This is a genomic window from Paraburkholderia fungorum (genome assembly GCF_046026025.1).
Classification (GTDB): Bacteria; Pseudomonadota; Gammaproteobacteria; order Burkholderiales; family Burkholderiaceae; genus Paraburkholderia; species Paraburkholderia fungorum_E.
In genome coordinates this window covers 1-57,671 of record NZ_JAQQFL010000030.1, presented here as the reverse complement: position 1 = coordinate 57,671, position 57,671 = coordinate 1, and the positions used below count along the sequence as shown (strand labels likewise).

Annotated in this window: 46 protein-coding genes and 1 tRNA gene (1 of these 47 running past the window's edge); 25 read left to right on the top strand and 22 right to left on the bottom strand. The window is 59.1% G+C overall.

Going from position 1 to position 57,671, the window contains the following annotated elements; genetic code table 11:
* On the bottom strand, window positions 1-249 hold the 5' portion of the coding sequence (locus PQR67_RS27775) for a putative type VI secretion system effector (RefSeq protein WP_408466043.1). It extends 498 nt beyond the left edge of the window; 249 of the gene's 747 nt are visible here — the first part of the coding sequence; the start codon lies at window positions 247-249; its stop codon lies beyond the left edge, outside the window.
* A complete protein-coding gene (locus tag PQR67_RS27770; RefSeq protein WP_408466042.1) occupies window positions 246-3,161 on the bottom strand; it encodes a T6SS effector BTH_I2691 family protein in 2,916 nt (971 codons plus the stop codon). The genes PQR67_RS27775 and PQR67_RS27770 overlap by 4 nt, the downstream gene beginning before the upstream one ends.
* 890 nt (window positions 3,162-4,051) lie before the next feature.
* Here PQR67_RS27770 and PQR67_RS27765 point away from each other — a divergent pair.
* The 9 genes from PQR67_RS27765 to PQR67_RS27725 all read left to right on the top strand — a co-directional run bounded on the left by PQR67_RS27765 (window position 4,052) and on the right by PQR67_RS27725 (window position 16,158).
* Complete coding sequence (locus PQR67_RS27765; RefSeq protein WP_408466041.1) at window positions 4,052-6,610, top strand: type VI secretion system Vgr family protein; 2,559 nt, start codon at window positions 4,052-4,054, stop codon at window positions 6,608-6,610.
* A gap of 7 nt (window positions 6,611-6,617) precedes the next feature.
* Window positions 6,618-7,625 carry a DUF4123 domain-containing protein gene (locus tag PQR67_RS27760; protein WP_408466040.1) on the top strand — a complete coding sequence of 336 codons (1,008 nt, stop codon included), beginning with the start codon at window positions 6,618-6,620 and terminating at the stop codon, window positions 7,623-7,625.
* Window positions 7,626-7,670: 45 nt separating this feature from the next.
* Window positions 7,671-10,547: a T6SS effector BTH_I2691 family protein gene (locus tag PQR67_RS27755; RefSeq protein WP_408466039.1), complete on the top strand. Its 2,877-nt coding sequence runs from the start codon at window positions 7,671-7,673 to the stop codon at window positions 10,545-10,547.
* Window positions 10,548-10,555: 8 nt separating this feature from the next.
* A complete protein-coding gene (locus tag PQR67_RS27750; protein ID WP_408466038.1) occupies window positions 10,556-11,290 on the top strand; it encodes a putative type VI secretion system effector in 735 nt (244 codons plus the stop codon).
* Between the two features lie 133 nt (window positions 11,291-11,423).
* Window positions 11,424-11,675 (top strand): PAAR domain-containing protein, encoded by a 252-nt coding sequence (locus tag PQR67_RS27745; protein ID WP_408466037.1) that lies wholly within the window; start codon window positions 11,424-11,426, stop codon window positions 11,673-11,675.
* A gap of 122 nt (window positions 11,676-11,797) precedes the next feature.
* Window positions 11,798-14,644, top strand: coding sequence for a T6SS effector BTH_I2691 family protein (locus PQR67_RS27740; RefSeq protein ID WP_408466036.1), 2,847 nt, complete (start codon window positions 11,798-11,800; stop codon window positions 14,642-14,644).
* Window positions 14,641-15,378, top strand: a complete 738-nt coding sequence (locus tag PQR67_RS27735) for a putative type VI secretion system effector (protein ID WP_408466035.1) — start codon at window positions 14,641-14,643, stop codon at window positions 15,376-15,378. The genes PQR67_RS27740 and PQR67_RS27735 overlap by 4 nt, the downstream gene beginning before the upstream one ends.
* Window positions 15,379-15,475: 97 nt before the next feature.
* Window positions 15,476-15,799: a hypothetical protein gene (locus PQR67_RS27730; RefSeq protein ID WP_408466034.1), complete on the top strand. Its 324-nt coding sequence runs from the start codon at window positions 15,476-15,478 to the stop codon at window positions 15,797-15,799.
* A gap of 77 nt (window positions 15,800-15,876) precedes the next feature.
* Window positions 15,877-16,158 carry a hypothetical protein gene (locus PQR67_RS27725; RefSeq protein WP_408466033.1) on the top strand — a complete coding sequence of 94 codons (282 nt, stop codon included), beginning with the start codon at window positions 15,877-15,879 and terminating at the stop codon, window positions 16,156-16,158.
* Between the two features lie 144 nt (window positions 16,159-16,302).
* On the opposite strand, the gene PQR67_RS27720 is transcribed toward PQR67_RS27725, so the two are convergent.
* Window positions 16,303-16,389, bottom strand: coding sequence for a hypothetical protein (locus PQR67_RS27720; RefSeq protein ID WP_408466097.1), 87 nt, complete (start codon window positions 16,387-16,389; stop codon window positions 16,303-16,305).
* Window positions 16,374-16,589, bottom strand: coding sequence for a Wadjet anti-phage system protein JetD domain-containing protein (locus PQR67_RS27715; RefSeq protein WP_408466032.1), 216 nt, complete (start codon window positions 16,587-16,589; stop codon window positions 16,374-16,376). Before PQR67_RS27715 ends, PQR67_RS27720 begins: the two co-directional genes overlap by 16 nt.
* A 285-nt stretch (window positions 16,590-16,874) precedes the next feature.
* On the opposite strand from PQR67_RS27715, the gene PQR67_RS27710 reads away from it, so the two are divergent.
* Together PQR67_RS27710 and PQR67_RS27705 are read left to right on the top strand one after the other, a co-directional pair.
* Window positions 16,875-17,156, top strand: coding sequence for a hypothetical protein (locus PQR67_RS27710; protein ID WP_408466031.1), 282 nt, complete (start codon window positions 16,875-16,877; stop codon window positions 17,154-17,156).
* On the top strand, window positions 17,153-17,890 hold the full coding sequence (locus PQR67_RS27705) for a putative type VI secretion system effector (protein ID WP_408466030.1): 738 nt from the start codon (window positions 17,153-17,155) through the stop codon (window positions 17,888-17,890). Before PQR67_RS27710 ends, PQR67_RS27705 begins: the two co-directional genes overlap by 4 nt.
* A gap of 412 nt (window positions 17,891-18,302) precedes the next feature.
* On the opposite strand, the gene PQR67_RS27700 is transcribed toward PQR67_RS27705, so the two are convergent.
* The 5 genes from PQR67_RS27700 to PQR67_RS27680 all read right to left on the bottom strand — a co-directional run bounded on the left by PQR67_RS27700 (window position 18,303) and on the right by PQR67_RS27680 (window position 26,727).
* Window positions 18,303-19,667 carry a reverse transcriptase family protein gene (locus PQR67_RS27700; protein ID WP_408466029.1) on the bottom strand — a complete coding sequence of 455 codons (1,365 nt, stop codon included), beginning with the start codon at window positions 19,665-19,667 and terminating at the stop codon, window positions 18,303-18,305.
* 416 nt (window positions 19,668-20,083) lie between these two features.
* Window positions 20,084-21,259: a Wadjet anti-phage system protein JetD domain-containing protein gene (locus PQR67_RS27695; RefSeq protein WP_408466028.1), complete on the bottom strand. Its 1,176-nt coding sequence runs from the start codon at window positions 21,257-21,259 to the stop codon at window positions 20,084-20,086.
* Window positions 21,256-24,630 carry an ATP-binding protein gene (locus PQR67_RS27690; protein ID WP_408466027.1) on the bottom strand — a complete coding sequence of 1,125 codons (3,375 nt, stop codon included), beginning with the start codon at window positions 24,628-24,630 and terminating at the stop codon, window positions 21,256-21,258. Before PQR67_RS27690 ends, PQR67_RS27695 begins: the two co-directional genes overlap by 4 nt.
* Complete coding sequence (locus tag PQR67_RS27685; RefSeq protein ID WP_408466026.1) at window positions 24,623-25,270, bottom strand: DUF4194 domain-containing protein; 648 nt, start codon at window positions 25,268-25,270, stop codon at window positions 24,623-24,625. Before PQR67_RS27685 ends, PQR67_RS27690 begins: the two co-directional genes overlap by 8 nt.
* 2 nt (window positions 25,271-25,272) lie before the next feature.
* Window positions 25,273-26,727 carry a DUF3375 domain-containing protein gene (locus tag PQR67_RS27680; protein ID WP_408466096.1) on the bottom strand — a complete coding sequence of 485 codons (1,455 nt, stop codon included), beginning with the start codon at window positions 26,725-26,727 and terminating at the stop codon, window positions 25,273-25,275.
* Between the two features lie 286 nt (window positions 26,728-27,013).
* On the opposite strand from PQR67_RS27680, the gene PQR67_RS27675 reads away from it, so the two are divergent.
* Window positions 27,014-28,129 (top strand): Fic family protein, encoded by a 1,116-nt coding sequence (locus PQR67_RS27675; protein WP_408466025.1) that lies wholly within the window; start codon window positions 27,014-27,016, stop codon window positions 28,127-28,129.
* 347 nt (window positions 28,130-28,476) lie between these two features.
* Here the strand turns inward: PQR67_RS27675 and PQR67_RS27670 are convergent, their stop codons facing one another.
* Window positions 28,477-29,343, bottom strand: a complete 867-nt coding sequence (locus PQR67_RS27670) for an AraC family transcriptional regulator (RefSeq protein WP_408466024.1) — start codon at window positions 29,341-29,343, stop codon at window positions 28,477-28,479.
* Between the two features lie 254 nt (window positions 29,344-29,597).
* On the opposite strand from PQR67_RS27670, the gene eat reads away from it, so the two are divergent.
* On the top strand, window positions 29,598-31,001 hold the full coding sequence (eat, locus tag PQR67_RS27665) for an ethanolamine permease (protein ID WP_408466023.1): 1,404 nt from the start codon (window positions 29,598-29,600) through the stop codon (window positions 30,999-31,001).
* A gap of 30 nt (window positions 31,002-31,031) precedes the next feature.
* On the opposite strand, the gene PQR67_RS27660 is transcribed toward eat, so the two are convergent.
* The 3 genes from PQR67_RS27660 to PQR67_RS27650 all read right to left on the bottom strand — a co-directional run bounded on the left by PQR67_RS27660 (window position 31,032) and on the right by PQR67_RS27650 (window position 35,845).
* Window positions 31,032-31,427 (bottom strand): DUF779 domain-containing protein, encoded by a 396-nt coding sequence (locus PQR67_RS27660; protein ID WP_408466022.1) that lies wholly within the window; start codon window positions 31,425-31,427, stop codon window positions 31,032-31,034.
* A 64-nt stretch (window positions 31,428-31,491) separates the two neighbouring features.
* Window positions 31,492-33,012 carry an aldehyde dehydrogenase gene (gene adh / locus PQR67_RS27655; RefSeq protein ID WP_408466021.1) on the bottom strand — a complete coding sequence of 507 codons (1,521 nt, stop codon included), beginning with the start codon at window positions 33,010-33,012 and terminating at the stop codon, window positions 31,492-31,494.
* A gap of 295 nt (window positions 33,013-33,307) precedes the next feature.
* The gene (locus PQR67_RS27650; protein ID WP_408466020.1) at window positions 33,308-35,845 is read right to left on the bottom strand and encodes a heavy metal translocating P-type ATPase; all 2,538 of its coding nucleotides are present in this window, start codon (window positions 35,843-35,845) and stop codon (window positions 33,308-33,310) included.
* Between the two features lie 81 nt (window positions 35,846-35,926).
* Between PQR67_RS27650 and cadR the strand changes: the two genes are divergently transcribed.
* From cadR to PQR67_RS27625, 5 genes are all read left to right on the top strand, one after another.
* Window positions 35,927-36,358 carry a Cd(II)/Pb(II)-responsive transcriptional regulator gene (gene cadR / locus PQR67_RS27645; protein ID WP_408466019.1) on the top strand — a complete coding sequence of 144 codons (432 nt, stop codon included), beginning with the start codon at window positions 35,927-35,929 and terminating at the stop codon, window positions 36,356-36,358.
* Window positions 36,359-36,469: 111 nt separating this feature from the next.
* Window positions 36,470-36,670: a hypothetical protein gene (locus PQR67_RS27640; protein ID WP_028197690.1), complete on the top strand. Its 201-nt coding sequence runs from the start codon at window positions 36,470-36,472 to the stop codon at window positions 36,668-36,670.
* 53 nt (window positions 36,671-36,723) lie between these two features.
* Entirely contained in the window at window positions 36,724-38,127 is a 1,404-nt protein-coding gene (gene dbpA / locus PQR67_RS27635) for an ATP-dependent RNA helicase DbpA (RefSeq protein ID WP_408466018.1), read from the top strand.
* 355 nt (window positions 38,128-38,482) lie between these two features.
* Window positions 38,483-39,637: a pyridoxal phosphate-dependent aminotransferase gene (locus PQR67_RS27630; RefSeq protein WP_408466017.1), complete on the top strand. Its 1,155-nt coding sequence runs from the start codon at window positions 38,483-38,485 to the stop codon at window positions 39,635-39,637.
* A gap of 24 nt (window positions 39,638-39,661) precedes the next feature.
* Complete coding sequence (locus PQR67_RS27625; protein ID WP_408466016.1) at window positions 39,662-40,456, top strand: ABC transporter substrate-binding protein; 795 nt, start codon at window positions 39,662-39,664, stop codon at window positions 40,454-40,456.
* A gap of 21 nt (window positions 40,457-40,477) precedes the next feature.
* Here PQR67_RS27625 and PQR67_RS27620 read toward each other — a convergent pair whose 3' ends face one another.
* Together PQR67_RS27620 and PQR67_RS27615 are read right to left on the bottom strand one after the other, a co-directional pair.
* Window positions 40,478-41,854 carry an FAD-dependent oxidoreductase gene (locus PQR67_RS27620; RefSeq protein ID WP_408466015.1) on the bottom strand — a complete coding sequence of 459 codons (1,377 nt, stop codon included), beginning with the start codon at window positions 41,852-41,854 and terminating at the stop codon, window positions 40,478-40,480.
* Window positions 41,851-42,510 carry a PadR family transcriptional regulator gene (locus PQR67_RS27615; protein ID WP_408466095.1) on the bottom strand — a complete coding sequence of 220 codons (660 nt, stop codon included), beginning with the start codon at window positions 42,508-42,510 and terminating at the stop codon, window positions 41,851-41,853. Before PQR67_RS27615 ends, PQR67_RS27620 begins: the two co-directional genes overlap by 4 nt.
* Before the next feature lie 216 nt (window positions 42,511-42,726).
* On the opposite strand from PQR67_RS27615, the gene PQR67_RS27610 reads away from it, so the two are divergent.
* Window positions 42,727-43,614, top strand: coding sequence for a helix-turn-helix transcriptional regulator (locus PQR67_RS27610; RefSeq protein ID WP_408466014.1), 888 nt, complete (start codon window positions 42,727-42,729; stop codon window positions 43,612-43,614).
* 28 nt (window positions 43,615-43,642) lie between these two features.
* Here the strand turns inward: PQR67_RS27610 and PQR67_RS27605 are convergent, their stop codons facing one another.
* The 3 genes from PQR67_RS27605 to PQR67_RS27595 form a co-directional block, all read right to left on the bottom strand.
* Window positions 43,643-44,230 (bottom strand): LysE family translocator, encoded by a 588-nt coding sequence (locus PQR67_RS27605; protein ID WP_408466013.1) that lies wholly within the window; start codon window positions 44,228-44,230, stop codon window positions 43,643-43,645.
* Window positions 44,231-44,402: 172 nt separating this feature from the next.
* Complete coding sequence (locus PQR67_RS27600) at window positions 44,403-45,149, bottom strand: UPF0149 family protein (RefSeq protein ID WP_408466012.1); 747 nt, start codon at window positions 45,147-45,149, stop codon at window positions 44,403-44,405.
* A gap of 134 nt (window positions 45,150-45,283) precedes the next feature.
* Window positions 45,284-45,359 (bottom strand) — tRNA-Lys (locus PQR67_RS27595).
* Between the two features lie 201 nt (window positions 45,360-45,560).
* Here PQR67_RS27595 and PQR67_RS27590 point away from each other — a divergent pair.
* Entirely contained in the window at window positions 45,561-45,965 is a 405-nt protein-coding gene (locus PQR67_RS27590; protein WP_408466011.1) for a PaaI family thioesterase, read from the top strand.
* A 45-nt stretch (window positions 45,966-46,010) separates the two neighbouring features.
* Complete coding sequence (locus PQR67_RS27585; protein WP_408466010.1) at window positions 46,011-46,886, top strand: patatin-like phospholipase family protein; 876 nt, start codon at window positions 46,011-46,013, stop codon at window positions 46,884-46,886.
* A 42-nt stretch (window positions 46,887-46,928) separates the two neighbouring features.
* On the opposite strand, the gene PQR67_RS27580 is transcribed toward PQR67_RS27585, so the two are convergent.
* A complete protein-coding gene (locus PQR67_RS27580; RefSeq protein ID WP_408466009.1) occupies window positions 46,929-47,942 on the bottom strand; it encodes a D-2-hydroxyacid dehydrogenase family protein in 1,014 nt (337 codons plus the stop codon).
* A gap of 388 nt (window positions 47,943-48,330) precedes the next feature.
* On the opposite strand from PQR67_RS27580, the gene PQR67_RS27575 reads away from it, so the two are divergent.
* Window positions 48,331-50,199: a phosphoenolpyruvate carboxykinase (GTP) gene (locus PQR67_RS27575; protein WP_408466008.1), complete on the top strand. Its 1,869-nt coding sequence runs from the start codon at window positions 48,331-48,333 to the stop codon at window positions 50,197-50,199.
* A 342-nt stretch (window positions 50,200-50,541) separates the two neighbouring features.
* The gene (locus PQR67_RS27570; RefSeq protein WP_408466007.1) at window positions 50,542-51,642 is read left to right on the top strand and encodes a LysR family transcriptional regulator; all 1,101 of its coding nucleotides are present in this window, start codon (window positions 50,542-50,544) and stop codon (window positions 51,640-51,642) included.
* A gap of 165 nt (window positions 51,643-51,807) precedes the next feature.
* Here the strand turns inward: PQR67_RS27570 and PQR67_RS27565 are convergent, their stop codons facing one another.
* The 3 genes from PQR67_RS27565 to dprA all read right to left on the bottom strand — a co-directional run bounded on the left by PQR67_RS27565 (window position 51,808) and on the right by dprA (window position 56,456).
* A complete protein-coding gene (locus PQR67_RS27565; RefSeq protein WP_408466006.1) occupies window positions 51,808-54,483 on the bottom strand; it encodes a DNA topoisomerase III in 2,676 nt (891 codons plus the stop codon).
* Window positions 54,484-54,732: 249 nt separating this feature from the next.
* On the bottom strand, window positions 54,733-55,110 hold the full coding sequence (locus PQR67_RS27560; protein WP_408466005.1) for a thioredoxin family protein: 378 nt from the start codon (window positions 55,108-55,110) through the stop codon (window positions 54,733-54,735).
* Window positions 55,111-55,199: 89 nt separating this feature from the next.
* The gene (gene dprA, locus PQR67_RS27555) at window positions 55,200-56,456 is read right to left on the bottom strand and encodes a DNA-processing protein DprA (RefSeq protein WP_408466004.1); all 1,257 of its coding nucleotides are present in this window, start codon (window positions 56,454-56,456) and stop codon (window positions 55,200-55,202) included.
* 244 nt (window positions 56,457-56,700) lie between these two features.
* Here dprA and def point away from each other — a divergent pair, with 244 nt between their 5' ends.
* A complete protein-coding gene (gene def, locus PQR67_RS27550) occupies window positions 56,701-57,204 on the top strand; it encodes a peptide deformylase (RefSeq protein ID WP_408466003.1) in 504 nt (167 codons plus the stop codon).
* Window positions 57,205-57,235: 31 nt separating this feature from the next.
* A partial coding sequence (locus PQR67_RS27545; RefSeq protein WP_408466002.1) for a methionyl-tRNA formyltransferase occupies window positions 57,236-57,671 on the top strand: 436 nt, incomplete at its 3' end.

Sequence of the window (57,671 nt, the reverse complement as noted above, 5' to 3'; positions counted from 1 at the left end):
CCAGCCTTCCATGTGTCTGTCGTCGAGATCGAATTCAACCCAGTCTGCTTCTTCCTCGGAATTGGCCGACATGTTGAGCAAACCGATTGCCGACGCGCTCATACCTAACAGAGCCGCCCCAGCCGCCGTTGCCTCCATGCGTTCGTGTTGTACCTGGTTCATCACGAAATCCTGTTGGCGCCTCCGGGTGCGGAGATTGGAAATCGTTCCACGCAGCAATTCCATATTGAATGAAGTGTCTGTTGTCATATCCCTTCCGATATCACCTTATCGAATTCCGTCTCTTGCTGCGACATATCTTTATACCGAGGAACATCATGATCTTTGATTCGCAGAGTAGCTTCTCGCCCAGTTCCGAAAGCACATCGCGAACACCACGCTTCCAGCGAGTCCGGCATCAAATGGTCGGCCAGGAACTGCAAAGCGGTCAGAAGGAGAGTAGCTTCAAAACTGAGAAGTGCTCCAACCACTTTAAGCGCAGCCATGGCTGCAAGTTTCTTCGTGACCGTTTCGACCGCCAGTACTATCACCCTATTTCCGGACCGAGCAGCCAGCCTCTTGAATATAGGCGCGGCGCTACTAATCGCATCGATGAGAATCGCGACGCCAGACAGTCCGCCAACCGCAGTCTTGATAGCCATAAACACCGCAATATCGTATTTGCCAGAAGCGACGTTCTTTTTGACATTGCAGGCGTCCAACCACGCCGCAGCAAAAACACCCACTCCAGACAAGAATCCTCCGGCCAACTTCCAACTCAATGCTCGAGCGGAGTTTTTAAGTGTGCCGTAGTACGGCGTCATCGTGATCGTAATAATTGCAGCACATAGCGAAGCACCGGATTTAACCAATTTCGACGTGGTCTCCTCATCCTTCGCACCCGCAAGCAAGTGCCAGAAATTCACCAGCTCGCATATCGCGGCAAACGCCGCAATGCGCCCCATTCTGAGTTCTTTCAGTGCGGTTTCATTCTTTTCATCTTTTAAGGTATTCCATACCTTGTAAAGCTCGTCCGTCGCGCCGTCACCGGTTGCCGCCGTACCCATCAATATCGTCTTCGCAGTACGCATGCGTTCAAGAATCTCAAGTCGGCTTTTCTTGGCGAATTGAGCTTCTTTTCGAACGATCGACAGCGCGTCCTCCACCGGAATCCCCGCACGCTGCAACAAAACGGTCTGGACGATTTTTTCTCCGACGAAGTCGCCCACCTGGTTGATACGAAATTTTTCAAAAATACGATCGCCGATGTTCATGACGAGCACATCCCTTCCCTCCGCCTTATATTTCGCGCCAAGCCAGGACAGTTTCTTGGGATCCTTTTCTAAAGCCAATTTCGAATATTGCTTGTATTGGTCGGCCAGTTTTTTAGCGTAACCGGCAACCGTGACGACAATGTTAGCCCCATCTGATTCAAGGGGTTTCGCCTTGTTTTCCTGCGCACTCGACAGCACTTTTGCAAGCTCCTCGCGTCCGGCCGGGTGGTTCATCGCCACTGCTCGCCAAACCAGACTGCTTTTTTCAACAGGATTCCATCGCGTAATCAGATCGTCGACAATGGCTTGACCCTTCGGAGTCGAAGCCAGTCCATCAATGGCCAGGCTCACTACTATTTCGAAGTCCAGACTATCGTTCAACTCCTCGCAGTAGTAGTCCTCGAGCGTGTCGAACAGAAGTTCGGCCTTAAGCCATTGTCCTACGTCGCTACTTCGAGTCTCCTGCAACTGATAAATCGCCTGCTGCAGCGTCGTATATTTATCCCTGAAGAATTCGATGTCTTTCCGTTTGAGACGCGCTTCGTAGTCGGACCATCCGAATGTCTGCATGTCCTTCACGTTGCGATCATGAAAACCAGGCTGAGCCTTCGCATAGGCTCGCGCGTCGTTCATGATGCTGTCGCGATAGTTTCCCACGTAGGACGCCGCCGAATTGGCGCTGCCGGCGGAACTGAGCTGCCCCGCCTGAATGATGCGAGTCTGATAGCTGCCTGGAATGTTGTTTGCCGCCATCCAGTCCATGTCGTCGTAATAGGCATTGATTTGCGCCGCACGTGACGGGTCCGCTCCAGCAAGTGCCTTGGCACGCTGCGCAGACAAGGCGGACTGAGCGCCAGGCTGGCCAAGTGGCGACATGTCGTGCGCCTGCTTAGCGAGGCCTTCCTGTGAAACAACCTCGTCTTTCTGGCGCGCATAGACGATTCGCTGGGCTTCATCGATATGATGCAGCGCCATCACTTGCATACCAAGTTCCTGCTTGGACGCATATCGATCCATCCACGACACCGGGTCATTACGATAACCGTTCAATTCGTGGATGTTGCCGACCGCGTCCCATAGGGCGAGCATCATCGGCGGATAATTTTGTTCGGCTCCACCGGCAGCGTTAGCGGCGCTTCCATCCTGACTAATGGTCCCAATGTGCTCCATCAACTTCACGAGTGATTGACTCGCGGAGGCCGGCGAAGCCTGCCGGATATACAGCGGATAGCGCGATACCTCCTGCTTGAGGAGATCTTCTTTGTAGCCCCCTTTGTCATCACTGAAGCGTTGCTTGTCGTCAAGCACGCTTAGGGTCCGTGCGTCGAATCCCGGCATGTATTCGATTACCTGGTCGATCGCCGAAGCCGTTGCCACTACCGCATGCCCGTGCGAGTCCTTACCGCTGCCAATCCACTTCGACGGTTCGATCCATTGCATTCGCTTGATACGCAGCGTTTCGTCCGCTTGGTATTTATTGAATGTTTGTGGATGCCACGCGAGCTCCGAAAATGCAACGAAGACTCGTCCCGTGCATTTCTCCGGGCGCTCAATCGCGATAAGGTCCATGGGTACAGCAATCGCACATTGCGCGCAGGCGGGATCCGTGACCGGGGTCGATGGCAACGGCAACAACTGTTTCCATAAACGACCGTCCTCGGTCACGTTGTAGGCTTCCCAATAATTCTTCCCGCGCGCGCCTACTTCGTAGAAAAGATAGAGCCAGCCTCCGCGCAAGGTCCGCACACCATATTGATGTTCTTGAAGTTCAATGCTGGTCACGCGATCGCCGGTTACGCCCGCAGGGATCTTCGCCTTCGCCGTCTTCGGCAGTGCGGTATAGCGGACCGGCAGAATCGGCAGGCCGGTCTTTTCGCAATTGGCACATTTTTGGTTGCTTGTCGCCATACGCTCTCTTCGTATCGGATTCGGGGCGTCCGCGGATGGGTCTAACGTGAAGCCGAGACGGCCAGCCGTTCATACCGGCCAGCTTTGCTGGATTTCGGCAATCTCGTCGGGATTCAATTCGCTAATAACTGCAGTGTGAAAACGTAGCTCCGCAGCGCGTTGATGACCGCATCAATTGCCGTTTTCGTCAGGCAGATCGTCCTCGCTTCCCGTAAGTCCCATTTCGCAGCGAACCGATTTACGCCCGCAGCATCGCGCGATACTACAAAACTTCAGATGAATCCGCTAGCTTGCTGAATATTCGCAATTTCAATTGACGTCTATTTACGCAGTTCATGTATGCGCGCTGCACTTTGATAAATTCTGTCAATTCAGTCTCCGACCGGTTTTCCGGCATGTTTCAAACAAAGAGAGTCGGACAGAACCACGCGTGGCGCATAAGCGCAAAAAGCGGCTCGCGGCGAGGCAATTGCATAGCAGACCGGTTAGTTGATATGCCTTTGCGGCACAACAGGGCGGTCTGTCGACCTGAACGCGCAAAGTAAAAAATTCCCTCACAACAGGAGTGCGGACTCCCGCCCTGCAATAACTACCGGTTTAACAATTGATTTTCCAGTTTGGATTGCAGCATTCGTCTTACTTTTTGTATTATCGCGCATAATGCTGCGCGAGCTTCGAGCGCTGTGTCACGTCATGCCATTCGCATATCGCATTCGAGACCAATGCGGATCAGCGTTTTGGCACACATTCGACGGGCCGCAATTGATGCATTTAACAGATTGGAATTGCATCCGGCTGCTTTTCAGAATTCCTGTTGGTTATCACTAGACCGAACGCAATAGCCGGATGGCCTTCCATCCACAAGAAAGCGAAAAACGAAAGGATTCGCGATGAGCACGCAAGACGGGATAAGCGCCATCACGGGCGGATTAATTCAGCAAGATCGCCTGCTTAAACTGGACACGCCGCTGGGGGCAAACGCGCTGGTGCCGCAGCGGGCCGTCGGCCGCTCGCGTATTGGCCGCCACTTCGAATTCACCATCGACGTGGTATCCACTTCGAGCAGCATCGAACTCAAGACCCTGATCGCGCAGCCGGTTACGCTGTGGATTCAGCAGACCGACAAATCCTATCTGCCCCACAACGGCTACGTGCACACCGCACGGCGTCTCGGATCGGATAGTGGACTCACGAGCTATCAATTGGGTTTCGCGTCGTGGATGCACTTCCTGAAGTTTCGCCGCGACCAGCGCATCTGGCAAGACAAGAGCGCTGATGAAATCGTCACTGACGTATTCAATACGCATCCCCAGGCTCAGGGGATGTTCCAGTTCGCCTTGTCGCAGCCGCTGCCGTCCCGTTCATATTGCCGTCAGGATGAAGACGACTGGAACTTCGTGCACCGCCTGCTGGAATCGGAAGGTCTGTTCGGTCTCTGGCAACAGGCGCAGGACGGCAAGTCGCATACGCTGGTGATCACGGACCGGTTAGCGACCGCAAAAACCATGTCTCCGGAAACGGTCAAGTTCTACCGGGCGGGGACAAATAGCGAGACTGACGCGCTGACGCAATGGTCAGGCACGCGCACCTTGCAGAGCACGACGCTCACCACGCGCACGTTCGACTATAAAAGTCCCTCCACCCAGTTCAACCCGAAAGGCACGAACGTCCCGACCATGCCTAATCAGGGCGCGCTGCCAGATCAGGCTGAAGTGTATGAATACACGGGCGCGTACACCTATCCGAAACAGGATCGTGGCGACCAGCTGTCCAAATTCCGGATGGAAGAATGGGAATCGCGCGCAAAGCGCTTCCATGGCGAGGGTGGATTGCGAGGCATCGACGCCGGACTGCGCTTTACGCTGAGCGGCCACCCGGATCACGATCTAGACGCGGCTGACCAGAAAGAATTCGCCGCGATCGAGACCGCTTGGGTGATTGAAAACAACTTGCCGATCGGCGGACCGACGGCTGGTTTTCCGAACGGCTTGCAAACGACTTTGTCGCAAGTGCGCGACAGCCACATGGGCGTGAGCACATTCAAGGTGCCGCACGCGGATGGCTCGGAAGGGTTTTATCGCGTGGAGATAGAGGCTCAGCGCACAACGGTCCCATATCGCAGCCCGTTTGAACATCAGAAACCGGAGACGCATCTCGAATCGGCGATCGTCGTGGGGCCGAGCGGTGAAGAGGTCTATACCGACGAGCTGAACCGCATCAAGGTGCAGTTCATCTGGGACCGCCTGAACAGTGGCGACGAGCAGGCTTCATGTTGGGTGCGCGCGGCACAAGCGGATACCGGAAATGGCTACGGCGGCGTTCATATGCCGCGAATCGGTGAAGAAGTGCTCATCGATCACATCGGTGGTGATTGCGACAGGCCCGTCGTCATATCGCGGCTCTATAACGGCGCAACGAAGCCCCAGTGGCATTCCAACGGCTTGTTGTCCGGCTACCGTTCCAAAGAATACGCCGGCACCGGCTACAACCAGATGGTGATGGACGACGCCACGGGGCAGAACCGCGTGCAGCTCTTTAGCAGCAGCGCGAATTCACAATTACACCTTGGTTATCTCGTGCAGCATACGGATAACAACCGTGGCGCGTTTCTCGGTAACGGCTTCGATCTGAAATCGGATGCCTACGGCGCAATCCGTGCGGGCCAAGGTTTGTACGTGTCGACCTACTCCGCCACAGTCAACCAGCCGCTCGATGTCAGCCAGGCGAACAAACAACTGGTCAGCGCGGAAAGCGTGGTCGAGATGCTGTCGGAGGCAAGTAGCGCGAATCAGGCGGAGAGTCTTGAGGACGGTCAGAACGCGCTGAAGAAGTTCACCGATGCCACGCAATACAGCACGTCTGGCAGCAGCGGCTCCGGCGGCCACACCGCAGGCGGTGGCACGGGCAACGCCAACGGTTTCTCGACACCGATCATGCTGGTGGCGAGTCCCGCCGGCCTGGGCCTGTCGACGCAGGACTCGACGCAGATCACGGCGAATCAGCACGTCAACATCGTAAGCGGGCAAAGTACCCACATCGCAACGGGCAAGTCTTTGCTCGCCAGCGTTTCGGAGAAAATCAGCCTCTTCGTGCAGAACGCCGGGATGAAGTTGTTCGCTGCCAAGGGCAAAGTCGAGATCAAGGCGCTAAGCGATGAGATGACACTTGCCGCACTCAAGGATTTCACGATCACAAGCAGCGAGGGCAAGCTCGTGCTGTCGGCCGACAAGGAGGTCTGGATCGGTGCCGGCGGATCGTATATCAAGATCACGCCTGACGGGATCGAGAACGGGACAACGGGCAAGATCCTCGAAAAATGCGCGGCGTGGGACAAACCTGGGCCCGCTTCGATGCGCATTCCGTCGCCTCTCACTAGCGTTGTGAAGGGTTGTTCGTGGAAGACCGCGTCGGCATCGGCGGACAGTGCGTCCAGCGTCATCCTGGATTGAGGCGACCATGGAATCGTTGAACTATCGCAATGCGAGCGCGCCGCGCGCCGGGACCACCGCCGATGCCGAGGCAGTTGAAGTTTCGACTATTGAGCGCACCGTGAGTGTGTTGAGGGCGTACTTTGGCCAACGTCCTGAGATGCATTGTCTGGTTGTGATCGACCCAAGTCGACTCGGTTTCCCGGAAAGTCTGGAACAAAAGATCCCTGTCTCCGAGCAGCCGCACGCGATCGTAACGGTCGCGCATGAGGCATTCCCTGACGAACACCGTCCCTATCTTGTCGAGCTCGATCTTTCAACGCCGGACGGCGTGGAATTGCTGGCGGAAACCGTACGCCTTGCATTCGAAGACCGGCATCCGGATTCTATAGCGCAAGGCCTCGGACAGCGCATCGGCGGTTGGCTGGCCAGCAACGGCTCGGCGGACGTCGTTGCCGCGCACTGGTCGCAACAAATATTGCAGGCGGATAACCGCGGGCGCCAGTGCGCATTGCGTTTTTACGACTCGCGCGCGCTCAGCCTGCTTTGGCCGATGTTGTCACCCGGTCAGCGACAAGCGCTATTAGGACCCGTGAGCGCGTGGCACGCATTGGATGCGTGCGGCAAGCCCTGTATTTACACGACTACTGATACATCACTAGCCGGCCTGACTCTAACCGATGCTCAGTGGCAGGCAACTCATCGTCACGGATTGATCAACCGGGCGCTTGGCCTGCATATGCAGGCCACGGAGCGGCAGCCCGATCCGCAAGAAGTCGAGGCCGCAGTCGCTAGCGCCGCTCGCGCGGAGCAGTACGGTTTAAGCGACCGCGATGACATCATCGCGTTCATCGGTCATGCGCTGGCTTGGCATCCGCAATTCGATCGGTATCCGACAGTCAGACAGGCACTGCAACAGAGGGCACCAGACGACTTTTATACGGCGGCTGTCAGCGAACTGTCTCCGGACGAGATAGCAGAGATCCAGCGCGGCAATTGGGTTAACGACAAATCACATTCGTCTGCGGCGCGGTAATCGACCTCAAACCATTTTCAGGCCGTCAGAGTACGAAAAGAGTGTATGGATTCGACCGAACAACACTGCGCTAATTGCAAAAAAACTGGCTTGGCCATCTTGCCGGTGCGCTATACCGTGCTCCCGAAAACCGTTGCTGCCAAGCTGCCGGACGGTATCAGCGGCACCGGTGTCACGACTATCGAGTTGCATGAGCATCACTACGGCTTGCGCACATTGCGTGAAGGCTGGTTATACTTGTTTTACGTCAATGGCGCGCGCGGCAGTAACTACTGGGAAGCGTACAAGGTCACACAAGATGGTCGTTTGTGGAAGCAAACGTTACCCCTCACGACCACGCCAACGACGCACCCCGCCTGTGCGCAAAAAAGCATTGCTGTGCCGATGGACCTGATTGCGATCGAACAGCCGGAGAAATGTACGGGTCGTGTTTATATCGCGTTTTCGGAAATCACGTGGCATAGCGATATCTTCAAGCAGTACACAGGCAATGAGACATTGCGAAATAAGCGCATGCAGTGGATCGAGCCGGCGAGATGGATCACCGGCAGCAAAGACGAAAACGGACATGCCGTGATTGCGACCGAGGCGAGCGTCGACGATGTCGTCGAATACATGCCCGGCTTAGATCCGAAATTGCTGGAACCGCAGCGGTTGCTTGAGCCGAAGAATGCAACGTTGAGCGATGAGACCGGGTACTACAAAGAAGATTGGGTGAAGAAGGAGGCGACGCGGTACCCGCTGCACGTCCGTCAAGCCACGCCTGTATCGGCGAGCGGCTCACTCGTTAAATTGATGAACAACGTGGGCGAGACCGAGACCGGCGAGCATCAACCGCCGATGATGCTCGCCTTGTGGGACGGTATTGGTAACGTTCATGAACTGAACGGATTCCGCAACGATCCGGCATCGTGGTTCGATCAGTACGTCACCGAGCGCGCCCTGCAGGTCACGGCGATGCACAACATCGACACCGCGCACAAGATCGTTCAGTCCCGCCAGGAGCAAGCGCTCAATAACCAGGAGAGCATGGCGAGGCAAGCGCATGAGATGACTCCTCTGGGTCGACCAGGGGCGCAGACGGCACTAGCCGCGCAGCGCGCGCAAGCGCTAGCCGGTGCGGACCCGGGGCGGGCGACGCAAATCAATGCCTATTACGATGATATGAACTGGATGGCTGCCAATAATATTCCGGGCAGCTATCAGACGCAGTTGATTCAGATGGGACGGATGAGCAGCGCGGGCAGTGCCAGCTCGACCGCGCCTTATACCAGTGCATACCGCGATGATGTCATGAACAAGGCACGCGCTTATGCCCAGGCGCGTCCCGGATTCCACGATCGGAACGTCAAGGACAGCACGGCACGTGCGTGGTCAGTGTACGAAGCTCGACTAAAGCGGGACGACATCGAGGCCTTCCGGAATAAATACGAAGACTTGCAGTCGACGGTTTATCAATTGCAGGAAACTCGCAGCGGTGACGTAGGGAAATGGGTCAATGCACCGCTGCTGCTAGCCGCGCTCGAAGACTGCCATCCTGGCGACACACATGATGCCTTGGTCTTCGAAACTATCGTTTCCGACGCGGTGGTCGGCCTGGCGTCTACCCCCAAGGGTAAGACAGTTGTGGACGGTTTGCTCACCCAATGGGACCCGACTCAACCCGGGAGCCTGATCTGGCGCGTCGTGGCAATGAATCAGATGGACGCCCGTCAGGAACTGGGCCAAGCACTGAAGGCGGCACAGGCGCATAAGGATACGCCGCTGGAAACAGGCTTCGAAACTTTCGCGTCGGTTGCGGCCTCCACCAAGAAGCTGGTTGGTTACTATAAAAATCTCTCTCAAACGGCGCTGGAAACAGACGCCAAGAAAATCACGCCGCTCGCAGGGCTATTGAATCGCCTGGGTGCGGATCAGTTCGGCATGAGCGTCGGTGACGCCATCTTTGCCAAGTTCAGGGTCAACCAGGTCGGTGACTTTGTTGGCGAAAAACTTATTCAGACAATTCTATTGCAGCGCGCCGGCGTGCCTTACGAGGACGCGATCGCATTGGTGCGCAAACAGGCTGAGCTGGAAAAATTGAGCCGACTCGATACCATCAAGCGTTTGGTGATGGCGCGTGCGGCTTTGCGCAGCCCTGTTCCTGAGGGAGCATCTAACGCAACCAAGGAGTTGTACGAAACCTGGGACAAGGTCAAGCTCGCTGACGATGGCAAAAAACCGCTTCTTATGGGGCGTATCGCCGTGGTGAGTGCACTGCTCGAAACGGTTAATTTCGTCCATCTTTTAGCAGGGGCGCAGGACAAAGACACCAAGCTCAAACTGATTCAATCGGGTGCATCGCTGTGCTCGTCACTCGTTACGATCAGCATGACACCGTACTACGCGGTGCTAAAAAACTCAGTGCGATCGCAGAGCTGGAAGCTCATTGGCGGTGGGCTGGGTAGCATGGGGACACTGATTTCCGCTTGGCTCGACGTTGAAAAAGCCGGAGAGGGTCGCGATAAAGGCCAGTACGACGCGGCAACTGTTCTCTACGTCAAGTTTGGATTGGGCACGCTCTCGGGCACGGCTATGCTGATTGACGCCATCAGTACGGCAGCCCCCTTGCTCAAAAAACTGGCGACACGTTATGGCACCGAGGTCGTCATGGCAGCGGTTGAGACCATAACTGAACGAGTGGCGATCGTGGCCGGCCTACGTGCGGTGGGTATGCTCATCGGCTGGGAGGCGACCATCGGCCTCCTGCTTCTCCAGGCGCTAGCGGATTGGCTTACGCCGGATGCATTGGAAGCATGGTGCTCGCGGTCAGCATTTGGTACAGGACGCGAGACTATCTTGCGGATCACGGATCATAGCGTTGCGCGCAGCACCGATGCTGCACAGCAAGACAAAGACTTTACTGACGCGATGACCAAGTAAGCTAAATCATGAAAAAAAACGAACCGCTTTTGCAGACCGTACTGTTACGCGGCACGATCGCCAACCTGCAGCGCTCGCGGCGCACTCACGATTTTGTGCTCACTCAAGTCCAGCAGAAAGCGGTGGGCGCAACCGCTGTCGGTGCGGCGGCGATGGGCATGGGTGCAGCCGGAATCGGCCTCGTGAATATGGCGTCTAACGCAGACGAAGAGGCCGACTGGGTCGAGTTTGAGTTGGACGGAAAGCAGATGCAAGGTTGGCTTTGGCTTTTGCCGATGCGCAACGGCGACGATGTGGAGGTTGTAGCCGAGAAGGTGGGAGAAAACCGATATGTTGTCTATTCGGTCAAGCGCGACGGCGATGACATCGTCGCCGTATACCCCCATGCTACGGCGGGGCGTAAGCAACACTACCGCAGCATGGCGAAAATCATGATCTGGGCTTTTGTGCTCATCAATGCGATCGGCGTGTTCGCGCTCCATAGGCCAGGTGATTTTGGCGAAAAATTCCTTTCGTTCGCGGCCTTTATGGGCGTCGCGATGTCGGCGACTTTCGTTGCGTTTGCGATTATCTTTTACCGGGTTACGCAAAAAATGATGGGCTTTGTTCGCCTCGCCGAAGCAATATTCCGGACTTATGGCTGGTCAGATGTGGAAAACATCAACCTGCGCAAGACTTCGCGTGAACACCGCGGCGCCAATACGCTCTCGAATTACGGTCGCTACTACTTTCGCTACAAGTAAGGCCTACGCTTTAGGCCCACCAGGTAGGTGCACTGCTTGACGAAAGTTTTTTAAACCAGCGCGGTAATTTTGAGGAAGCGATGAATACACATCTGGTTTGGTCACGTTTCACGGCAGAGAAGGGGGCAACTTCATGATGAATCTCATTCGCCTCAATGACGATACGGATCATGGCGGCAAGGTGATCACCGCTTCGCAGACCATGTGCTTCGACGGCCGGTTTGTTGCTCGCAAGGGCGACGAAGTCTCCTGTCCAAAGCACGAGGACGTGAAACCCAATGTCATCGTTGAAGGAGACGAATCGATGACAGACAACGGTGTACCGATCGCGCGCCATGGCGATCAGGCGACCTGCGGATGCAAGCTGATCTCGAGCCTCGTGTAAATACGGCGAGTCGGACTTGAGTCGGCAAGCATCGGGAAGCGACCCGTAGCGTAACCATTGAGTAGAGACCGCGCGGATGATCCGTGGTCATCGCGCCCACTATCCGAACAAGAGAAGTCAACATGGCAACAGCAGAACAAAAATGCGCTAACTGCGAAAAAACGGGTTTGCCGATCCTTCCGGTGCGCTACACCGTCCTTCCGCAGACGGTGAATGCGAAACTGCCGCCGGGAATTAGCGGCACGGGCGTAACCGACGTCGCTTTGACTACGCATCACTATGGTCTGCGCACCCTGCGCGAGGGCTGGCTGTACCTTTTCTACATCAAAGGCGCGCGCGGCAGCAATTATTGGGAAGCGTACAAAGTCACCGAGGATGGACGGCTTTGGAAACAGTCACTGCCTCTACCCACTACGCCGGTCACGCATCCGGCGTGCGCGCAGAAGAGCGTCGCTGTACCGATGGATATCATCGCTATCGAGCATCCCGAAAAGTGTACCGAGGTCTACTTTGCGTTCTCGCAACTGGCATGGCACGCCGATACGTTCAAGCTCTACGCCGGGGACATCGCGTTGCGCAAGCAGCGCATGCAATGTATCGAGCCCGCGAAATGGATCGCAGGCAGTAAGCCAGCACATGGCCACGCAGCAGTCGCGACCGCGCAGAATATCGACGATGTAATCGAATATATGCCGGGGTTCGATCCTAAGCTATTGCAGCCGGCTGATCGCCAACTCAGCGAGCTCGGCGGACGATTCCACCCAGACGTTATCAAGCAGGAAAGCACACGCTATCCGTTGCACATCCGCCAGGCCACTCCGGCATCGGCAGGCGAAGCGTTAGCCAAATTAATGGCTGGGGTTGGCGCAACGAAGGGCAATGAAAGTCATCCGCCTATGTTGTTGGCGCTTTGGGACGGCGTCGGCAACGTCCACGAACTGAACGATTTTCGTAACGACGCCGGCAGCATGCTGGCGATCTACACCCGCGAGCGAGCTATGGAGATCGATGCGATGCAGTCGATCGACTCTGCTGAGGTCGTCGTGCGCAGCGGCGCAGTGGCGTCGAAGAGCCGCTGGCGATCGGCGTGGCGGGCCGGGTGGGAGTCCATGTTGAACAACCCCGGTGCAATGGACGGGATTCCATCGATGCCCCTGTCGGCAGCAGATCAGGCCGCGTCGGATCAGCGTATCAGAGACGCCGGCAAGATCAGCCCGGCTGAAGCCAAGAAAATTGGCGACGAAGAATGGCCAAAGTATCGGGACAAGCTGATCCAGTCCAAACTCGCCGCATTTCGTCCCTGGTTTGCGGGTGTGCAGAGCACCGTGGCGAAACTTCAGGCCATGCGCACCGCCGACGTGGAGGCATGGCTCAAGGCACCTTTGTTCATAGCGACGTTGCACGATTACCACGAAAATAACGTCGATGACGGTAAGGCATTTGCGCACGTCGTATCGGATGCTGTCAGTGGCCTGCCCTCCGAGCCAACCGGCGAAAAGGTGGTGGAGGAGTTGGTTAACCATATGGATCCAACTGCGCCATCGAGTGTGGTTTGGCGAGCTTTTGCCTATAACCAGAAAGAACCGAAGGCCGAAATCAAAGAAGTATTGGCCCAGGCCGTTTCAAACAAATCGACGCGAATCGACTACCGTGAGATGGCTGAGAAGGTCAACAAATGTCTGGAGAAGCTGAAGACGTTTGTCGAGTTCCGCGAAAAAATGGGCGAGGTCAAAGAGCACAAGAATGCTGTCTCGGCCAGTGAGGCCGCGCTCAAAGCGCTGCACGCCGATCACTTGATCGTTGCAATGGGCAACGGTCTCTTCAAGTGGACATTGCTTGGGCAATTAGGTGATTGCGCCGGCGCCTTGACGATCCGCGGCCTCTTGATGTTACGCGTCGGAATGAATAAGGACGAGACGTTCGAACTGATCAGATACGCAGCAAAAGTCGAACCAGCGATGCGCACCAAGTTGCAAAATGGTTACCGGGCTCTGCGCGCAACTGGCCTTACTGCGACCGAAGCGCATGTCCAGGCGCTGCACAACCTCGCCGACGACGAAGCCGGCCAAGGGTACCGGGCAAAATGGGCAGCGGTGAAGCTCACTGAGGAAGGTAATGAATTGGCAGGTGGCGTTCGCATCGCGGGTACGCTCGCGGTGATCGAATTGCTCAGTTTCGGTTGTGGATTGGCCAAGGCTGACAAGACCGGCGAAGACTACGCCATGCTAGTGGCTGGCGGCTTTTCTTCGATGTCTGCGTGCTTGCAGGCCTCAACGAAGCTGATGGCCTCACTGGAGAGTGAAGCCGTCAAGACGCTCGCCAATCTCAAGGCGATTAGTGGATACTTTGGCGGCGCCTCGGCAATGATCGGTGCGGTTGTCGATTTTGGAAAAGGTCTCGATGAGAAGAAAAACAACAAGCTTGTCGGCAACCTCTATTTCGTAAAAAGCGCACTCGGTTTTGCCTCGACCGCCAGCAATGTTCTGACAGCGCTGACTTCGTCGGCGCCGCTGGTAGCAAGGGTGACTGGCGGACGCAGTGTCGTATTTCTTGGTAAGCTCAGCGCCAGCATGGCAGGTGCTAACGCCAGAACTGCGACACTTGCAGGCGTCGCAAGGGGTACCACCGCGGAGGCGGCGGCAGCACGTACTGCGGCGGCCGACGGCGCGGCTAGGGTCGCAATGACGACGGCGGCGGAAGAGGCGACTGTTGTCGTCACTGAGCGTGTAGCGTTGCTGGCGCTTGGCCGTGCTGTGTTATTCCTCGCCGGTTGGGAGGTCGCAGTTGTGATCACATTGGTCCAGGTGTTGATCTGGTACTTCTCGGATGACGATCTCCAGGTATGGTTTAGAAACTGCGCATTCGGAAACCAACAGCCGCACCCTGCATGGGATGGACCCAAACAGCATGAAGAGTACGAGAAAGCGCTCAAAGCACTTGGCTTCGCCTCTTCCGAGGGGGCTGAATGAAAGCTGAGATGACATCCGGATCGAGTGCCCAACTATTACGCGGACGGATCAGCAATTTGCGGCAGACGCGCCGAAGTCGGGACTTTTTATTTACGGCCGCGGATCGCAAGAAGATGGGAGCCGCGGCGATCGCCGCAGGGGTTGCTGGCCTGGGGGGAATTGCGGTCGGATTGAGTGGTATGGCAATGGACACCACTGAAGAGGCGGACCTACTTGAATTCAATTTAGATCAAAAGTGTATCCGAGCCTGGGTATGGACTTCCGTATTTAAGGACGGTGACGAAGTAGAGGTTGTCGCGGAGGAGATGGGCGACGAGTGGCAAGGTTATGGCGTGCGACGCATTGACGACAGGATCGTTGCGCTGTACCCGCATTGCAGTCGCGGTCGATATGCTCATTACAAGTCGACGTTTGGTTGGCTCGTCAAGATATACGGAGCTTTGTATGTTTTCATGTGGGTCCTTGGCATCGTCATGATGGCCCTGAGACGCGACACAGATTATTCCTCGTTCATCAGTTACATGCTGATGGGCGGTTTGTCTGGACTGCTGGTGTTTGGATTCATCGCGTTACGGATTTCGAGCAAGATGATGGGGTTTGTACGTCTCGCCGAAGGTATTTTTGACGGATTCGGCTGGAAAAACGTCAAGAGCATTGATCTCCCATCGATCACGAAGAAGGGCAAGCAGCCGGGCGACCCGGGACCATTGGGTGTGCTGTATTTCCGCTATTAACAGGCATTGATAAAGCATCGATGCAGTCGATATGCCCTGACCGGCGGACACGACGGAATGAATGTTGACGGATCAAGAAATTTAGGAGATTAAAATAATGAAATGGAGTGAGGCGTTAAAGAAGGCTCCCTATGCATTGCCGGCGCGGCTTTTTCTTGCGGCTCTGGTTGTAAGCGCAATCAACTTGATTGTGAGCGGGAATAAGTATATGTCCGCAGGCTCGCTGAACTGGCGCATGTCCGATCTAGTGCTGTTGTTTCTGATCGGAAGTACCACGTTTTTTCCTGTTTCATATTTATCCGCAGCCCGGATCCAGGCTGAGCGGCCGCCGCTTTCCGCAAGACGGCGCTACATGCTGATGTTCGGCTCACTCGTTGTCGCGATCATCGTGGCAGCGGTTATCAGATTGATTACTGTCTAAAAATGAGATCTAAATCGACGTTCCGCCTATGCATGGCACTGCTCATACTCTTGGCTGCGACTGCCGCGTGCTCAAAAATGACGCTGAAAGATACGATCGCGTGTCCTTCGGCTCAAGATGCAGCGGGTGCCTGGATCGATTATCAATCGACTATCTTCGGCACTTATCAGGCCTTGGCGGACAATTACGTCAACGGTAAGAAATGCAAAGTACTACAGTCGACCTCAGTTCACGCAGGCGACGAACAACTCATCACCCTGCAAGACGGCGAAGTAAAAGTGCTACATGTAACTGAACTGCCTGCCGACCTTGGGTTCCAGAAAAACGAAGCATATGTCGCGAAGAACTGGTTTCAATAGACATTAACTACCATACGGTTACGACCTCGACAGGCGTCACATGAGGGGCTCCGACCCTATCTCGAGCGTGGCGTCGGCCGAGTTCAATGGGAAGGGAGAGGCGGGGTACAGATATTCCGGTATGGGCGAACGACGATTTAAGGCTCATCTCCCCCGCTGCAATTTCTCAAGTGCCTCTTCCACCCACCCCAACCCAATCTTCTCCTGCTCCAGCCTCAAATTCTTGCGCAACCGGTTATTACGCAAGTCGTCATACAGCGCCTGTTCACCCGCCCAAGAATGGTGTCGTCAATAGGCGGAAAAGCCAGAAAATTTATCTCGTTCTCGGTGGTGAAAACGTGACTAACATCAGGGTGCAGTTGAGCAAAACTGCTGACGTCCAAAGTAACGTTCCGCTCGGTAGTCACTAGCGCCTTCTTCGCGTCCAGCATGCGGAATCGGATACGCAGCGGCTTGCCTCTCCGCACTCTATTTCATTAAGGCTGGCTAAGGATTTGCCGGCACCCTCGCCAAGCACTTGACCGCCTTAGTGTCAAGCGCGCCCATGATCGCCCGAATGACCGGCGGCCGTGGCGCAGTGTGGCTCGGCAAAGCAAATGCGGGTCTTGTTGGGGCGGCGGCGAGAACTGCGAAGTTGGCAACGGCCGCTGAGGAGGGTACGACGGCGCGCTGCGCGGGCGGCCGCAGCGAACGCAGTCGGCGGGGAAGCAGTGGGTGTGGCAGCCGGAGAAGTTGTAGTGGTGGTCGGGGAGCGCGGCGCATTACTGATGTTAGGTCGGGTTGCGCTCTTTATGGCGGGCTGGGAGATCGCTGTAGTCATTACGGTGATTCAAGTTCTGATCTGGTACTTCTCGGACAACGATTTGCAGACTTGGTTTGAGAAATCCACCTTCGGCAAGGCACCGAATAGCCCTCCATGGGAGGCTGGTAAGCAGCATGAGGAATTCGAAAAGGCGCTGAAGGGCGTTGGATTGCAGGCAAATGAGGGTTCGGAATGACTATTGAGACAACACCGCCGGGACAGTCGCAATTGCTGCGTGGACGCATCACCAATTTGCGCAAAACACGTCGCAATCAGGATTTCTTCTTCACCGAGTCTGATCGAAAAAAAATGGGCGCCACGGCCATTGCCGCGGGACTAGCCGGTTTGGGTGGCATTGCCGTTGGCTTAGGTAGCATGGCAATGGATACGACCGAAGAAGCAGATCTACTTGAGTTCGATCTGGACGGCAAACCCGTCAAAGCTTGGGTGTGGCTATCGGTTTTTGATGAAGGTGACGAGGTGGAAGTCGTCGCCGAGCAATGGGGCGACCATTGGCAAGGATATGGCATACGACGGATCAGCGATAAAATTGTGGCACTGCATCCGCATTGCAGCCGGGGCAGATATGCGCACTACAAAGCCTCGTTGAAATTGTGGCTGAAGGTCTGCCTGCCGCTACTCCTATTTATGTACATCTTGACCGGTGGAATAGCCTTCTTTGAATCGCTGGGCAATTGGGGCGGCATCGTCCAAATGTGGATTCTCGGCGGGGCCGGATTGATGGCGATATTGGGCGTTATTGCCTTCCGGATGTCGCGTAAGTTCATGGGTTTTGTTAGCCTTGCCGAAGGCATTTTCCAAGGCTTTGGTTGGAAGGACGTCAAGAACATTGATCTGCCGGCGATCGCCAAGAAAGGGAAAACACCAGGCGAACCGGGTGCGTTCGGCATTCTCTATTTTCGATACTGATGGCGTCAGACATGCCCCGTAGGACAAGCGGCGGCTTTAGTAAATGAATGCGCGACTAAGCTCGGTGAGCCGAAAAGTATCGACCCTCCGATACTCGCTGGAGGAGCGCCAATCGAAGGCGGCGGAGTTCGAACACAAAGCCGCGCTGCGACCTCCAATCCTGCTCGCACTTAGCGGTAACGGTGGATTGGCTGTAGGCAACATGGCGGTCAATTGCGGCATGTCGATCGCTAAAGGCAAGGCATATTGGGTCGAGTTCGACGTGGACGGACGAACGCTAAGAGGGTGGCTCGGCGGCGTATATTTCAAGGACGGCGATGCGGATGTCGTGAGAACACTTTGCCTAACTATGGAACGCGCTACTTCCGTTATAAATAACATGCTCGCCTTTGAATCTACGATGTCGACTGGATCATTCTTTTTGGCAGAGCACAGCTCTATCCTCATCCCAGCCAATCTCGTCAAAAATCCTCTTCAATTTGACACCTCGTGTCGCACTGGCCATCAACGCCTGAGCAACTCGCCCCGCCAAATGCGCCCGAAAATCTGAGTGCCTCTCGCGATTCTGTGAAGCCGGACCGTGCCGTACGCAATTCGTCAGCACTGCTTTCAAGGCTTCGAATGCGGGCCGCGCAAGATTCGGATGGCTGTTCACCACAACCCCAGCCAGATGCTGCCTCGCGCCACGACGCATCACGCGCGTCTTCCTGAGGTTGACAGCAAACCCTTCCTCAATAGCAATCGCAGCCACACGAATCTCAAGCCGCTCGGCCATCCGCGCCAGATTGTCCCGGCCGGAAAACGCCAGATCATCCGCATATCGCGTATACGTCGCACCTAAAGACCGCGCCAACCCAGCCAGCCTCAGATCCAACCGAAACGCACACAAATTCGCCAACGCCGGCGAAGTCGGCGCCCCTTGCGGCAAATGCCGATTCCGATACCGCTGCCGCTCCTGCCAATCGATCCTGTCCCGCACGTCCGGCGCCAGCAGCCAACCGCTCGGCACCCGATTGGTACACAGTGCAGTTACCGCCCGCGCAACCTCCAACGGATAACCCAAAGCTCGTATTGCGGAGTAAACGCGTCCCTCATGCACTGACGCAAAGAAATCCGTCAAATCGAAGCGAATCACAACCGCTTTCCCTGCATGTGGCGCCGCAAACGTAACCGTATTCCGCCCACGTCGAAAACCATGCACCGCATCGTGAGCAGGAACTCGATCGAGCAAACCGTGAAGCACTTTCCGCTGCAAAGCCCGCAATCGCGACTTAGGAACTTCGATAATCCGACACCGTCCGTCGCGTTTCTCGATCACCTTGTACGAATAGTGATGAAGCGGCGTCCCTGCATTCTGCGCCGGCACACGCCAGCGATCAGCAAACCAGTCCAGTTCGTCAGGCTCGATTTCCAGCCACGCGGCCAGATCACCGAGTGTTGGCAACTGCGGCAGCACCGCGCCGTGCAACCAACTGGGAGCTGCCTGCTGAACAGGCGGACGACGCAACACACGCAAAACCCTCGGCCGGTCCTCACCCCTCCAAGCCGCGACAAAGCCCGTGGTCTCAGCGATGATCTTTGACAGTTCTTTGCCCTCAACGCTATCCCACCGCGAGCTAAATCGCTTCGCAACCCGGCGAGCTAATCCATTCATCCAGTCCGCCGGCTCACCCAATACGAGCGTCATCCGCGCGACCATCGCTGTGGGCTCGGGCGGTCCGGCCAGCATGGCATCCGCGATCGCGTGAGTGACAAACTGCAGAGAAAATACTGGCATAGAACTAAGAGAGGAACAGGGGCGGGGCGGCCAGTCAACGCGTCTTGTGCTGCGTGAGCTCATTTGCGCAACGCGCAAGGCACGCTCATGCGACGAACTGCGGAGTCATTCTGATCCACGGGGTAGCCCCGTAGTGCCCGGAACGATTACGGCCCGAACCTTGGCAAGCTTGACCAGCCGTCCCGCGAGTCGAAGATAAGCGACACGCCTAAGTGTTGTCAACGCATTGGCAGTGCGAATCGATTTTTGCACCAAGGTGCAGCGGAAGCGCATCGCTTGATGCAGAAGACACTGCCGTCCATCGTTGACGTTGTGCTGCAGAAAGATCAGCAATAGGACAGGGTGCTATCCCACCATCACGGAGACGGTATCCGATAACCAAGAAAACAAATCCTGCTTCGACGTTGTGACAGCGATCAAATCTTTTCCAGCGCCGCCTCAACCCACCCGAAGTTGATCCTCTCCTGCTCCAGCCTTACATTCTTGCGCAAACGGTTATCGCGCAGATCGTCATATAGCGCCCGCTCGTCCCGCGTCAGACGTGGCAAATCCCGCAACGTCTGCTTGTCCTCCCGATCCCATTGCGACTGGAACGCTAACAGCGTTTCCCGGTCCATCAGAAACGATTCGACGTGATCAAACTGATGGCGCAGCTGATCGAGAATCGCGAACCCATGCGTATCGATATCTCCCCAGTAACAAATGCGTCGACGCGAAAGCCAGTTGGCGTTTGCGAGCATTTCAAAACCATATCCTGCGCCGAAGACCACCATGCTGTCGTCAACCGGCGGAAACGCCAGAAAATTAATCTCGTTCTCCGTGATAAAAATCCGGCTAACGTCGAGGTCCAGGCGAGCAAAACTGGCTGCGTCCAGTGTGATGTCCTGCTCGGTGCTGGCGGGATGAAATAGAGCCTTCTTCGTATCCAGCACGCGGAAGCGGATACGCAAGGGTTTTTCTCGCAATCCATATCGTGCCGCGAACTGGCTAAGACCGGATCGTGCGGGGTCGACCGAGTCCACGGGCAAAACACAATCCAGCAACTCGGCAAGCACACCACGATGTGCTTCAATGAATTTGGTGTGTACATCCGCGATATCGATCTGCCGCAGATACACCCCAGGCCGCGGATGCGCCTCCAGCCAAACGCACACGTCCACCAGCCGATCCCATACTTCAGCAAGTTCAAGAGCCCTCATCGGCCTTTTCGCAAGCCACCTAACGAGACGAGGCTCGCGAGCCCGTGTCACATCCAGAAGTGCTAAAAAGCGCGCCGCTTCGCGTTGTTTTCCAATGAAAGCGACCGCATCCTCGAATGAGTCGATCCACGCCTCCACAGGCAGCGCATTGGCGCCGAAAACCCGATGCCGAAACTCGCGTATCTCAAGGCGGTAATGTGCGATTGCCCTGAGCGAAGTACTCCATTGACGAATGTCCTCAAAGCGCTCTGTGATCTCGGCGGACGAAGGGCTTTTCAGCGCGAGACGCTTCGGAAACAACGACGCCCCCGTTGCAATGCCAGCGAGCAGATCACCTCGCTCCCAAAGCCTGCTGACCTGCATGCGGAGATCGGCTGGTGTAGTCCAACTCACGTTGCGCTCCGGCCTTTTTCCTCGCGGTACTCTTCGATCGACAGGTTGCGAAGCCTCGATTCGCGACCCTCCTTGTTGTCGACGAATCCAACGCTGGCAACAAACGGCTCGATGATATAAATCTTCTGCAGTGGAGTGACAATCAACAACTGCAGATTCAACTGGGCAAACAGCCGCAAACCGTATTGCGCGGACTCGTCAGATCCACGGCCAAACGCTTCGTCAATCACAACAAAGCGAAACGAGCGCGAGCGCACTGCACCCCACTCGAGACCGAACTGGTAAGCCAGGCTCGCGGCCAGGATCGTATAGGCGAGTTTTTCTTTTTGGCCGCCAGACTTGCCGCCCGAGTCGGAATAATGCTCGTGCTCGCTATCATCTTCGCGCCAGCGTTCGCTGGCGGCGAATACGAACCAGTTGCGTACATCGGTGACCTTGGCCGACCAGCGACGATCCTGCTCCGTCAACCCTTCGCGCCCGCGGAATCGCTCGATGATCTGTTTGACCTGCAGAAACTTGGCTTCGGAATACTGTACGTCCTCCGAACCTGTAAGTGTGCCTTCGGTACAAGAACGCAGATCACTCTGAAAGTCACGAATCTCGGCGTCCTGGCTGAACTGCGCTTCCAGAACAATATAGCGGCCGGCGTTATAGTCGATCTGCGTCAGCGACTCGTTGATCAACGCGATCCGCTCTCTGATCGTCTCGCGCTCACGAGCTAGTTGTGACTGGAAGTTGGCGACTTCACGAATGGTGTTTTCGTTGAGCAAATCCTTGAATCGCGCTTCGAAGCGCGGCAGATCGTCTGCTTTCAAGGTGTCCAGCATGAAGCGATATTCCGCGGCCGCTTCAATGGCGACATCCACTTCCTGCGTCTCGAGTGGGAAAGCCGTGCAGTACGCTCGCATGGCGTCGATGATCTTGTCGCGCTGGCGCGAAACCTTCTTTTCTTCAGCGTCGATGTTGTCCTGCAGCCATTTGCGCATATCGCTCTCGCGATTGTCGCAGGATTCGACAGTCAACTGATGCTTGCCGAGTACCTCGGACCACAACTCGGCGAGCCGGGCGAAGCAAACCGTATGAACGGCGTAACCTGGATCGTCAAGAATCGTCCGGGTATGTGTGTGTAGATCATTCGCAATACGCCGCCGTTCTTCCGTACGCGTGCGCTCCGCTTTGTGTCCGTCGAGTTGCGTCTCGATGTCGGCGAGCGCGGCGCTGACCTGAGTCAGACGCTGGGTCAATTCCTGCAACAGATCTGAGGCCGACTCCAGCCGTGCTTTCTCTTCGCGCAATCCGGCGATCTCTACCGCGACGGCATGCCAGTCGAGTTCGCGGTAGTCCGCATGCTCGTTGAGCAGCGAGAGCGCGTTCAGGCGTGCCTTCAATTCACTTTGCTCTGACTGAATCCTGCCGACCAGCGCGCCTAATTCGCTCAGTTGTGCCGCCAACTGCCCGGATTGCGCTTCGAGCGCCTGAATTTTCGCCGTATTGGTCCAACCCAGCACGTAGCGCCGACGGTCGTCCAGCCGATGGCGATCGTCTTTCTCATGCCGTTCGCCCGACCCCTTGATCTGACCGGCGCGTGTAATGGCGCGTGTTTCGCGGCGGAATTGCTCCTGGGTGTCGCAGCAGACAACATTGAAGCGCTGCGCCACTTCGTATTCGAGCCAGTCATAAAACGGCGAGTCGGGCTTCACCGAGAGCTTTCGGGCCAGTGAGTCGCGATGCAGTTCCGCGCGCTCGCGTCTTGCAGACTGCCGTACTCGAAAATAAACCAGCCGCCCTTTAAGGTGGGTCTTGTCGACCCATTCGGTAACAGCGGCGTAGTGTTCATCGGATACCAGAAGCGACAGGCCGAAACTGCGCAGCAAGCGCTCGGCGGCGCCTTCCCAATCGCGCTCGCCTTCGCGCACCTGTAGCAATTCACCGGCGAAGCTCAGATCTACTTCGGGTAGCGCGAGGGCATTGCACAGCGCAGTGCGCATCGCGATCTGTTCCGCCGGGATATTGCTGCGCCGGCTCTTCAGACTGTCGATCTCCGCCAACAGCGCGTCATGATCCTGTTTGCCTGCGCGAAAACTCACGCCGTGTTCGGTCAGATCGTTCTGCAGACGCGCTTCGTCCAACTGTGCGGTTTCGAGACGCTCGGCGAGACGCCGGCGTAGCGCAAGAAAGGCAGGTTCATCGTCGGGCACGGGCTCGCCGGCCACCTGCGCGAGATCGTCGAAGCGCTGCGCTTTCTGTTTGCGTCGGGTGCACTCTGCGTCCTTCGATTGAATCTCCCCCTCAAGCCGCTCCAGGCGGTCTCCACCATTTTCGGCAATATTGCGCCGCAGTTCGCCTTCCTCGATACGCTGAGCGGAGCGCATTGCGTCGAGTCGCTTGACATGCGCGTCCTGTCGCTCCCATTCCGCCGCGAGATTCTCAATTCGCCGGTCGAGCAAACCAGCCTTGAGGTCGGCGGCATACGATTTAAGGGCTTCCCGGTAGGCCCGCAGATCCTCGACCTGCGAAACAAGTAGCGCGTGCCGCTCACAATCCTCAACGAGCGGGTTCAGCCGTTCCATTTGTTTTTTGGCTTTTAACACCGCTTCGTGGGCGCGATTCAGGTCGTCGAAGTGTCCTATCAGCGCAGTCATACGCGGCGCGACATCGAACGGTTCGAGCATGTGACTACGGACAAAGTCCGTCAGATTACCCACCGACTTCATCGACACCGTTTGATGAAACAACTCCAGCGCTTGCTCGTTCTCGATCCCGAAGCGACGACGGAACCATGCGCCGTATGGCGGAAAACTGTCGAACACTTCTGCACCGAGCGCACGCAATTTTTTGCGTAGACCTGCAATGTCCGGTCCGAAGTCCGCAAAGTCTGCTGCGATCGAGAGCGCCCGCTCCGCGCCGACGAATAGCCGCGCCGGCTGGCCATGCGCGTCTTTCATCCAGAAGACCTGAGCGAGCGTGACAGTCTGGTCATAGCCGGCGTTGTGAAAGCGGCCCAGAATCACCGAATAGCTATTGTGGTCCCGCAAAGCCACGGGCTTGGCCGTGCCGCTAGTCTCGTTGCGTTCCGACTTGTAGTGGCCCAGCACATACGAACGCAGCGTGCGCTCCTTGTTGTCGGCGCCCGCCGCCTTGTTGTAGGCGATGCGGTGCGCCGGAACCAGCAACGTCGTCACGGCATCGACGAGTGTCGATTTGCCGGAGCCGATGTCGCCGGTCAACAGCGTGTTCTTGCCGTTGGTGCTCAGCGTCCACACCCGGCGGTCGAAGGTCCCCCAATTGAAGACCTCCAGTTGATGCAGGCGAAAACCGGACAGTGCGTCGTCCGCGACGAAATCGAGTCCGGGTAGTTGCATGTCAGTCATCGGTGTTCCTTGATGCTGCTGTGCCGAGTTGCGCTTGATAGACCGCGAGCCGTGCGTCGAAATCGGCGAGCCACTGGGCGTCGACAAACGCTTTGAGGATTCGCTGTACTTCGAAGGCGGCGGCCTGGCCTTCGCGCTTGCCCGCGGCTGGTTTCAGCTTGCGCAAGAAACCGAGTTCGACGATCTTGTTTATTTGCGTCTCGATCTGGTCAATCAGTTTAGCTTCGTTGCTGCCTGACGGTAGAAACACGCGAATCATTTCCACCATCTGCTCGCGCGTGAGAATGAGGCGAGTGTCTCCGCCGCCGGCGTCGGACTCGGCGAGCTTCTTGCGCAGCAATGCCAGCATCAGGCTCACCGGAAAAGACAACGGGCGTCTTGCTACAAGACGAGGCAACGCGGGCGAATCGTCATCGTCGTTTTCGGGGCGGGAGCGCAGGAACGCGTAGCCCTCTGCTTCGTCGAGCACCAACTCGAGATTCAACACCGTGACGTAATCCCTTACGCGCGCTTGTAAGTCGAGCAGGGCGCTCCATAGGACCGCATCCGCGTCCCGGTAAATCACGCCTTTAAGCAACGGAATCAGTAGGCTCGACAGATCGTGCGTCGAGGCCGCTGCGTCATGTTCCTGTTCCAACATCCTTATCTCACGAAAATAACGCGTGGCAGGCTTGCCTGCCGGGTCTGTTGTTCGCCGCTGTCCTTCCGGCTACGCCAGACGATTGTCTCACTGACCTGCTCGTCCACTACCGTGCTGAACGTGTCGCCGGCAAGTTGCAAGTAAGCGACCAGTTCGGCTAAACCTTGCTCCAGAGGCTGAGTGTCGCAAAGCTCGCGCAGCGTCACTTGCGGACGGTCCTGCAGAACATGACGGATATGCCATACCAGCCTGGCTTTGTCGACTACGATCTGGGAGTACAACGCCGCGGCGTCGATGTCGGCATCGCCGGCCTCGATGGTGATGGCAGCAATGCGCGGTTTGAGGCTCGGGGCATAGAGCGGACGCTCCATCGGCAGTTCGATCTCGGCCGCCGTGTCGGCAATAGTCATGATCTCCCCAGTGGGAGGCAGGTCTCGCAAGGCCAGCGCTTTCGCTTCCACGCCACGCAGGATATCCATGATGCGGCGGTTTTCGAGCCATGCCTGATCGTCGAGGAAGCGCCGCAACTGCTGTGATAGAAAGGCGACGGTGCGCTGGGTATGCTCACCCGCTTCCAGCCAGTCATAGTGAACTCGCCGTGTGCGCGCGTCGGGCTTCAGTTCCGCCACGGGGGGAAGCGCCAGCACGCGGTCGAGCATCAGGGTCAGTTCTTCCTGGCGACTGCTTGACATCAGAAAGTCCCAGAACGCCCTGAAGCTGCGCCCCTGATCTGAATCGGCGATCGCATCGCGCTCGCCCATGATTTCCTCCAGCAGTTCGCCTTTTGCTCCGTCCCACAAGGCAATACGTTCTCGTACCCGGCGATCGAGACCGCGAAAATTGTGTTCGACTTCGCGGAAATCGGTCAGCAGTTCACGTGCGATCGCCATGAACTGCTGGAAGCGATCTTTCAGTGCGGTATCGTCCAGAATTGAAATATCTCCGGCCTCTGCACGGGCGATTTCCGCATCGATCTCAGCGCGGCGTTTATGCAGTTCGGCAAGGCGTGTCGCCGGATCACTTTCGCTACCCTCACTCATCTGTTTGAGCAATTCGAACAAGGTGAGCAAACGCGATTCAGTACCGACGAAACTACGTTCCGTCAATGTGCCAAGCCACGCAATGGCCTTTTCCGTAGCGGGCGTGAGATCGAAATGCGGTTCGTCTGAACCTTGACGATAAAACTTGCGCAGCCAGCCTTTGTCGTTGGCGGCCCAGTCGTTCAGATAGTCGGACGCGGCTTTTGGAAAGACCGTGGGACCGAGCTGTTCGCGCAACGTATACAGCTCGTCTTCCAGCACTTCGGCCAGATCCGCTTGCGATATCACGCGTACATTAGGCGCCGTGAAAATACGATGCAGAAAGCTTGCAACAAGCGGCGCGTGGTCCGAGCGCAGCAGCCGCCATGCTGGATGGTTCTGGCGTAATGCGTCGAGTGTGGAATAGTCGAAGTTCATGGTGCGGCGGTGGGAAAGCGACAACAATCCGTGTCGCGAAAGGCGATGATAGTCTAGCTTTTTCGCCACCGATGCTTGGTGAGTCTCGACTTGCGACTACGTTGGAGACTGTGCCGCATAGGAAGCTGTCCACCTCGGCGTCGCTACCTCATCCCACTCAATCCGCTTGGAAAGGTCATCGCCCGCGAGAGACCGACGGTCCCAAGCGGTGAATATCATCACTATTCTCCGCTCATATTGCGGAGAATAATTTGTAGATACAGAGAAAGTGGATCATAATCTCCGCATGAAACGCGGAGATTGGTTATACATCTGGGAATCCCCCGAATGGCCCGGCTGGCGCTATGACCTGTCACGCCTTGCGGTTCCGCTCGCGGAAGTGTCCCGTGCTCAAGGGCTCCTGTTCGGGCGTCTTGCCGATGTGGGGTTGGCTTTGCGCAGCGAGGCCAGTCTTGTCGCGCTTACCGAAGACGTCGTCAAAACCAGTGAGATAGAAGGCGAACAGCTCAATGTCGCGTCGGTGCGTTCGTCGATAGCACGCAAGCTCGGCGTCGATATCGGTGCGCTCGCGCCGGTCGACCGCCACGTTGAAGGCGTCGTGGAGATGGTGCTCGACGCCACACTGAATTGCTCAGCTGGGATGTCGAAAGAACGCCTGTTTGGATGGCATGCCGCACTTTTTCCGACAGGGTTCAGCGGTATGTCGCGGATCAGCGTTGCCAATTGGCGCGATGATTCCAAAGGGCCGAAGCAAGTTGTTTCTGGTCCGATCGGGCGTCAGAAAGTCCACTTCGAGGCGCCGTCTGCGGCACAGCTGGAAACGGAGATGGATCGATTCATAGCATGGCTGAATACCGATACGGCCGATCAACCGGTGCTCAAGGCGGGGCTCGCTCACCTCTGGTTCGTTACGCTGCATCCTTTCGACGACGGCAACGGCCGCATTGCACGGGCCATTGGCGATCTGCTCCTCGCGCGCGCCGACGGTAGCCCGGAACGCTTCTACAGTTTGTCGGCACAGATCCAGCGCGAACGGAAAGACTATTACGACATTCTCGAGCGCACACAAAAAGGCACACTGGATATCACCGAGTGGCTGGCGTGGTTCCTCGGGGCTTTGCATCGCGCAGTCGATCAAGCCCAACTTACGCCAAACGTGGTGCTATCTAAGGCGCGTTTCTGGCAACACTGGGCGAGCACGCCGTTCAACGAACGGCAAGTCAAACTGTTGAGTCGTCTGCTTGACGGTTTTGACGGCAAATTGACCAGCAGCAAGTGGGCTGCGATTGCGAAGTGCTCACCCGATACCGCATTGCGCGACATCAGCGAACTCGTCGCATTCGGCGTGTTGAAAAAATCAGCAGCGGGGGGCCGCAGCACGTCGTACGAGTTAGCGGATTGAGCGCTGGATAAGTCACCCCACTTATCCACAGCCCCCTCTGGACAACTTTTGTACAAGCCACCTGACACGTTGTGGGTGAAACCTTGATAAATCCGCGACTCCGCCAGGTCGATCAAAAGTTTTCCCTGGCTCCTGCTTCCTGTCCGCGCGCGCTGCGCAGGGTTATGGATTCCGCAGCCCCTTGATCCGTAAACGAAGATTCAGGTTATCCACAGCCAGGTGCGATGCTTGTTAACTATTACTACGTATACATATACAAAGACTATAAAAACCAGAGAGGCATCCAGAAAGCACGCTGCGTAAACATGCACAAAGCAAGCAGAGCAAACACAACCCAACCAGATCCATCAAACCAACGGCAAGCAAATCTCGGTCAGGAGCTCAGCAGGCGCAGTCTCCTTCGGGCTATTCAAATACTCCTCGAACACCGGCGCGTCCGCGGCCTCGCGCCCCGACTGCACGAGCCATGTCCCATACAACCACTCGTAAGCCGCACGCATATCGCTATACGGTCCCTTGTGCCGCAGCACCGCGTACTCACCGCCTTTCACATGCGCCACCGAAACGGGTGGACTCACCGTCACCGAAGCCTGCACCGGATGCGGCAAAAGTACCCCGGCTTTCGAGCGCAATGCGTTCTCCTCCACCACCCCAGGATCGTCGTAGTAAATCCCGATCATGCGCATCTGCCCCGCGAGCAAATTGTGTTTCGCCAGCCAGCCGAACAAGCCGTCGAACGCTTTGCCGATCTGCATATACGGTCCCACGTGATCCACCGACAAAACCTCCATCGGTTCAACATGACGAATCGTCACTTCACGCATTGTCATTTGATCGTCTCCTGAAAGCGCCGGACGAAACCGGCTATGGGTCCCCTGCTTGCGGTACTGCGCCGGCGGAATGCCGAACACGGCGCGAAAGGTGCGCGAGAAAGACTGCAAACTGCTATAGCCCGAGCGCTCGGCAATGTCCGCGATCGGCATCGCGCCATTCGCCAGATATCCCGCCGCGCGATGCAGTCGCAAGCGACGCACGGTCGTCGCAACCGTCTCGCCATACATCGCCTGATAGATGCGATGCCAGTGATACGGCGACATGCAGGCAATTTCCGCCAGACGATCGATATCCAGCGGATCGTCGAGGTGATCGTAAATGTGGTCGAGCACGCGGCTCAGCCGAGTCTCGTAGCGCGCGCGATTGTCCGATGGGTTCATGAGTGAGTGGCTAACCACGAGAAGATTGCCGAAGCGATGTGGACAAAAGTACCACGTCCCCGTTTACCAAATCCTGCGAACTTCATTCCGCGCAGGCAAACGGAGTCAGGCACCCGCTGACACAAGCGTGCCCTGACTTTGCCGAATTTCGATAACACCTCGAATAATGGCTCACTACCATCGGCTGAAGCCTGTCCGCTCGTGCACCGCAAAGCCTTGCGGTGCCGGGCAAGCGGCAACCTCAGGAGCGCCCGATGAAGTCAGAATCCAGCAATCAGCACGTCGGTAAAATCACGCATCATGAGTTGAAGCAGACCCTCGGCACGTGGCAACTGTGGGGAATCGCGGTCGGTCTGGTCATTTCCGGCGAGTACTTCGGCTGGAGCTACGGCTGGGCCAGCGCCGGCACGCTCGGCTTCGTCATCACGGCGATTTTCATCGCGGCGATGTACACCACTTTCATTTTTAGTTTCACCGAACTCACCACATCGATTCCGCATGCGGGCGGTCCGTTCGCCTACGCGCGTCACGCCTTTGGCCCAACCGGCGGTTATCTGGCGGGCGCGGCGACTCTGGTCGAATTCGTCTTCGCACCCCCCGCCATTGCACTTGCGATCGGTGCGTATCTGCATGTGCAGTTCCCGGGTCTCGAACCGAAACACGCGGCAATGGGCGCGTATCTGATCTTCATGGCATTGAATATTGTCGGCGTGCAGATTGCCGCGGCTTTTGAATTGTGCGTGACGCTGCTCGCGATCTTCGAATTGCTGGTGTTCATGGGTGTCGTGTCGCCCGGCTTTCAATGGTCGAACTTCATGAAGGGCGGCTGGTCCGGCGCGGACACCTTCAGCATGGGTTCATTTCACGGCATGTTCGCGGCGATTCCGTTCGCCATCTGGTTTTTCCTCGCGATCGAAGGCGTGGCGATGGCTGCCGAAGAAACCAGGAATCCGAAGCGTTCGATTCCGATTGCCTACGTCGCCGGCATTCTGACCTTAGTGCTGCTCGCCATCGGCGTGATGGTGTTCGCAGGCGCCGCCGGCGACTGGACCAAGCTGGCGAACATCAACGATCCGTTGCCGCAAGCCATGAAGTTCATCGTCGGCGAACATAGCGGCTGGATGCATATGCTGGTGTGGCTCGGGCTGTTCGGTCTCGTCGCGTCGTTTCACGGCATCATCCTTGGGTACTCCCGTCAGATCTTCGCGCTGGCCCGTGCGGGCTATCTGCCGGAGTGGCTCTCCAAGGTGCATCCGCGCTTCAAGACGCCGCATCGCGCGATCATCGCGGGTGGCGTGATCGGCATCGCCGCGATCTATAGCGACGAATTGATCCAGTTCGGCGGTCAGACGCTGACGGCGAACATCGTGACGATGTCTGTTTTTGGCGCGATCGTGATGTACATCATCAGCATGTTGTCGCTGTTCAAGCTGCGCCGCTCGGACCCGAACATGGAGCGCCCGTTCCGCGCGCCGCTATTTCCGTACTTTCCGGCGTTCGCGCTGGTGGCCGCGGTGATTTGTCTGGCAACGATGGTGTATTTCAATTTCCTGGTGGCCATCGTGTTCGCGATCTTCCTCGCGCTCGGCTACGTCTACTTCCTGTTGACGCGCCATCAACGCGATGCGGCGCCATCCGACGTCCTTCTCGAAGAATGACAATCCGGACGCCAGCGTGACATAAAAGCGCTAAGCGTCCGCCCGCTCCACCGGATGCGTTTCGAGCCATGCGTTTTCATCGTCCTCGAAGAGTCGCGAGCGCGTCAGGAACCGCAGTCCACTCGGGCGTTCCAGGGAAAACATGCCGCCATTGCCCGGCACCACGTCGATGATCAATTGCGTGTGCTGCCAGTATTCGAATTGCGACTCGCTCATGTAGAACGGCACGCCGGCAATCGTGCCGAGTTTTACATCGGACGAACCGACCATGAACTCGCTCTGAGGGAACATCATCGGCGCGCTGCCGTCGCAGCATCCACCGGATTGGTGAAACAGTACGGCACCATGTTCGGCGCAAAGCTTGTCGATCAATTCGACCGCGGCAGGCGTGGCGATCACGCGGGCCACTTGCTTCTCGTCAGCCATCACATACCCTCACTGAAATAGAGCGAGCCGCGCAATGCGGCCCGCCCGGACAGAGTCGCTATGCTTAGAAGAAACCGAGCGGCTTGTCGCTATAGCTGACCAGCAGGTTCTTGGTTTGCTGATAGTGGTCGAGCATCATCTTGTGATTCTCGCGGCCGATGCCCGATTGCTTGTAGCCACCAAACGCGGCATGCGCGGGGTACGCGTGATAGCAGTTGGTCCACACGCGGCCCGCCTGGATCTGCCGGCCGAAGCGATAGGCGCGCGTGCCGTCGCGCGTCCATACACCGGCGCCCAGACCGTAGAGCGTATCGTTGGCGATCTCGAGCGCTTCGTCTTCGTTCTTGAAGGTCGTCACGGAAACGACCGGCCCGAAGATTTCTTCCTGGAAGATGCGCATCTTGTTGTGGCCGCGGAATACCGTCGGCTTCACGTAGTAGCCCTTGCTCAATTCGCCGCCGAGCGTATTGCGCTCACCGCCGATGAGACACTCGGCGCCTTCCTGCTTGCCAAGGTCGACGTACGAGAGGATTTTTTCGAGCTGTTCCTGCGAGGCCTGCGCGCCGATCATTGTCTTCGTGTCGAGCGGGTGGCCTTGCGTGATCGCGGCCACGCGCTTCAATGCGCGCTCCATGAAGCGGTCGTAGATCTTTTCGTCGACCAGCACGCGTGACGGACACGTACACACTTCGCCCTGATTCAGCGCGAACATCGTGAAGCCTTCGAGCGCCTTGTCGAAATAGCTGTCGTCCGCGTTCATCACGTCGGCGAAGAAAATATTCGGGCTTTTGCCGCCGAGTTCGAGCGTCACGGGAATGATGTTCTGGCTTGCGTACTGCATGATCAGGCGACCGGTCGTGGTCTCTCCGGTAAACGCGATCTTCGCGATGCGCTTGCTGGACGCGAGCGGTTTGCCGGCTTCGAGGCCAAACCCGTTCACCACGTTCAGCACGCCCGGCGGCAGTAAATCGTGGATCAGTTCGAGCAGCACGAGAATCGAAGCGGGCGTTTGTTCGGCCGGTTTGAGCACGACGCAATTGCCGGCAGCGAGGGCGGGCGCGAGCTTCCACACCGCCATCAGGATCGGGAAATTCCACGGGATGATCTGGCCGACCACGCCGAGCGGTTCGTGAAAGTGATAGGCGACGGTGTCGTGGTCGATCTCGGAGATCCCACCTTCCTGCGCACGCACAGCGCCGGCGAAATAGCGGAAATGATCGATGGCGAGCGGAATGTCGGCCGCCATTGTTTCGCGTAGCGGCTTGCCGTTGTCGATCGTTTCAGCCACGGCGATGCGTTGCAGATTCGCTTCCATCCGGTCGGCGATACGATTCAGGATGTTCGCGCGTTCGGCGGTCGACGTTTTGCCCCAAGCGGTCTTCGCGCGATGCGCGGCGTCGAGGGCGAGTTCGATATCGGCTTCACGTGAGCGTGGGATCGACGTAAACGGCTCGCCGGTGATCGGCGATACGTTGTCGAAGTACTCGCCGCCCACCGGCTTTACCCATTCGCCGCCGATGAAATTCGCATACTGTTTTTTGTACGGGAATTCGGTAGTCAGAAACTGCATCTCTGCGTGATTCATCTGTGTGCTCCTCACATGATTGAATGGGCTATATTCGGCGCGATATTTCGCTTGGCCGCGAGAGGCTATAGCCAGAACTGTGCCAATGCGCCGCGCGGGTGGGTCGTGCGTGCGCAGCAGGCACGCCCGCGAAGCGCGGGCGCGTGGCCTGGTTCACCATGCATGGGAATGAGCGTGTCGTTTCTGACCAGTGTGCTCATAGGCTGTTCAGGAATTGAACAGCCTATGAGCACCTGGGGAGGAGATCAAAGCAAAGGTGGGCAGCTTGAAATGCCCACGCGCGGGTGCCGGGCGTTTACTTGCGCAGGAGCCGTAGGCCGTTCGCCACCACCAGCAGGCTCGCGCCCACATCGGCGAACACGGCCATCCACATCGTGCCCAGACCCATCATCGTCAGTACGAGGAACACACTCTTGATGCCCAGCGCCAGCGTGATGTTCTGCACCAGCACCGAATGCGTCGCCTTCGACAGACGGATGAATTGCGGAATCTTGCGCAGATCGTCGTCCATCAGGGCGACGTCGGCGGTTTCGATCGCGGTGTCGGTGCCCATCGCGCCCATCGCAAAGCCGATATCGGCACGCGCGAGAGCGGGGGCGTCGTTGATGCCGTCGCCGACCATGCCGACCGTCGCGCCGTCTTTCGACCAGCCGTCCACCGCGTTCAGCTTGTCCTCGGGCAACTGATTGCCGCGCGCTTCATCGATACCGACTTGCTGCGCGATCGCGGCGGCCGTGTGCGGGTTGTCGCCGGTGAGCATGGCGGCGCGCACGCCGAGGCGCTGCAATTCGGCGATGGCCGCGCGGCTCGTGTCCTTCACCGTGTCGGCGACGGCAAACAGCGCGAGCACGCGTTCGGCATCCACCAGCATGACGACGGTTTTGCCTTGCCCCTCGAGCGCATCGAGCTTCGCTTCGAGCGACGCCGAGCAGCGTCCGAGCTCTTCGACCAGCCGATGATTGCCGAGCCAATACGGCAAGCCGTCGATTTCGCCGCGCACGCCGCGCCCTGCCAGTGCTTCGAAGGCATCGACCGTAGCGCTGGCGATGTTCTCGCTTTTCGCGGCTGTCGCGATGGCCATCGAAACCGGATGATCCGAGCGACCCGCAAGGCTCGCCGCGAGTGTTCTGCAACGAACCACGTCAACGTCGGCCAGCATCTCGAACTCGGTTTGCACGGGTTTGCCGTGCGTGATCGTGCCGGTTTTGTCGAGCGCGAGCCGGCTCAGCTTGCGGCCCTGTTCGAGGTAGGCGCCGCCTTTGATCAGAATGCCCTTGCGCGCGGCAGCCGCGAGGCCGCTGACGATCGTGACCGGCGTCGAGATCACCAGCGCGCACGGACAGGCGATCACCAGCATCACCAGCGCCTTGTAGACCCATTCGTGCCACTGTCCGCCGAACAGCAGCGGCGGCAACACCGCCACGGCGAGTGCGGCCGCGAACACGATGGGCGTATAGACGCGCGCGAACTGATCGACGAAACGCTGGGTCGGCGCCTTGGTGCCTTGCGCTTCTTCGACCGCGTGAATGATGCGCGCGAGCGTCGTGTTGCTGGCGGCGGCCGTGACGCGATAGTCGAACGAGCCGGCCTGGTTGATCGTGCCGGCGAACACCGCGTCGCCCACGGTCTTGTCGACCGGCAGGCTTTCGCCGGTGATCGGCGCCTGATCGACGCTCGAGCGGCCCGCGACGATTGCGCCGTCGAGCGCAATCCGCTCGCCCGGCTTCACGCGCACCACCGCGCCGAGCGCGATCGACTTGAGGTCCACGAGCCGCCAACTGCCGTCGGCTTGCTGCACGCTGGCCTGTTCGGGCGTGAGTTGCATCAGCCCCTGGATGGCATTGCGGGCGCGGTCGAGCGATTTCGCTTCGATCAGTTCGGCAATCGTGAAGAGCACCATCACCATCGCGGCTTCCGGCCACTGCTGCAGGACCAGTGCGCCGGTCACGGCAATGCTCATCAGTGCATTGATGTTCAGGTTGCCGTTGCGGATCGCGACCCAGCCCTTCCGGTACGTCGTGAGGCCGCAGGCGGCGATCGCGAGGATCGCCAGACCTGCCGCCACCCAGGTCGAGGCGCCAAGCCAGCTGGCGGCCTCTGAGCCCACCGCGGCAGCGCCGGCGAGCGCGAGTGGCCACCACGGCTTGGATGGCGCTTGAGGGGCGGCTGCCGCGCCCGGGTTCGCGTCTGCCAGCTCAGGTGTGAAGTCGAGCGAGCGGATCGCGGCGAGGATCGAGTCGAGGGCGTCCGGCGCGTGGACGACGGTCAACACGCGCTGCATCAGGTTGAAGTCCATGCTGCGCACCTGCGGCATGCGGCTGAATTTCTTGCGGATCAGCGCTTCTTCGGTCGGACAGTCCATCTGCATGATGCGGATCGCGGTGCGCAGGTCGTTGCCGACGGCTTCCGATTGCGGGAGCTTGAGCGGCACGGGGGCCGCGTGCGCCGTTCCACAGCAACCGGCCTCGGCGTGGCGGTGAGCTTGGTGGGCATGCGCATGGCCGTGGTCGTGGGCGCCGCTTCCGCCGTGCGCGTGATCGTCATGCCCTTCATGAGCATGCGCTTCGTGGCCGTGGCTGCAGCTGTCGCCGTGGGCATGATCAAGCTCGCGAGCATGCGCTTTGGCGCCATGACCGCAGCTTTCACCGTGCTCATGAGCGTGTTCGTGGTCCCGCGCCTGCGCGGGCGCGGCGTGGTCGTGACCGCAGCTTGCGCCATGCCCGTGGCTGTGAGCGTCGTCGTCCGGATGGTCGTGGGTATGCCCTTCGTGCCCGTGGGCACGGGCTTTGGCGTGTTCCGGGCGGTCTGCTTCGGCGAGGTCGGCGTGTGGCATGGGTGGCTTCCTGGTTCGATTTGTGGTCTAGTAAACACCTTGAAGCCACTACAAGGTCAAGGCCGCAATCCGGGAGGGTCCATGAAAATCGGCGAACTGGCGAAAATCGCCCATTGCACGACCGAAACCATCCGTTTCTACGAAAAAGAGGGCCTGTTGCCCGAAGCGGAGCGCACCGAGGCCAATTACCGCAGCTATACGGCAAGGCACGTCGAACGCCTGCGCTTTATCCGCAATTGCCGTGCGCTCGATATGACCCACGACGAAATCCGTGCGCTGCTGCGTCTGACAGACGCACCGGCGGACGGCTGCGGCAGCATCAATGCCTTGATCGACGAGCACATTGCGCACGTCGACACGCGTATCGAAGAACTGAAGCAACTGAAAGTGCAACTGACCACGCTGCGCGAGCAATGCCACGGCGAACAGGCCGTTGAAGACTGCGGCATCGTCCAGGGCCTCAACGAAATGGACGTGAGCGCAACGCGGGTGCGGCATACGCATCTGGGTTGAAGCGCTCCGCCCCTGCTGACGGCGGCGCCGACCATGGCAGTGACGGCATTCACGGCGGGGCCATTCATCCGGTCTGCCCAATAAACAATCGAATCCAGTTGGAGAATCAACGTGTTTACCTGTAGAAACCAGCCCTGCGGCGAGCAGTGGGAGATGTCGGACGTCGTCATCAAGAATGAAGGGCAGGGACTCCTGTTCCGTTGCCCGATGTGCGGCGCGCGCAATTACGTCGAACGTTTCGACGGGGAAGATGGCTCAGTGCTGTACGAGCAGATCGAAGGCCGTCCCGCCACCGGCCCGATGGCCGAGTAATCCCAGGCCTTCGGTCCCCTCAGCCTCTTCAGTCGATTGCGAGCCCTCACCTTATGAACACTCCCACTCAAGCCGGCGCGCCGTTTAGCCAGCTACCGTTACCGCCCGCCACACTCGCCAATCTGACGCAGCTCGGCTATGTCGAGATGACGCCGATTCAGGCCGCGAGCCTGCCGATCGCGCTGGCCGGCAACGATCTGATCGCCCAGGCGAAAACCGGCAGCGGCAAGACCGCGGCGTTTTCGCTGGCGCTGCTCAACCGCCTCGACGTGCGCAACTTCGCCGTGCAGGCGATGGTGCTGTGCCCGACACGCGAACTTGCCGACCAGGTCACGCAGGAAATCCGCCGTCTGGCGCGTGCCGAAGAAAACATCAAGGTGCTGACGCTGTGCGGCGGAACGCCGATGCGTCCGCAAACCGCCAGCCTCGAACACGGTGCGCACATTGTGGTCGGCACGCCGGGCCGGATCATGGATCACCTCGAGCGCGGCAGCCTGCCGTTGCAGTCGCTCAACACGCTGGTGCTCGACGAAGCCGACCGCATGCTCGACATGGGCTTCTTCGACGATATCGCGACTGTCGTGAAGCAATGCCCGAAAGAGCGGCAAACGCTGCTGTTTTCGGCCACGTACCCGGAAGGCATCGTCAAACTCAGCCAGCAATTCCTCCGTAATCCGAAGGAAGTGAAGCTTGCCGAGCGGCACGACAACACCAAGATTCGTCAGCGCTTCTATGAAGTCACCGAAGACCAGCGTCTGCATGCGGTCGGTCTGCTGCTGAACCACTATCGTCCGGTGAGCACGCTGGCGTTCTGCAACACCAAGCAGCAATGCCGCGATCTGCTCGATGTGCTGCGCGCGCAGGGGTTTCATGCGCTCGCGCTGCATGGCGAACTCGATCAGCGTGAACGCGATCAGGTGCTGATCCAGTTCGCGAACCGCAGTTGCTCGGTGCTGGTTGCCACCGACGTTGCCTCGCGCGGTCTCGACATCGCGGAGCTCGAAGCGGTGATCAACGTCGACGTCACACCGGATCCGGAAGTGCATGTGCACCGTATCGGCCGCACGGGTCGGGCCGATCAGGAAGGCTGGGCGTTGAGTCTCGCCAGCATGAACGAGATGGGCCGCGTGGGCAGTCTCGAACAGGCGCAAAAGCGTGAAGTCGAGTGGCACAAGCTGGCCGATCTGAAACCGGCGAGCAACGAACGTTTGCTGCCGCCGATGGAAACGCTGCAGATTCTCGGCGGCCGCAAGGAGAAGATTCGTCCGGGCGACGTGCTCGGCGCGCTGACCGGCGAAGCAGGTTTCGCCGGTGCGCAGATCGGCAAGATCAACGTGACCGAAATGTCGACCTATGTGGCCGTGGAGCGCAGCATCGCACGCGAAGCGTTGCGCAAGCTCAGCGCCGGCAAGGTGAAGGGCAAGAAGGTCAAAGTCCGCATGATGGACGACGCCTGATCGTCGATTAACTTGCTTTTGACGGCTGCGACCGCCTGGTCGCAGCCGAGTTGCTCTGCATCACCGCTGCGTATTACAACGCCGTATCACCGCCGTGCATCACATTACGTCATACCTCGGCGGTTCTACGCGCTCCCCGCGCAGCAGCATTTCTGGCGCTAAACCCCCGATTTCATTGCCTTAGCCCTCCCTGGCGCTGCATTGCGCGAGCCATGACGTAAACGCATGCCTCGCATGACAAAGTTTCGATTGTGAGCGTTCTTTGGCTGATGCCTAATTCATCAAACCGGATGGGACCGCCGCACCGTTGGCGGTCCGCGAATCCTCTGCCGGATGAAGAAAGGGAGAAAGCCTTATGCAGAGCGCCATGCAAGCCCGCTCAAAATTGCCTGACGTAGGCACGACGATTTTTACCGTGATCGGTCAACTGGCCGCGCAACACGACGCGCTGAACCTGTCGCAAGGCGCGCCGAATTTCGCGCCCGACGCGAAACTGGTCGACGGTGTCGCGCAAGCCATGCGCGCCGGTCATAACCAGTACGCGCCGATGGCCGGCATCGCCGCCCTGCGCGAAGCGCTCGCCGACAAGGTCGAGACGTTATACGGCGTGCGCTACGACCCGTCGAGCGAGGTCACCGTGATCGCCAGCGCCAGCGAAGGTCTGTATTCCACGATCAGCGCGCTGGTGCATCCTGGTGACGAAGTGATTTACTTCGAACCGTCGTTCGACAGCTATGGACCGATCGTTCGCCTGCAAGGCGCGACGCCGGTCCCGATCAAACTGTCGCTCGCCGATTTTCGCGTAGATTGGGACGAGGTCGCCGCCGCGATCACGCCGAAGACGCGCATGATCATCATCAACACGCCGCACAATCCGACCGCAACCGTGTTCAGCGAGGCGGACGTCGCGCGCCTGAAGGCCGTGACGCGCAATACCGATATCGTGATTCTGGCCGACGAAGTTTATGAACACGTGGTGTTCGACGGCGCCAAACACCAGAGCATGGCGTGCGACTCCGAACTCGCGGAGCGTAGCGTGATCGTTTCTTCGTTCGGCAAGTCGTATCACGTCACTGGTTGGCGCGTCGGCTATTGCCTCGCACCTGCCGCGCTCATGGAAGAAATTCGCAAAGTCCATCAGTTCATGGTGTTTTCTGCCGATACACCGATGCAGTACGCGTTCGTCGATGCGCTCGCCAATCGCGAGAGCTATCTCGGCCTGTCCGCGTTCTATCAGAAGAAGCGCGATCTGCTCACGCACGCGCTGCGCGATTCGCGCTTCGAGTTGTTGCCGAGCGAAGGCAGCTTCTTCATGCTGGCGCGTTTTCGCGGTTTCTCGGACGAAAGCGATAGCGATTTCGTGCTGCGCCTGATTCGCGATGCGCGCGTCGCGACGATTCCGCTGTCGGCGTTCTATACCGACGGCACGGATTCCGGCCTGATTCGCCTGAGCTTCTCGAAGGACGACGCGACCTTGATCGAAGGCGCGCGGCGTTTGTGTGAAATCTGATTACCGAAGGAAAAGGGACCTGTTATGAAATTGCTCAAGCCTCTATTGGCGCTGGCCTGCGCATTCGCGTCGATTGCCGCGTCGTCGGCCGCGCTCGCCGCCGACACATCGACGCTGCGTTTCGGACTCGAGGCGCAGTATCCGCCGTTCGAATCGAAAGGGCCGAACGGTGAGCTGCAAGGTCTCGACGTCGACGTCGGCAATGCCGTCTGCGCCGCCGCGCATATGACGTGCAAATGGGTCGAGACTTCGTTCGACGGCCTGATTCCCGCGCTGCAGGGCCGCAAGTTCGACGCGATCAATTCGGCGATGAACGCTACCGAGCAGCGCCGTCAGGCGATCGATTTCACCACCGTCGTGTATCGCGTGCCGACGCAACTGATCGCGAAACGCGACAGCGGTTTGCTGCCGACGCCGGCCTCGTTGAAGGGCAAACGCGTTGGCGTGTTGCAGGCGTCGATTCAGGAAACCTTTGCGAAGACGCATTGGGAACCGGCTGGCGTGACGGTCGTGCCGTATCAGGATCAGAATCAGGTGTACACGGATCTGGTGGCGGGCCGGCTCGATGCCACGCTCGTTCTCGCGCCGGCGGGACAGACGGGTTTTCTGTCGAAGCCTGGCGGCAAGGACTACGCGTTCGTCGGCCAGCCGGTGCGCGACGACAAGATCCTCGGCAGCGGCATCGCATACGGGATTCGCAAAGGCGACACCGCGCTGCGCGATCAACTGAACGCGGCGATCGCCAAGGTCCAGACCGACGGTACGGTGAAGACGCTGGCGGCCAAGTATCTCGGCAATATCGACGTGAGCGCGAAGTAACTGACTGCGCGACTGACCGCGTTACTGACCTTGCGCGGCGGGCGCCGCATTGCGATTCTGACGATCGACGCCGCGAAACTCGTTCTCGGCGTCGATCATGCGGCGCTTGAGCATCGGCACATTGTTCACCACCCGCAAGGTGGTGCGCATCGCGCTCAACGCCATGCGCCCGACCACCGGCCGATGCAGCGCGCCACTCGCATCGAACTGCTTGCGCGATTCCGCGACCGCGTGAAAGCCATAGCGGCGCATTTCCTCCTCATAACCCGCGACCGCGTCGTGACCCGACAGCTTGCTCTGCTGCGCATCGGCCAGACGCGAGGCGAGTAGCGCGGCATCGCGCAACGCGGTGTTCGCACCCACGCCGCGGCCCGGTGTCATCAGATGCACCGCATCGCCCAGTACCGTGACATTGCTGGTCGGCCATGGGTTGAGCGGAACCGACGTGCGCACATCGACGCTGAAGACCGTGGACGGATCCGATGCGCGAATCAGCGCGCGCAGATTAGGATGCCAGCCGTCGGTGATCTGCGTCGCGAGCGCGAGTAACGCAGCTTGTCCAAGCGATTTGGGATCGGCCGGCAAGTTGTGCAATGCGCCCCAGACGCCCCACATCAGATAGTCGCGCGTGTTGTCGTAAAGCAATCCGGGCCAACGCGTGAGCAGCGCGGCGTCGTTGTTGCCGATGCCTTCCTTCATGCCGCTGCCGTCCGCGCGCCATGGAAATTCCATCACGTGCACGATGCCGCCGTAACCCTTCGGCGCGTTGATCAGCGTAATGCCGTCGAGCACCTTGGGCGGCAGCAGCGCGCGTGACGCTTCATCCATCGGCACCTTTGCGCCGACGCTCACGATGCCGGTGTTTTCCAACCGCGCGTGCGGTAGCAATTGGCGGCGCACCTTTGAGCGCGCGCCGTCCGCGCCGACCAGCAGATCCGCCGTGACGTGCGTGCCGTCCGCGAAATGGGCGGTGACGCTGCCGTCGGCATGCTGTTCGTACGACGTGAACGTCTTGTCGAAATGCACGTGCGCTTCGAGACCGGTGAGCAGCACTTGCCTCAGCGTCATCCGGCTGACCGATTTGCCGCCGCTCATCGATTCGTCTTCGAGCGGTACCGTGAGCAGTTCGGTCATTCGTTCGGTCAGGATGTTGAAGTGGCCGGGCGTGCGTGCGCAGGTCGCGAGGAACGTCGCATAAAGTTCTGGCGGCAGACAGGCTTCCAGCGACGCCAGCCCGTGCGGATTGATCCCGACCCGATAGCCCTGCAAACCGTCCGCGCGCGTGCGATCGCGTTCGTAGACATTCACGTTGATGCCGGCGCGCTTCAAGCCGTGCGCAAGGCAGAGGCCGCCAGTGCCCGCTCCGATCACGATCACTTCCATGGGTTCACGACTCATGACTTCGTCCCCTTCTTTGCGGCAGGTTGGGTCGGCCGGTACCTGGTTTCGCCGGCCGGCAGTATGAAACGTTGAGCGATTTCTTCAAGCCATTCCGGGCTCCAGGTCAGCGTGCCGGCTTTCAGATCCGCCACCACGCTGCGAACCCAGTCCAACTCGACCACCAGTTGCGCACGCATCAGTTCGCCTTCGAGCAGGAAAAGCCGCGGTATCTGTATCTCGGTGGCCTGGGCCGTGGCCTCGTCGAACCGGATCAATTCCCGTTCGAGTGCGCCGATGCGGGTGACGAGTTGACGGCACACGTCGTCAGGCGAGAGCAGCGGCAGGAATGAGAGCGCGGCCGGAAAGGCCGGGAAATCGCGGGCGGGCTGCGCGAGCTGTTCGCGCAGCCACAGACGGCCGGTGTCGCGGCCGGCCTCGGTAATTTCATAGACCGTGCGTTCCGGAAACGCGCCGTCGCGTTCCGTTTCGCGGATGGCGATCAGATCGCCGCGCAGCAGGCGATCGATTGTCTGGTACAGGCTGTTGCGCTGACCGACGTTGATGACCTCGTCCTTGCCGCGTGCCTTGATGAGCTGCTGCATCCGGTACGGATGCATCGGCGCTTCAGTCAGCATGGCGAGAACAGCGAGGGCAAGCGGAGAGTGACGGACCATGAGCGGAGTGGGCATAAACTAGTCTTTGTGTATCTAGTCATAATATAACTATATTTTAGGGATTGGCAAGCGTGAAGTGCTGAAATTTCTGCGGTCGCGATGTTTCGGGCGCTGGTCTGCGCTGGATTGCACCGTTACGATGTGGTTCGCGCTGCCGTGCATAGGCACAGGCGAGAAAGCTGCGATGAGACAAAGCGCATGACCGAGGAGCGAGCGATGAGTAGCGGGATGAACGGCTGGAGTGACTCAGGCAACGCAGGCGACACAGTCGACTCAGCGGCGACGTCTGCTGCGCAGACTGCCGCACCGAAGTTCTGGCGCGATGAAGCGTTGCCGTTCATCGAGGCGCGTTCTATCGACGATGGCCGCGAGGTTTGCTATGCCAAACACTCGCATGAGACGTTTTCGATCGGCGCCGTCACCGGCGGGCAGAGCGTGTACGTGAATCGCCACGCAAGTGAATGGATCGGCGCGGGTGCGGTGGTGATGATGAATCCGGACGACGTGCACGCGTGCAACCCGGTTGCCGACGAGCGCTGGTCGTATCGGATGCTGCACGTCGAGGTTGATTGGCTCACGGGGCTGCAACACGACCTGGGTTTCAGCGACAACCACGCGTTTCGCGCTTTCTCGCAGACCATGACGGCGGACCCGGCGTTGTTCGACGGATTGAACCGTCTATACGCAATCCTCGTCGACGATGAAAGCGAGCCCATGCGTAAGGAAAGCGCGACGGTCGCGTTCTTCTCGGAAGTACAACAGAAGCTGAATCCGGCACCCTTGCCGGATGACGGCACAAGTGCCCAACTCGCGCGCGCCGCGGAATTCATCGCCGAAAACTGCACGCGTCCGTTGAAGCTGGAGGATGTCTGCAAAGCGGCCGATCTGTCCGCATCACACCTGATCCGGGCGTTCAAACGGCGTTATGGCATGACGCCGCATGCGTATCTGATCAACCGGCGCATCCAGTACAGCCGCGCGCAACTCCGGCGCGGCTACCCGATAGCGGACGTGGCGCTCGATGCGGGCTTTGCCGATCAGGCGCATTTGCAGCGGACCTTCAAGCGGCTGGTCGCGGCAACGCCCGGGCAATATCGCAGTTGAATTGCGCACAGGTGTTCCGCGGTCCGTGTCACGCTATCAGCAGATACAACGCGCTTGCCGCGAGCAAAGCCGCCATCGCCCGATTGAATACCCTCACGCGACTCGGCTCCTGCAAGTATCGACGCAGGAAGGTGCCGGCATACGCCCAACTGGCAATCGACAGATAGCACACCACGAAGTACACGATGGCGAATTGCCAGACGAGCCGGCCGTCGCCATCGGCCGCGTAGGCGCCCATGCCGGCCAGTGACGCGAGCCAGGCTTTCGGATTAAACCATTGCATCGCCGCACCGTAGGCGAAGGATGGTCCGCGAGTGGTCTTGTCCGCGCCGAGCTTGCCGTCATCGACGGCGAGTTTGAAGGCCATATAAAACAGAAACCCAACGCCGGCCCATTTGACGATGTCGATCAGATTGGGGAAATGCGCGAGCAATTCATGCAGGCCCAGACCGATGAGCAGCAGCAACACCGTGAACCCGACGGTCGCGCCGGTCACATGCCGCATGCTCGCGGTGAATCCATGCTGTGCGCCGGCGCTGAGCGCGACGACATTGACCGGACCAGGAGAAATCGACGCGGCCAGCGCGAAGGCGGCCATGGAGAGTAAGACGGTCATCTGATGCCTCGATACGTGAGTGCGCGGGATTGGCGACGCTCAACGGTATCGGGCAGTGGGGCGGGGTGTATTGAAGGAAATGACCTTCCGGGGTGACGCAGTCATGCAGGAGCCGAGGCGATCATGGCTCCTGCCGCTCGAAATTGGACGCCTGTGCTTACGGAATGAAGCTTCAGTGAAGCGTCGCCGCAGCGCCGCAGCACTTCTTGAATTTCTTGCCGCTGCCGCAAGGACACGGGTCGTTGCGGCCGACCTTGGGTTCGGTGCGCTGGGTCGTGGCGGCTAGCGTCCGCTCATGGACGGCCTGGCGGTAAGGAAGCCAGAAACGATAGATCGCGGCGACGCTGGCGGGAATCTGTTTGGTGAGGGCTTCATCCTGTTCTGGCGTGCCGATCAGCTCCTCCTCTTCCCGCGTGAGATCCCGTGCGCCCATCAAACGTATCGGACGCAGCCATTCCCGGCCTTGCTCGCTGTCGAACAGCGCTTGCCAATCCGCCCGAACGAGCGTGAGACCTTGCATGAAGCCCACTGCCCATGCTTCGCCGTCGATGAATTCGCGGCCGCTCTCGTCAATGCTGACGAAGCCAAACACCGGTTCGAACTCATCGGGGTCATCTTCCAGGCAGAGAATGATGCCGTTCATGTTCCGCAAGATCAGCCCAAGAATGTGCTGCGCCTGATCCATTGTTTCGAAGGCAGGAGTGTCATTCTCGCTGGGGCCCCACACGCCTGGCAGCCAGTAACTGGGCGGCATGGTAGTCGGGCCAATGGCCATTGCGGTTAAATAACCGTCGAGCCCCTCGATCGTCAGTGTCTCGTCCGACGTTATGTCGGACACCAGAAACTCGTCGAGTTCGTCGAATTCTTCTTCGGTGAGCGGCGTAGCCAGATCAGCGGGGTTGAGTTTTGATTTGGACATGGTGACGCTCCGGCGCTTCGAATCTCGGGTCCCGATGGCATGTCGGGGGAATGCGGTGCCGGCTTGCTCACACGGCACGGCCGCCGCAAAGCAAAAAGCCCAGTCGCAAGGACCGGGCTTTTTACTGAATTTCTTGGTGGGGCGTGACAGATTCGAACTGTCGACCTACGGATTAAGAGTCCGCTGCTCTACCAGCTGAGCTAACGCCCCAAACAGAAGCGAAATTATGCAGTAACTTTCCGAGATTGCCAAGCCCCTTTAGCAGATTTCTTAAAAAATCTGAGAGAGGCGGCCCGGCACCGGCGGTTGGCTGCCGTCAGGCACCGGAAAGGCGCATGGCTCACCGTCCCGGTATCATGTCGCGGACACCTGCCGCTCGAAGCCTCGCGCGGCGTCCGACCGGGGACCGCCATGGATGACAAAGAGATTAACGAGTTGCTCGACCGCATCCTCGCACCCTGGGTCCGTGCGCTCACGCTGACCCCGGTCAAGGTCGACGACGAAAGCGCGACTTTGCGCCTGCCGTTTTCCGGTGGGCTGCGTCATTCGGGTGGCGTGATCTGCGGCCAGGTCTTTATGGCAGCCGCCGACACGGCGATGATCGTCGCCATCTCAGCCGCGCTCGGCGGCTTCAAACCGATGAGCACCGTGTCGCTCAACATCAGTTTCATGCGCGCGGTCCGCAATGGCGACGTGCTGATCACCGCGCGCGTGCTGCGCATGGGCCGCAATCTGGTGTTCGGCGAAGTCGAATTATTCGACGAAGCCGGCAATATGGCCGTCCACGCCACCACCACCTACGCGCTGCTCGACTGAGACCCCAAAGCGAGCCCGCGAGCCGTATTAGAGGAAAAAGCCAAGATGTTCGATCAGGTTGTATTCGCCGGCGGCGGCAATCGCTGCTGGTGGCAGGCGGGTTTCTGGGACGTGGTGCAGCCGGAACTGGCCATCCGTCCGCGCGTCATCGCCGGCATTTCGGCCGGCGCCGCCACCGCGTGCATGCTCTACACGCGCGATTCCGACTGGGTCATGCGCTATTACCAAGACGCGTTGCGCCACAACACCCGCAACGCCTACTGGGGCAACCTGCTGCGCGGCGAATCGGTTTTTCCGCACTACCGGATCTACCGACAGGCGCTGCTCGACATCTACAGCGACAAATTCTCCACGCTCGCCGACGCACCCGAAATCCGCATCGGCGTATCGCATCTGCCGCGCTGGCTCGGCGCGCGAAGCGCGGTCGCCGCGGGTCTGATTGCGTACAACATCGAGAAATACGTGCGCAAAACCTTGCATCCGACGCTGGGTCAGACGCTCGGCTTTCATCCGGAATTCGTGCGCGCGCAGGATTGCGCGACGGTCGAGGACCTTGCCGATCTGATTCTGCAATCCTCGAGTACCCCGCCGTTCACACCGGTTTTACGGCGCAATGGCCGCCCGGTGCTGGATGGCGGAATGGTCGATAACGTGCCGGTCGGCGCGCTCGACGCCGAGGCGCCCGGCAACGTGCTGGTGATGGTCACGCGTCTTTATCCGCGGCCGCAGATGTTCGTCGTGCCGCACGGCGTGCAGCAACGGCTCTATGTGCAGCCATCGCGCAAGGTACCTATTTCGGCGTGGGATTACACGAGCCCGTCGCAGATGGTGCACGCGTACAACCTCGGCCGCACCGACGGCGAGGTCTTTCTGGAACGCATCCCCGCTCTGCTGGAAGCCGGCGCGCACGAAGCGCGCTGAGGTGCGCTTCGTGCGGTGAGCAACGGCGGTTGGCGCTGAAGCTTAACGCCGGCGCCCGCCCTGCAACGCTTCCGGATTTGCCACGCTGGCGGTGTCGCCGGCGTCGAAAGCCAGAATGTTCTGGAACGCCGCGGTGAAATACAACTCGTAGCTCTCGCGCTCCACGTAGCCAATGTGCGGCGTGCAGATCACATTCTCCATACGCAGCAGGCTGTAGCCCTGCAAAATCGGCTCGCTTTCGTAGACATCGATCGCGACCATGCCCGGACGGTTGTGCGACAGCGCATTCACCAGCGCATTTTCGTCGAGCAATTCAGCCCGGCTCGTGTTCACGAGCAATGCGGTTGGCTTCATCCGCATCAGGTCTTCCTGCTTGACGATGCCGCGCGTGTCGTCATGCAGACGCAGATGCAGGGACAGCACGTCGCTCTGCTCGAACAGCGCCTCGCGGCTCTCGGCCACGCCATATCCGTCTGCACGCGCCGCTTCGCGCGAATGCTCGCGGCCCCAGATCAGCACGTTCATGCCGAACGCCTTGCCGTATCCGGCAAGCAAGCGGCCGATCTTGCCGTAACCCCAAATTCCCAGTGTCTGGCCGCGCAATACCTGGCCCAAACCGAAGTTCGGCGGCAGCGCCGATGTCTTCAATCCGGACTGCTGCCAGGCCCCTTGCTTAAGGTTTGCTACGTATTGCGGAATCCGCCGTTGAGCCGCCATGATGAGTGCCCACGTCAGCTCGGCCGGCGCGATCGGCGAGCCGCTGCCTTCCAGCACGGCGATGCCGCGCTCGGTACAGGCCGCCAGATCGATATGGCTGGAGACTTTGCCAGTCTGACTGATCATGCGCAAACGCGGCAACTTGTCGAGTAGTTGCGAGCTGATGCGGGTGCGTTCGCGAATCAGGACGAGGGCGTCGACTTCGGAAAGACGGCTCGCCAACTGGCCGAGACCGCGAACCGTGTTGTTGAAAACCTTGACCTCATGGTCGGCCAGCAGTTGAAAGCAGTCGAGCTTGCGGACGGCGTCCTGGTAATCGTCGAGGATGGCAATCTTCATGGTATGTGTCTTGCGGCGCACCATAGCGGTGCGGAACGGAGTGTTATGCTGACTGTCCCACCATGTGACCCAGGTCACATGCCGGTCTGGCTGAATGCCTTACTGTAGAAGTTGCCGCGAAGAACGGCAGCGCCACGGCAAGGCCGATTGACATCGTTTTTAACAGTTTGTTGCGTGTTGAGGCAAGCCGCTTTACAGACGGTTGCAGACAACCGTCGGCAAAACCGTTTATCGGCGCCTCCGTGCAACAGGCTGTGTGGCCCACGATGACCTGCACAATAACGCGTCGGTTTGTAGAAATGTCGGCGCGATGAATTGAACGCCTCTCGCATGCAGCGTCGCTGGGCTTGTACCGTTTTTCTATTGCTTTCAAAACGGAGACAAGTCGATGAATCATCCCTCATTCGAAGGACAGCCCAATGTCGAGGTGTCCGCAGGGGCGCCTACGTGGGTCAAACACCGGAAACTGATCGACTGGGTCCAGCGCGTTGCCGCCCTGACCAAGCCCGATCGGATCGTCTGGTGTGACGGTTCGCAGGAAGAATACAACCGCCTGTGCGCCCAGATGGTCGAAGCCGGCACCCTCAAAAAGCTCAATCCCGCCAAACGTCCCAATTCCTATCTGGCCTGGTCCGATCCGTCAGATGTTGCGCGTGTCGAAGATCGCACGTTCATCTGCTCAAAGCGTCGTGAAGATGCCGGGCCGACCAACAACTGGATCGAACCGGCTGAGATGCGTTCGAAGCTCGATGGCCTGTTCGACGGCGCGATGCGCGGCCGCACCATGTACGTGGTGCCGTTTTCGATGGGCCCGCTCGGTTCGCCGATCGCGCACATTGGCGTCGAGCTGAGCGACAGCCCGTACGTGGCGACCAACATGCGCATCATGACGCGCATGGGCCGCAAGGTGTACGACGTGCTGGGCGAAGACGGCGAGTTCGTGCCGTGCGTACATTCGGTCGGCGCACCGCTCGCGGCGGGCGCGAAAGACGTGCCGTGGCCGTGCAACGACACCAAATACATCGTCCATTTCCCCGAAGCGCGCGAAATCTGGAGCTACGGCTCGGGCTACGGCGGCAATGCGCTGCTCGGCAAGAAGTGCTTCGCGCTGCGCATCGCGTCCACCATGGGCCGTGCCGAAGGCTGGCTCGCCGAGCACATGCTGATTCTCGGCGTGACGTCGCCGGAAGGTCGCAAGCATCACGTCGCGGCGGCATTTCCGTCGGCTTGCGGCAAGACTAACTTCGCGATGTTGATTCCGCCGGAAGGCCTGAACGGCTGGAAAATCTCCACGATCGGCGACGACATCGCCTGGATCAAGCCGGGTAAGGACGGCCGTCTGTACGCGATCAATCCGGAGGCGGGCTATTTCGGCGTCGCACCCGGCACGAGCGAAAAGACCAACTTCAACGCGATGGCCACGCTGAAGGAAAACGTCATTTTCACGAACGTCGCGCTGACCGACGACGGCGACGTCTGGTGGGAAGGCATGACCGACGTGCCACCCGCGCATCTGATCGACTGGCAGGGCAAGGACTGGACGCCGGCGAACGCCAAGGAGAGCGGGCAGAAGGCCGCGCACCCCAACGCGCGCTTCACGGCGCCAGCCTCGCAATGTCCGTCGATCGACGCCGACTGGGAGAACCCGGCGGGTGTCGCAATCGACGCGTTCATCTTTGGCGGCCGCCGCTCAACCACGGTGCCGCTCGTCACAGAAGCACGCAACTGGGTCGAAGGCGTGTACATGGCGGCGACCATGGGCTCGGAAACAACCGCGGCGGCGGCGGGGCAGCAAGGCGTCGTGCGCCGCGATCCGTTCGCGATGCTGCCGTTCTGCGGTTACAACATGAGCGACTATTTCGGACACTGGCTGAAAACCGGCGAGCGTCTTGAGCAACTGAGCGCGAAGCTGCCCAAAATCTTCTGCGTCAACTGGTTCCGCAAGGGTCCGGACGGCAAGTTCGTCTGGCCGGGCTTTGGCGAGAACATGCGTGTGTTGAGCTGGATGGTCGGGCGCATTGAAGGCCAGGCGCAAGGCGAAGAACATGCATTCGGCGTGTCGCCGCACTACGAAGACATCGACTGGAGTGGCCTCGATTTCAGCCGTGAGCAATTTGATCAGGTGATCTCGGTCGACGATGCTGCGTGGCGTAACGAACTCGAACTGCATGCCGCCCTGTTTGACACATTGCAGCAAGGTCTGCCGCCGGCTTTGACCGAGGCAAAACGCGCCCTCGAGGGAAAACTCGCAGCTTGAATACGTGAGTATTCACTTCGTATGAAAACCGCCTTCGGGCGGTTTTTCTTTACCATGTCGACGCTGGAACGTGATCTTTTCTGATTTCGCGGCGCTGGATCGTCCTTTGCATCTGTTCGAACAAAAAAGACAGTGCAAGCTGCGGTGCAGCAAATTGTTTCCATTTTTGGAACAATCGCGGTTCAGACCCCACACTTGGGAGCACAGTGGCACAAATATCGACAATATTTCCGCTTTGACGGGCAACTTCTGCACGATTTCGCGAGTCGTAGGAGAATTCCAAGTTCGCTTCACTGGTTTTCACTAATTGTCAGGAAGCTGTAACACGGCAGGAGTTGTCCTATGGATCATTTGCAGTCGATGCGAGTTTTCGTCAAAGTGGCGGATCTCGGCAGTTTTGCCCGCGCTGCGAGCGCGATGGATATTTCCAACGCAGTTGCCACCCGTCACGTTGCCGATCTCGAAGGCCGCCTTGGTACGCGGCTGCTCAATCGCACAACCCGCAGCTTGTCTCTGACCGAATCCGGCCAGGTTTATCTCGAGCGTGCGCGCCAGATTCTCGACGAACTGGAAGACGTCGAGCAGATGGTGGTCGCGCGCAATCACGAACCCGTCGGCACGTTGCGAATCGTCGCACCGGTCGTATTCGGGTTGCATAACCTTGCGCCCGTGCTGCAGACGTACGCTGAGCGCTATCCGAAAGTCATTCCCGATGTCACGCTGGTCGACCGTCAGGTCGATCTGGTGGAAGAAGGTTTCGACGTGGGCGTGGTGGTCACGCGGCAGATGCGCAGCGCGAGCATTGTCACGCGGCGTTTGACTACCGGTTGCATGACGGTGTGCGCGACGCCCGCGTATCTTGAAAAGCACGGCACGCCCACCCGTCCCGAGCATCTGCTCGAGCATCCGTGCCTGAGTTTGCCGTCCGAATATTGGGGCGACGAGCGTGTCTTCACGGGCTCGGAGGGCGAGGTGCGCGTGCGTCCGTCTAACGTGATCGTGGCCAACAACACGGAAATGCTGCGGCAGTTCGCCTTGCTCGGCATGGGTATCGCGATTCTGCCGAGCTATCTGATTGGCCGTGACATGACGCGCGGCAGGCTCGTGCGTTTGCTCGGCGATTTCCGTTTGCCGCAGGTCGAGATCAACATCGCGTATCCGAGCCGCCGTCACTTGCCGGCCAAGGTGCGTACGTTCATCGATCATCTGGTTGAGCATTTCAGCCAGACGCCGAACAGCCTGCTCGGCGAACAGTGGATCAAGGACGGCCTTGAGAGGCCTGCCACGTCCGCCGCGCTCGATTCCGCGAACCACATGCCGCCGGAAGCGTTCGATGGCGCTGAGCCGCTGTCACGGCTGCTGGATAGCGAGTTATCGCCGATGCCGAAGACGTTGGCAAAGACGACGAATCGTCCGCGGCCCACCGCTCTGTCGCCGCTGTAACAATTCGAGCGATCGCCGTCGGCTGCGTTTGAGGTTAGCGCGGTCCGGTCGGCAAACAAAAAGGCGCAGTCACGGAAGTGACTGCGCCTTTTTTCCTGGCTGTATCAGAACTGGCCGGAAGCTGAATACGCTTGCGGCCGCCTGCTGAAATGACGAGCCGGCGAATTACGAGCCGGTCTTGCGCGCAGCCGTTTTCCTCGCCGGTGCTTTCTTGGCCGCTGCGGTCTTTGCAGCAGTCTTGGTCGCCGGCGCTTTCTTCGCTGCTGCCTTCTTGGCGGCGGGCACCGTCTTTACTGCAACGGCTGTATCTTCGTCGTCCGACTCCGGCGCTGCCTTGGCTGCCGTCTTGGCCGCCGCAGTCTTCGCAGCTGTCTTGGCCGACGGCTCTTTTTTCTCGAATTCGAAGCCGATCTTGCCGTCGTTCTGCTTGACGAGGAAAGCCTTGAAGTTGCGGCCGGTGCGCGACGACTTGAAATTCGTCAGCAGGTCGGTGCGTCCTTCTTCAAGCAACTTCGCCATCTGCTCGCGCGCGATTTCCTGCTGCAGAATCACCTTGCCCGAGCGGAAGTCGCACGTCTTCGGATTGGCAACCGAGTTCTCGCAAACATAGCTCATGCCGTGCTCAAACACGCGCCCCTTGCACTTCGGGCACGCGCCGACCGCTTGCTGGTCGGAGAAGTCAGGCGGTTCACCGTCTTCGCCGCCCGAATCCTGACCGAAGTCGAACTCGAGCTTGTAGTTCTTGATCTCGTCATCCAGCGAGAGCTTCAGGATCGCGGAGAACGGGCGGCCCATCTTGCTGCGGAAACCCGACAGCGGTCCGATCGTCTTGTTCTGCAACAGCTCTTCAACTTCCGGAATTTCGAACTGACGGCCACCCGGAATCTTCGAGATCGAGAACTCGCACTTCGAGCACGCGAAGCGCCGGTAGTTTTCCTTTACCTGACCGCCGCAATTCGGACACGGCGTCTGCAACGTCGCGTAATCGCCCGGGATCGTGTCGGAATCGTACTCTTTCGCGCGCTTGACGATGGTCTGCGTCATGCGGGCGATTTCCTGCATGAACGCGTCGCGCGGCAGGTTGCCACGCTCCATCTGCGAGAGCTTGTATTCCCACTCGCCGGTCAATTCCGGCGCGGTCAATTCCTTCACGCCGAGACCACGCAACAGCGTCATCAGCTGGAAAGCCTTGGCTGTCGGAATCAGATCGCGGCCTTCGCGGATCAGATACTTTTCGCCGAGCAGCCCTTCGATAATGGCGGCGCGCGTGGCCGGCGTGCCAAGACCCTTGGCCGCCATGGCTTCGCGCAATTCGTCGTCTTCGACGAGTTTGCCCGCGCCTTCCATGGCCGACAGCAAGGTCGCTTCGTTGTAGCGTGCGGGTGGTTTCGTCACCAGTTGCTGGGCGGCGATCTTGTCAGTCTTGACCTTCTCGTCCTTCTGCACCGGCACGAGGTTCGCATCTTCGCCGCTGATTTCGCGGCCATAGACCTGCAACCAGCCCGGTTCGACCAGCACCTTGCCTTCAGTCTTGAAGTGATGACCGACCACTTCCGTGATCCGCGTCGTCACGCGATATTCGGCGGCGGGGAAGAACACCGACAGGAAGCGCTTCACCACCAGGTCGTAGAGCTTCTGTTCCGGCTCGGACAGATTCTTCGGCGCTTGCGCCGTTGGGATGATTGCGAAGTGGTCGCTGATCTTCGAATTGTCGAAGATGCGCTTGTTCGGTTTCACCCAGCCCTTGTCCAACACCTGCTTGGCATACGGGAGATAGTTGTTGCTCTCCTTGAGCATGCCCAGTGTTTCTTTGACCGTATCCATATAGTCTTCCGGCAACGCGCGCGCGTCGGTCCGGGGATAGGTCAGCACCTTGTGCTTTTCATACAGCGCTTGAGCCAGGCCCAGCGTGTTCTTCGCCGAGAAGCCGAAGCGGCCGTTGGCTTCACGCTGCAAGCTGGTCAGGTCGAACAGCGCCGGCGACAGTTGCGTGGACGGCTTCGATTCTTCCGTCACCGTGCCGATCTGGCCACGGCAGGCAGCGACGATCGTCTCAGCCGCGGGCAGCGCCCACAGACGCGAATCGCGCTTTTCAGGATCGAACTCGTCGCGCTTGAATTTCGGATCGAACCAGCGGCCTTCGTAGAAGCCGCCCGCACAGACGAAGTCGGCCTTCACTTCCCAATAGTCACGCGGCACGAAGCGGCGGATCTTTTCTTCGCGCTCGACGACGATCGACAGCGTCGGCGTCTGCACTCGCCCGACCGTGGTCAGGAAGAAGCCGCCGCCCTTGCTGTTGAACGCGGTCATGGCACGCGTACCGTTGATGCCGACCAGCCAGTCCGCTTCCGAGCGGCAGCGCGCCGCATCGGCGAGCGGTTGCATTTCTTCGTCGCTACGCAGACGGGCAAAGCCGTCGCGGATCGAACCGGCTGTCATCGACTGAAGCCACAGGCGTTGCACCGGCTGCTTGGCTTTCGCGTGCTGCGCGATCAGGCGGAAAATCAGCTCGCCCTCGCGCCCCGCGTCACATGCGTTGATCAGGCGGTCGATGTCTTTACGCTTGAGCAGCTTGGTCAGCACCTTCAGGCGCGACTCGCTCTTGGCGATCGGATTCAGATCGAAATGCGGCGGAATGACGGGCAAGTTGGCGAAGCTCCACTTGCCGCGTTTGACTTCATAGTCTTCGGGCGCGGCAATTTCCAGCAAGTGGCCGACTGCCGAGGAAAGGACGTAGTCGTCGCTCTCGTAGTATTCGTCATGCTTGGTAAAGCCGCCCAAAGCCCGCGCGATGTCGTTCGCGACGGAAGGCTTTTCGGCGATGATCAGTGCTTTGGACATGACTCGATGTGAGGTTGGTAGATCCGGGTTGATGGCCTTGAGTGCGCTTTAACCAGCGCGACCCTCGTTTGCGACCTTTGCGACCCAATAACGACCGCTTTATAGCACACGGCGCGAGCGCGGCGTGTCAAGTGCCATAAAAAGCGCGCCATGATAATTGCGCGCTCGGTAACCGGGCGAGCGACGGAAAACGCGCCGTGTACCGCTCGCAACGCCCGTGCCGCAAGGTTTAGCGGCCGGCAGCCACATTCACGCGACGGCCAGCGCGGGCCGCAGTTTGGGCGCGCCGCTGATGCCCGGTACAGCCGTCAGGTCAGACAACATCCGCTCCACAATCGCGGCCTGAGGCAAAACCGTGCCAAAAAAACGTGTCGTTACTGAGTCTTCGATCAGGATGGTCGGGAAATTCTCGACATCCAGATCGTCGAAGCGGTCCGCATGGGTTTCGATGTCGATCCATGCAAAGCAGATATCCGGATGTTTATCCGCCAACCGGTTGAAGGCTTCCCGGTAGTCACGGCAAGTCCCGCACCACTCCGCGCACAGGCAGGCTACGAACAGCGTGTCGGGTTCGTTGACGCGCTCGGCAATCCGGTCTTGGTCGGTGTCGAGATTCAGCGCGGGCATGGTGGTTCCTTGCGTACTTTTGTCAGGTGCTTTGGCGCGAATGTAGCATGGCCGATCCCAAATCGCGGTCAACCCTGGTCAATGCGGGGTCAGCCGCGGGTCGCCCGCGTGAAGCGGCCGCCGGGCAGCGCGGTGACCTGGCCGGCGAGTTCAAGTTGCAGCAGCGTGTTTTGCAATGCTGCGTCCCCCATCTCGGTGCGGGTGGCAAGAATTTCAAGCGTGGCGGGGGCGTGACCCAGTGCGTCGAGGAGTTGTAGCGCCTCCGCGCTCATGGCCGGGCACGGCTCTACTGGCGACGCGGGCGCCGTATCTGACTCCCGATGGAGCGCCGCTGCGTGCACCGTCGCCAATTCTTGCCGAACTCCTTCCGGCGCAGATGTTTTTGGCGATTCCGGCGTGCCAGCGTTCCAAAGAACCGCCTGCTGGGCGGCGGCCTTCGCGGCTACTGGCTTGCCGAAACCCAGCTCTTCCAGCACCTCATCGGGCGTTTCCACCAGCTTGGCGCCCTGCTTGATGATTCGATGACAGCCGCGCGACAACGGTGCATGGATCGAGCCGGGCAAAGCGAAGATATCGCGCCCCATTTCATTGGCGAGCCGTGCCGTGATCAGCGAGCCCGAGCGCATTGCAGCTTCGACGATCACAACCCCGCTGACGAGGCCGGCGATCAGGCGGTTACGCTGCGGGAAATTGGCGGCGCGCGCCGGCGTGCCTAGCGGCCATTCCGAAAGGATTGCGCCTTGCGCCGCGATCTGCCGTGCCAGCGCATGATGCGCCGCCGGGTACACGAGGTCGGCACCGGTGCCGATCACCGCCACAGTGCCGCCGACACCTTCCAGCCCGCCCCGATGCGCTGCACCGTCGATACCCAGCGCCAGCCCCGACACGATCGTGACGCCGGCTTGTGAAAGCTCACGCGCGAAGCGCTCAGCGTCTTCAGCGCCTTGCGGTGTCGCGCTGCGACTGCCTACCATGGCGACTGCTTTCGTGTGCAACAGATTCAGCCGACCCTTTATATATAGTAGTGGCGGCGGATCGGTCATGGTCAGTAACGCGGGCGGGTAGGCAGGATCGTCGAGGGTCACCACATGGTTGCCTGGTAGCTCGCGCCATGCGATGACTGCGTCGAGTTGCGCGTCGAAGTCTGGGATAGGCGGTGCCAGCACGGCGCGCGCTGCAGTTTCGCCCGCGATCTCGGCAAGTGCCTCGAGCGGTTGATTGAAAATCGCTGCCGGCAGTCCAAAAGCGCCCAGCAGTAAGCGCAGCGCGGCGGGTTTCAGCCCCGGCGCGAGCGCAAGCCGCAGCCATGCGGCGAGTTCAATATGGGTTGCGGGCAAGGTATGCATTGAACGTCGATCCTCCTGCAGGGCCAGCGGGCAGGCGGGCGCCATGCTAAAATTTTCATCATCCGAAAAAACTGCAGCGCCGCGCCCACCCGCGCGGGCCCGTCGTCTAGCGCACGTGGCGCGTTGAATCGAACCGGTTCGACACCCTCTATCGTCTGCGTAACGCGATGCGCCCACAACCTGGCCGAATGGCCAACGCTAGCCTTCCACCGGGCAGCGGCGCCTATAAAACACACTCAAGATCATGGCTTTACTGAACATTCTCAATTACCCGGACAAGCGGCTGCACAAGATTGCGAAGCCGGTCGAAGTCGTCAACGACCGCATTCGCCGGCTCGTCGCCGACATGGCCGAAACGATGTACGCCGCACCCGGCGTCGGCCTCGCAGCGACCCAGGTGGACGTGCACGAACGCGTGGTTGTGATCGACGTGTCGGAAACGCACGACGAACTGCTCGCTTTCATCAACCCGGAAATCATCTGGTCGAGCAACGAAAAGAAGCTTTCGGAAGAGGGCTGCCTCTCGGTGCCGGGCATTTACGACAACGTCGAGCGCGCCGAGAAAGTGCGCGTGCGGGCGCTGAACGAGAAGGGTGAAACCTTCGAGATGGATTGCGAAGAGCTGCTGGCCGTGTGCATCCAGCACGAGATGGATCACTTGATGGGCCGCGTGTTCGTCGAGTACCTGTCGTCGCTGAAACAGACGCGCATCAAGAGCAAGATGAAGAAGCTCGCCCACGCGATGTAATGCGCGCCCACCTCGCCTACCGCACCCGCTCATGAGTCATTCGTTGCGCGTCATCTTTGCCGGTACGCCGGAGTTCGCCGCGGCCGCATTGGCCGCGATTCACGGCGCCGGTTTTCCGGTGCCGCTCGTCTTGACCCGGCAAGATCAACCCGCCGGACGCGGGATGAAGTTGCAGGCGAGCCCGGTCAAGCGCTACGCGCAGGAACACGGGATTGCCGTCGCGCAGCCGCCTTCGCTGCGCCGCGCCGGCAAATATCCGGCCAAAGCCGCCGCTGCGATCGACCAATTGCATGCCACGCCGCACGACGTGATGGTGGTGGCCGCCTATGGTCTGATCCTGCCGCAGGAAGTGCTCGATATTCCGCCGCTGGGCTGCATCAACATTCACGCATCATTGTTGCCGCGCTGGGGCGGCGCCCCCCCCCCTAAACCCACCCAACAACGTGCGGCACCCAAAAAAACAAAAA

What these genes read in the sequence shown, in the direction of transcription:
- PQR67_RS27770 (WP_408466042.1), bottom strand. Translation starts at nt 3,161, where the DNA reads ATGGCGACAAGCAACCAAAAATGTGCCAATTGCGAAAAGACCGGCCTG.
- PQR67_RS27765 (WP_408466041.1), top strand. Translation starts at nt 4,052, where the DNA reads ATGAGCACGCAAGACGGGATAAGCGCCATCACGGGCGGATTAATTCAG.
- PQR67_RS27760 (WP_408466040.1), top strand. Translation starts at nt 6,618, where the DNA reads ATGGAATCGTTGAACTATCGCAATGCGAGCGCGCCGCGCGCCGGGACC.
- PQR67_RS27755 (WP_408466039.1), top strand. Translation starts at nt 7,671, where the DNA reads ATGGATTCGACCGAACAACACTGCGCTAATTGCAAAAAAACTGGCTTG.
- PQR67_RS27750 (WP_408466038.1), top strand. Translation starts at nt 10,556, where the DNA reads ATGAAAAAAAACGAACCGCTTTTGCAGACCGTACTGTTACGCGGCACG.
- PQR67_RS27745 (WP_408466037.1), top strand. Translation starts at nt 11,424, where the DNA reads ATGATGAATCTCATTCGCCTCAATGACGATACGGATCATGGCGGCAAG.
- PQR67_RS27740 (WP_408466036.1), top strand. Translation starts at nt 11,798, where the DNA reads ATGGCAACAGCAGAACAAAAATGCGCTAACTGCGAAAAAACGGGTTTG.
- PQR67_RS27735 (WP_408466035.1), top strand. Translation starts at nt 14,641, where the DNA reads ATGAAAGCTGAGATGACATCCGGATCGAGTGCCCAACTATTACGCGGA.
- PQR67_RS27730 (WP_408466034.1), top strand. Translation starts at nt 15,476, where the DNA reads ATGAAATGGAGTGAGGCGTTAAAGAAGGCTCCCTATGCATTGCCGGCG.
- PQR67_RS27725 (WP_408466033.1), top strand. Translation starts at nt 15,877, where the DNA reads ATGACGCTGAAAGATACGATCGCGTGTCCTTCGGCTCAAGATGCAGCG.
- PQR67_RS27715 (WP_408466032.1), bottom strand. Translation starts at nt 16,589, where the DNA reads ATGCTGGACGCGAAGAAGGCGCTAGTGACTACCGAGCGGAACGTTACT.
- PQR67_RS27705 (WP_408466030.1), top strand. Translation starts at nt 17,153, where the DNA reads ATGACTATTGAGACAACACCGCCGGGACAGTCGCAATTGCTGCGTGGA.
- PQR67_RS27700 (WP_408466029.1), bottom strand. Translation starts at nt 19,667, where the DNA reads ATGCCAGTATTTTCTCTGCAGTTTGTCACTCACGCGATCGCGGATGCC.
- PQR67_RS27690 (WP_408466027.1), bottom strand. Translation starts at nt 24,630, where the DNA reads ATGACTGACATGCAACTACCCGGACTCGATTTCGTCGCGGACGACGCA.
- PQR67_RS27685 (WP_408466026.1), bottom strand. Translation starts at nt 25,270, where the DNA reads ATGTTGGAACAGGAACATGACGCAGCGGCCTCGACGCACGATCTGTCG.
- PQR67_RS27680 (WP_408466096.1), bottom strand. Translation starts at nt 26,727, where the DNA reads ATGAACTTCGACTATTCCACACTCGACGCATTACGCCAGAACCATCCA.
- PQR67_RS27675 (WP_408466025.1), top strand. Translation starts at nt 27,014, where the DNA reads ATGAAACGCGGAGATTGGTTATACATCTGGGAATCCCCCGAATGGCCC.
- PQR67_RS27670 (WP_408466024.1), bottom strand. Translation starts at nt 29,343, where the DNA reads ATGAACCCATCGGACAATCGCGCGCGCTACGAGACTCGGCTGAGCCGC.
- eat (WP_408466023.1), top strand. Translation starts at nt 29,598, where the DNA reads ATGAAGTCAGAATCCAGCAATCAGCACGTCGGTAAAATCACGCATCAT.
- PQR67_RS27660 (WP_408466022.1), bottom strand. Translation starts at nt 31,427, where the DNA reads ATGGCTGACGAGAAGCAAGTGGCCCGCGTGATCGCCACGCCTGCCGCG.
- adh (WP_408466021.1), bottom strand. Translation starts at nt 33,012, where the DNA reads ATGAATCACGCAGAGATGCAGTTTCTGACTACCGAATTCCCGTACAAA.
- PQR67_RS27650 (WP_408466020.1), bottom strand. Translation starts at nt 35,845, where the DNA reads ATGCCACACGCCGACCTCGCCGAAGCAGACCGCCCGGAACACGCCAAA.
- cadR (WP_408466019.1), top strand. Translation starts at nt 35,927, where the DNA reads ATGAAAATCGGCGAACTGGCGAAAATCGCCCATTGCACGACCGAAACC.
- dbpA (WP_408466018.1), top strand. Translation starts at nt 36,724, where the DNA reads ATGAACACTCCCACTCAAGCCGGCGCGCCGTTTAGCCAGCTACCGTTA.
- PQR67_RS27630 (WP_408466017.1), top strand. Translation starts at nt 38,483, where the DNA reads ATGCAGAGCGCCATGCAAGCCCGCTCAAAATTGCCTGACGTAGGCACG.
- PQR67_RS27625 (WP_408466016.1), top strand. Translation starts at nt 39,662, where the DNA reads ATGAAATTGCTCAAGCCTCTATTGGCGCTGGCCTGCGCATTCGCGTCG.
- PQR67_RS27620 (WP_408466015.1), bottom strand. Translation starts at nt 41,854, where the DNA reads ATGAGTCGTGAACCCATGGAAGTGATCGTGATCGGAGCGGGCACTGGC.
- PQR67_RS27615 (WP_408466095.1), bottom strand. Translation starts at nt 42,510, where the DNA reads ATGGTCCGTCACTCTCCGCTTGCCCTCGCTGTTCTCGCCATGCTGACT.
- PQR67_RS27610 (WP_408466014.1), top strand. Translation starts at nt 42,727, where the DNA reads ATGAGTAGCGGGATGAACGGCTGGAGTGACTCAGGCAACGCAGGCGAC.
- PQR67_RS27605 (WP_408466013.1), bottom strand. Translation starts at nt 44,230, where the DNA reads ATGACCGTCTTACTCTCCATGGCCGCCTTCGCGCTGGCCGCGTCGATT.
- PQR67_RS27600 (WP_408466012.1), bottom strand. Translation starts at nt 45,149, where the DNA reads ATGTCCAAATCAAAACTCAACCCCGCTGATCTGGCTACGCCGCTCACC.
- PQR67_RS27590 (WP_408466011.1), top strand. Translation starts at nt 45,561, where the DNA reads ATGGATGACAAAGAGATTAACGAGTTGCTCGACCGCATCCTCGCACCC.
- PQR67_RS27585 (WP_408466010.1), top strand. Translation starts at nt 46,011, where the DNA reads ATGTTCGATCAGGTTGTATTCGCCGGCGGCGGCAATCGCTGCTGGTGG.
- PQR67_RS27580 (WP_408466009.1), bottom strand. Translation starts at nt 47,942, where the DNA reads ATGAAGATTGCCATCCTCGACGATTACCAGGACGCCGTCCGCAAGCTC.
- PQR67_RS27575 (WP_408466008.1), top strand. Translation starts at nt 48,331, where the DNA reads ATGAATCATCCCTCATTCGAAGGACAGCCCAATGTCGAGGTGTCCGCA.
- PQR67_RS27570 (WP_408466007.1), top strand. Translation starts at nt 50,542, where the DNA reads ATGGATCATTTGCAGTCGATGCGAGTTTTCGTCAAAGTGGCGGATCTC.
- PQR67_RS27565 (WP_408466006.1), bottom strand. Translation starts at nt 54,483, where the DNA reads ATGTCCAAAGCACTGATCATCGCCGAAAAGCCTTCCGTCGCGAACGAC.
- PQR67_RS27560 (WP_408466005.1), bottom strand. Translation starts at nt 55,110, where the DNA reads ATGCCCGCGCTGAATCTCGACACCGACCAAGACCGGATTGCCGAGCGC.
- dprA (WP_408466004.1), bottom strand. Translation starts at nt 56,456, where the DNA reads ATGCATACCTTGCCCGCAACCCATATTGAACTCGCCGCATGGCTGCGG.
- def (WP_408466003.1), top strand. Translation starts at nt 56,701, where the DNA reads ATGGCTTTACTGAACATTCTCAATTACCCGGACAAGCGGCTGCACAAG.